At 44.5% G+C, this 57,671-nt stretch carries 54 protein-coding genes (2 of these 54 cut by a window edge); 8 read left to right on the top strand and 46 right to left on the bottom strand.

From position 1 onward, the window contains the following. From MHB84_RS26275 to MHB84_RS26160, 24 genes are all read right to left on the bottom strand, one after another. Positions 1-765, bottom strand: partial view of a Tm-1-like ATP-binding domain-containing protein gene (locus MHB84_RS26275; RefSeq protein ID WP_076289318.1) — the 5' portion only. The gene continues 450 nt to the left of window position 1, outside the view; only the first 765 of its 1,215 coding nucleotides appear in the window; its start codon is at positions 763-765; the stop codon falls past the left edge of the window. Between the two features lie 121 nt (positions 766-886). Then, entirely contained in the window at positions 887-2,113 is a 1,227-nt protein-coding gene (locus MHB84_RS26270; protein WP_076289372.1) for a phosphoenolpyruvate hydrolase family protein, read from the bottom strand. 167 nt (positions 2,114-2,280) lie between these two features. Further along, positions 2,281-3,021, bottom strand: a complete 741-nt coding sequence (map, locus tag MHB84_RS26265; RefSeq protein WP_076289317.1) for a type I methionyl aminopeptidase — start codon at positions 3,019-3,021, stop codon at positions 2,281-2,283. A 179-nt stretch (positions 3,022-3,200) separates the two neighbouring features. After that, positions 3,201-3,719: a hypothetical protein gene (locus MHB84_RS26260; protein ID WP_076289316.1), complete on the bottom strand. Its 519-nt coding sequence runs from the start codon at positions 3,717-3,719 to the stop codon at positions 3,201-3,203. A gap of 226 nt (positions 3,720-3,945) precedes the next feature. Beyond that, positions 3,946-5,256: an ABC transporter substrate-binding protein gene (locus MHB84_RS26255; protein ID WP_076289315.1), complete on the bottom strand. Its 1,311-nt coding sequence runs from the start codon at positions 5,254-5,256 to the stop codon at positions 3,946-3,948. A gap of 24 nt (positions 5,257-5,280) precedes the next feature. Further along, entirely contained in the window at positions 5,281-6,105 is an 825-nt protein-coding gene (locus tag MHB84_RS26250) for a carbohydrate ABC transporter permease (RefSeq protein ID WP_076289314.1), read from the bottom strand. Positions 6,106-6,124: 19 nt separating this feature from the next. After that, entirely contained in the window at positions 6,125-6,997 is an 873-nt protein-coding gene (locus tag MHB84_RS26245) for a carbohydrate ABC transporter permease (RefSeq protein ID WP_076289313.1), read from the bottom strand. Beyond that, a complete protein-coding gene (locus tag MHB84_RS26240; protein WP_076289312.1) occupies positions 6,994-8,082 on the bottom strand; it encodes an ABC transporter ATP-binding protein in 1,089 nt (362 codons plus the stop codon). The genes MHB84_RS26245 and MHB84_RS26240 overlap by 4 nt, the downstream gene beginning before the upstream one ends. Before the next feature lie 24 nt (positions 8,083-8,106). Beyond that, positions 8,107-8,943: a metallophosphoesterase family protein gene (locus MHB84_RS26235; protein ID WP_076289311.1), complete on the bottom strand. Its 837-nt coding sequence runs from the start codon at positions 8,941-8,943 to the stop codon at positions 8,107-8,109. A gap of 38 nt (positions 8,944-8,981) precedes the next feature. After that, positions 8,982-9,815, bottom strand: coding sequence for an HAD-IIA family hydrolase (locus MHB84_RS26230; RefSeq protein WP_076289310.1), 834 nt, complete (start codon positions 9,813-9,815; stop codon positions 8,982-8,984). Positions 9,816-9,833: 18 nt separating this feature from the next. Then, positions 9,834-10,547 carry a glycerophosphodiester phosphodiesterase gene (locus MHB84_RS26225; RefSeq protein ID WP_076289309.1) on the bottom strand — a complete coding sequence of 238 codons (714 nt, stop codon included), beginning with the start codon at positions 10,545-10,547 and terminating at the stop codon, positions 9,834-9,836. Between the two features lie 144 nt (positions 10,548-10,691). Further along, positions 10,692-11,231 (bottom strand): glycerol-3-phosphate responsive antiterminator, encoded by a 540-nt coding sequence (locus tag MHB84_RS26220; protein WP_076289308.1) that lies wholly within the window; start codon positions 11,229-11,231, stop codon positions 10,692-10,694. Between the two features lie 189 nt (positions 11,232-11,420). After that, positions 11,421-12,260: an ABC transporter permease gene (locus tag MHB84_RS26215; protein ID WP_076289307.1), complete on the bottom strand. Its 840-nt coding sequence runs from the start codon at positions 12,258-12,260 to the stop codon at positions 11,421-11,423. Beyond that, complete coding sequence (locus MHB84_RS26210; protein WP_076289306.1) at positions 12,257-13,423, bottom strand: extracellular solute-binding protein; 1,167 nt, start codon at positions 13,421-13,423, stop codon at positions 12,257-12,259. Before MHB84_RS26210 ends, MHB84_RS26215 begins: the two co-directional genes overlap by 4 nt. Positions 13,424-13,437: 14 nt before the next feature. Then, on the bottom strand, positions 13,438-14,478 hold the full coding sequence (locus MHB84_RS26205; protein WP_076289305.1) for an ABC transporter ATP-binding protein: 1,041 nt from the start codon (positions 14,476-14,478) through the stop codon (positions 13,438-13,440). Between the two features lie 42 nt (positions 14,479-14,520). Beyond that, on the bottom strand, positions 14,521-15,345 hold the full coding sequence (locus tag MHB84_RS26200) for an ABC transporter permease (RefSeq protein WP_076289304.1): 825 nt from the start codon (positions 15,343-15,345) through the stop codon (positions 14,521-14,523). Beyond that, on the bottom strand, positions 15,321-16,385 hold the full coding sequence (locus MHB84_RS26195) for a substrate-binding domain-containing protein (protein WP_083678901.1): 1,065 nt from the start codon (positions 16,383-16,385) through the stop codon (positions 15,321-15,323). The genes MHB84_RS26200 and MHB84_RS26195 overlap by 25 nt, the downstream gene beginning before the upstream one ends. Next, positions 16,370-17,083 carry a glycerophosphodiester phosphodiesterase gene (locus tag MHB84_RS26190; protein WP_246318094.1) on the bottom strand — a complete coding sequence of 238 codons (714 nt, stop codon included), beginning with the start codon at positions 17,081-17,083 and terminating at the stop codon, positions 16,370-16,372. The genes MHB84_RS26195 and MHB84_RS26190 overlap by 16 nt, the downstream gene beginning before the upstream one ends. A gap of 35 nt (positions 17,084-17,118) precedes the next feature. After that, entirely contained in the window at positions 17,119-18,195 is a 1,077-nt protein-coding gene (locus MHB84_RS26185) for a CehA/McbA family metallohydrolase (protein ID WP_076289302.1), read from the bottom strand. Next, positions 18,192-18,659 carry a hypothetical protein gene (locus MHB84_RS26180; protein ID WP_076289301.1) on the bottom strand — a complete coding sequence of 156 codons (468 nt, stop codon included), beginning with the start codon at positions 18,657-18,659 and terminating at the stop codon, positions 18,192-18,194. The genes MHB84_RS26185 and MHB84_RS26180 overlap by 4 nt, the downstream gene beginning before the upstream one ends. Positions 18,660-18,921: 262 nt before the next feature. Beyond that, a complete protein-coding gene (gene solA, locus MHB84_RS26175) occupies positions 18,922-20,049 on the bottom strand; it encodes an N-methyl-L-tryptophan oxidase (protein WP_076289300.1) in 1,128 nt (375 codons plus the stop codon). Positions 20,050-20,227: 178 nt separating this feature from the next. Next, positions 20,228-20,974 (bottom strand): type I methionyl aminopeptidase, encoded by a 747-nt coding sequence (map, locus tag MHB84_RS26170; RefSeq protein WP_076289299.1) that lies wholly within the window; start codon positions 20,972-20,974, stop codon positions 20,228-20,230. A 27-nt stretch (positions 20,975-21,001) separates the two neighbouring features. Next, the gene (locus tag MHB84_RS26165) at positions 21,002-21,724 is read right to left on the bottom strand and encodes a TetR/AcrR family transcriptional regulator (protein ID WP_076289298.1); all 723 of its coding nucleotides are present in this window, start codon (positions 21,722-21,724) and stop codon (positions 21,002-21,004) included. A 297-nt stretch (positions 21,725-22,021) separates the two neighbouring features. After that, the gene (locus MHB84_RS26160; RefSeq protein WP_076289297.1) at positions 22,022-22,732 is read right to left on the bottom strand and encodes an SDR family NAD(P)-dependent oxidoreductase; all 711 of its coding nucleotides are present in this window, start codon (positions 22,730-22,732) and stop codon (positions 22,022-22,024) included. Positions 22,733-22,833: 101 nt separating this feature from the next. Here MHB84_RS26160 and MHB84_RS26155 point away from each other — a divergent pair, with 101 nt between their 5' ends. From MHB84_RS26155 to MHB84_RS26145, 3 genes are all read left to right on the top strand, one after another. Next, positions 22,834-23,193: a MerR family transcriptional regulator gene (locus tag MHB84_RS26155; RefSeq protein ID WP_076289296.1), complete on the top strand. Its 360-nt coding sequence runs from the start codon at positions 22,834-22,836 to the stop codon at positions 23,191-23,193. Between the two features lie 227 nt (positions 23,194-23,420). Next, entirely contained in the window at positions 23,421-24,248 is an 828-nt protein-coding gene (locus MHB84_RS26150) for a helix-turn-helix transcriptional regulator (protein ID WP_076289295.1), read from the top strand. Between the two features lie 207 nt (positions 24,249-24,455). Continuing rightward, positions 24,456-24,716: a cupin domain-containing protein gene (locus tag MHB84_RS26145; RefSeq protein WP_433921230.1), complete on the top strand. Its 261-nt coding sequence runs from the start codon at positions 24,456-24,458 to the stop codon at positions 24,714-24,716. 130 nt (positions 24,717-24,846) lie between these two features. Here MHB84_RS26145 and MHB84_RS26140 read toward each other — a convergent pair whose 3' ends face one another. Together MHB84_RS26140 and MHB84_RS26135 are read right to left on the bottom strand one after the other, a co-directional pair. Beyond that, on the bottom strand, positions 24,847-27,345 hold the full coding sequence (locus tag MHB84_RS26140) for an FAD-dependent oxidoreductase (protein ID WP_076289293.1): 2,499 nt from the start codon (positions 27,343-27,345) through the stop codon (positions 24,847-24,849). Then, positions 27,342-27,656, bottom strand: coding sequence for an ArsR/SmtB family transcription factor (locus tag MHB84_RS26135; protein WP_076289292.1), 315 nt, complete (start codon positions 27,654-27,656; stop codon positions 27,342-27,344). The genes MHB84_RS26140 and MHB84_RS26135 overlap by 4 nt, the downstream gene beginning before the upstream one ends. Positions 27,657-28,510: 854 nt before the next feature. Here MHB84_RS26135 and MHB84_RS26130 point away from each other — a divergent pair. The 3 genes from MHB84_RS26130 to MHB84_RS26120 all read left to right on the top strand — a co-directional run bounded on the left by MHB84_RS26130 (position 28,511) and on the right by MHB84_RS26120 (position 31,398). Next, on the top strand, positions 28,511-29,125 hold the full coding sequence (locus MHB84_RS26130) for a TetR/AcrR family transcriptional regulator (RefSeq protein ID WP_076289290.1): 615 nt from the start codon (positions 28,511-28,513) through the stop codon (positions 29,123-29,125). A gap of 79 nt (positions 29,126-29,204) precedes the next feature. After that, entirely contained in the window at positions 29,205-30,719 is a 1,515-nt protein-coding gene (locus MHB84_RS26125) for a DHA2 family efflux MFS transporter permease subunit (RefSeq protein ID WP_076289289.1), read from the top strand. A 199-nt stretch (positions 30,720-30,918) separates the two neighbouring features. Beyond that, positions 30,919-31,398, top strand: coding sequence for a YetF domain-containing protein (locus tag MHB84_RS26120; RefSeq protein ID WP_083678900.1), 480 nt, complete (start codon positions 30,919-30,921; stop codon positions 31,396-31,398). 128 nt (positions 31,399-31,526) lie between these two features. On the opposite strand, the gene arsC is transcribed toward MHB84_RS26120, so the two are convergent. The 5 genes from arsC to MHB84_RS26095 form a co-directional block, all read right to left on the bottom strand. Next, on the bottom strand, positions 31,527-31,946 hold the full coding sequence (arsC, locus tag MHB84_RS26115; RefSeq protein ID WP_076289370.1) for an arsenate reductase (thioredoxin): 420 nt from the start codon (positions 31,944-31,946) through the stop codon (positions 31,527-31,529). A gap of 29 nt (positions 31,947-31,975) precedes the next feature. After that, a complete protein-coding gene (locus tag MHB84_RS26110; RefSeq protein WP_076289287.1) occupies positions 31,976-33,271 on the bottom strand; it encodes an arsenic transporter in 1,296 nt (431 codons plus the stop codon). A 73-nt stretch (positions 33,272-33,344) separates the two neighbouring features. Next, positions 33,345-33,671 (bottom strand): ArsR/SmtB family transcription factor, encoded by a 327-nt coding sequence (locus MHB84_RS26105; RefSeq protein WP_076289286.1) that lies wholly within the window; start codon positions 33,669-33,671, stop codon positions 33,345-33,347. Between the two features lie 146 nt (positions 33,672-33,817). Beyond that, complete coding sequence (locus tag MHB84_RS26100) at positions 33,818-35,218, bottom strand: NAD(P)-binding domain-containing protein (protein ID WP_076289285.1); 1,401 nt, start codon at positions 35,216-35,218, stop codon at positions 33,818-33,820. A 78-nt stretch (positions 35,219-35,296) separates the two neighbouring features. After that, positions 35,297-35,743, bottom strand: a complete 447-nt coding sequence (locus MHB84_RS26095; RefSeq protein WP_076289369.1) for a MarR family winged helix-turn-helix transcriptional regulator — start codon at positions 35,741-35,743, stop codon at positions 35,297-35,299. A gap of 328 nt (positions 35,744-36,071) precedes the next feature. On the opposite strand from MHB84_RS26095, the gene MHB84_RS26090 reads away from it, so the two are divergent. Continuing rightward, positions 36,072-36,935 (top strand): cupredoxin domain-containing protein, encoded by an 864-nt coding sequence (locus MHB84_RS26090; protein ID WP_256716813.1) that lies wholly within the window; start codon positions 36,072-36,074, stop codon positions 36,933-36,935. 138 nt (positions 36,936-37,073) lie between these two features. On the opposite strand, the gene MHB84_RS26085 is transcribed toward MHB84_RS26090, so the two are convergent. The 12 genes from MHB84_RS26085 to pdxS all read right to left on the bottom strand — a co-directional run bounded on the left by MHB84_RS26085 (position 37,074) and on the right by pdxS (position 51,700). Next, positions 37,074-37,199 carry a hypothetical protein gene (locus MHB84_RS26085; protein WP_063562644.1) on the bottom strand — a complete coding sequence of 42 codons (126 nt, stop codon included), beginning with the start codon at positions 37,197-37,199 and terminating at the stop codon, positions 37,074-37,076. A gap of 306 nt (positions 37,200-37,505) precedes the next feature. Next, positions 37,506-38,987 (bottom strand): glycoside hydrolase family 32 protein, encoded by a 1,482-nt coding sequence (locus MHB84_RS26080; RefSeq protein ID WP_076289284.1) that lies wholly within the window; start codon positions 38,985-38,987, stop codon positions 37,506-37,508. Positions 38,988-38,999: 12 nt separating this feature from the next. Continuing rightward, positions 39,000-40,244 carry an MFS transporter gene (locus MHB84_RS26075; protein WP_076289283.1) on the bottom strand — a complete coding sequence of 415 codons (1,245 nt, stop codon included), beginning with the start codon at positions 40,242-40,244 and terminating at the stop codon, positions 39,000-39,002. Positions 40,245-40,449: 205 nt separating this feature from the next. Next, positions 40,450-41,433, bottom strand: a complete 984-nt coding sequence (locus MHB84_RS26070) for a LacI family DNA-binding transcriptional regulator (RefSeq protein ID WP_076289367.1) — start codon at positions 41,431-41,433, stop codon at positions 40,450-40,452. A gap of 200 nt (positions 41,434-41,633) precedes the next feature. Further along, positions 41,634-42,716: an ABC transporter substrate-binding protein gene (locus tag MHB84_RS26065; protein ID WP_076289282.1), complete on the bottom strand. Its 1,083-nt coding sequence runs from the start codon at positions 42,714-42,716 to the stop codon at positions 41,634-41,636. A gap of 338 nt (positions 42,717-43,054) precedes the next feature. After that, the gene (locus tag MHB84_RS26060; RefSeq protein ID WP_076289281.1) at positions 43,055-43,621 is read right to left on the bottom strand and encodes an LOG family protein; all 567 of its coding nucleotides are present in this window, start codon (positions 43,619-43,621) and stop codon (positions 43,055-43,057) included. Positions 43,622-43,781: 160 nt separating this feature from the next. Continuing rightward, positions 43,782-44,660: an RCC1 domain-containing protein gene (locus tag MHB84_RS26055; protein ID WP_076289280.1), complete on the bottom strand. Its 879-nt coding sequence runs from the start codon at positions 44,658-44,660 to the stop codon at positions 43,782-43,784. Positions 44,661-44,817: 157 nt separating this feature from the next. Further along, complete coding sequence (locus MHB84_RS26050; protein ID WP_445322139.1) at positions 44,818-46,167, bottom strand: FAD-binding oxidoreductase; 1,350 nt, start codon at positions 46,165-46,167, stop codon at positions 44,818-44,820. 188 nt (positions 46,168-46,355) lie between these two features. Beyond that, entirely contained in the window at positions 46,356-48,407 is a 2,052-nt protein-coding gene (locus MHB84_RS26045) for a serine hydrolase domain-containing protein (RefSeq protein WP_076289278.1), read from the bottom strand. A 118-nt stretch (positions 48,408-48,525) separates the two neighbouring features. Next, the gene (locus MHB84_RS26040) at positions 48,526-49,824 is read right to left on the bottom strand and encodes an ATP-binding protein (protein ID WP_099856068.1); all 1,299 of its coding nucleotides are present in this window, start codon (positions 49,822-49,824) and stop codon (positions 48,526-48,528) included. A gap of 1 nt (position 49,825) precedes the next feature. Then, positions 49,826-50,566: a LytR/AlgR family response regulator transcription factor gene (locus tag MHB84_RS26035; RefSeq protein ID WP_076289277.1), complete on the bottom strand. Its 741-nt coding sequence runs from the start codon at positions 50,564-50,566 to the stop codon at positions 49,826-49,828. Positions 50,567-50,815: 249 nt separating this feature from the next. Further along, entirely contained in the window at positions 50,816-51,700 is an 885-nt protein-coding gene (pdxS, locus tag MHB84_RS26030; protein ID WP_218642256.1) for a pyridoxal 5'-phosphate synthase lyase subunit PdxS, read from the bottom strand. Between the two features lie 132 nt (positions 51,701-51,832). Here pdxS and pdxR point away from each other — a divergent pair, with 132 nt between their 5' ends. Beyond that, positions 51,833-53,323 (top strand): MocR-like pyridoxine biosynthesis transcription factor PdxR, encoded by a 1,491-nt coding sequence (pdxR, locus tag MHB84_RS26025; protein WP_076289275.1) that lies wholly within the window; start codon positions 51,833-51,835, stop codon positions 53,321-53,323. Positions 53,324-53,482: 159 nt separating this feature from the next. Here pdxR and MHB84_RS26020 read toward each other — a convergent pair whose 3' ends face one another. The 3 genes from MHB84_RS26020 to MHB84_RS26010 form a co-directional block, all read right to left on the bottom strand. Then, a complete protein-coding gene (locus MHB84_RS26020) occupies positions 53,483-54,751 on the bottom strand; it encodes a cytosine deaminase (RefSeq protein ID WP_076289274.1) in 1,269 nt (422 codons plus the stop codon). Beyond that, a complete protein-coding gene (gene codB, locus MHB84_RS26015) occupies positions 54,720-56,000 on the bottom strand; it encodes a cytosine permease (RefSeq protein ID WP_076289273.1) in 1,281 nt (426 codons plus the stop codon). The genes MHB84_RS26020 and codB overlap by 32 nt, the downstream gene beginning before the upstream one ends. Positions 56,001-56,408: 408 nt before the next feature. Continuing rightward, positions 56,409-57,671, bottom strand: partial view of a family 4 glycosyl hydrolase gene (locus tag MHB84_RS26010; protein ID WP_076289272.1) — the 3' portion only. It continues 144 nt past the right edge of the window; the window shows 1,263 of its 1,407 coding nt (coding positions 145-1,407); the start codon falls outside the window, past its right edge — the gene reads right to left on this strand; the stop codon is at positions 56,409-56,411.

The following is a 57,671-nucleotide window of genomic DNA, read 5'->3' as shown; positions in this document are numbered from 1 at the left end:
ATTTAAGACACCGCCGATGATTTCATCCGCCCACTCCGTCGTCGTCAAGTCCAATACCCCTTCAATAAAGCCTGCTTCAATCAACGCCTCCATCGACTGCCCTCCGATGCCCGTGGCGTGGAACACAAGCACCTCGTAGCCCCGCTCCTCCAAATATTTTCTTGCCGCTGTCACACATGGTGTTGTCACTCCAAACATCGTAGCTGCAACCAGCGGCTTCTTATCCGGTTTGTGCTTATGCTCAAACTTGAGCATGCCCGCAATCGCAAATAATGCATTTGTAAATATTTTCGTAGAAATGGAGTTCAATCCGGCTACATCCACCACCGACGGAATCATGACAATATCACTCGTGCCTACGTATGGAGCTGTGTTTCCAGAAGCAACGGTTGATACCATCACCTTAGGGACTCCAATCGGCAGAGCTCTCATGGCAGGTGTGACCAGTGAGGTCCCACCAGTGCCACCAAAGGAAATGATTCCGTCAAATTTACCTTGTTTGTACAACTGTGGCACCAGCTTCTTCAATCCTATGGACAAAACCTCTGTAGCCAAAGCCCGATCCTTCTTTGCCGCAAGTTCTTCTATGGCCATGCCTGCGGCGTGGGCAACTTCCTGATTGGACACATCCGGAACAAAGGAAGATTCGAATACACCTGTATGAATCATCAATGTCCCCAACCCAAGCTCCTCTGCAATGCTTTTAATGTAAAGGTATTCATCGCCCTTCGTATCAAACGTTCCAATGATTGCGACGGTCTTCATTCCAAGGCCTCCTCGTATGACTCTTTAGAAACCAAGCTCGATCGCAGGTAGCATGCTGATTTTTTCGCTAACAGAAAAACCAGTACGATCGCTATAACTTCATCATACTGGTCCTGTTTATTTATGAAAACGCTTTTATGTTCTGTGTTTTTGTGTTTAGGTTAGATCTGTACTTTTTGGGAGAGCAGCCCTTGAGCTTTTTAAACATTTTGCTAAATTGTGCGTAATTGGGATACCCAACCATCCCAGCCACTTCGGATAATTGAAGCTGCGGCGCATGAAGAAGCGTGACGGCTTTATTGATGCGGAAGCTCACCAGATAGGTCTGAAAGCTGCAGCCAACCTCCTTTTTAAACAAACTGCTCAAATAGCTGCGGGAAACATGAGCAACTTTGGCCAGATCCGAAAAAACAATTTCACTACTATAGTTTTGCGCCACATACTCTTTGACAAACTCAACGTAATCATAATGCTGGGTTATGCCTTTCAGCATTTTGACCATAAAATCGTCCTCATCCAGTTTACCCAGGCGTTTAAAATCGCGAGTAATTGCCGTAATCGACTTCTCGGAAGGAATTCGTTCAAAAGCAGACCCGCCAATATACCCCATAATGTCTGTGTTGTCGCTATACATGTACTGGACATCGACCGGCGTCTTTACCGGACCGCCATAAATCATCTTGATCAAATCCGGCTTAAGCTGATTGCAGGTATCAAAAATACGAAGTGCCTTTGATTTGGCGGCCTCCAAGGATACAACCTTCCGTGCACCCAATAACCCGCCTTCGGTCAGACCGAGATGAGCACAGATTACATCTGCTCCCGCTTCAATCATCTGGGCCGCCTGAAGCTCATCAAATACGAACGCCACCGTAAACAAATCCTGTCGATGGGCCAAGCGTATGGCCTCAACCTCGATGTCATAACTAATACCGTCTTCCTCCAGAGCCTCTCTGAACAATCCGTCGATCAGGCCAACTGTAGGATAGTTGTTGACTCCCGAAAAACCTCTCCTCTTGATTACCTCTATATAATCAGCCATTTCTATGGTTGGATCATTCGCATTCAGTCCAAAGAGTACGGGAGAATGCCTCACCAGCGGCACTATTTCTCTTGATGCAAAATCCATCACCATATCATTACTGTTGCAAAACGGCAAAAAGCCGGCTAGAGAGCTCCTCCCCATCTGGCGAAACTTGCCGGAGTTCAGCATTAATATAAAATCCGCTCCACTCTGAGCTGCATACTTCGCTGTAATCCCCGTGCCTGTCGAGACACCGATGATGTGATTTCCCTCGCACAGCTGTGATTGAAGACGCTCCAGTATGACTGTTCTGTTCAAACTCATCCGCTCCTCAACACAATTTAACAATTGTAGTTTTTGTTCCTCAATATTATTATTGTACATCATTCCATATAGCTCATTCCCTCCTTCCTCGAACCTTTTTGTTAAGGGGCATCAAAAAAAAGCCGATTTCCCACTTGGGAAATCGACCTTAGACAATGGTCTTGATATTATTGTGTGACAATGATCGGACCATTTTTAGTAAGGATGATCGTATGTTCGATTTGAGCCACATAGCTTTTTTCTGTAGCAAAGGTCCATTCGTCTTCTTTTTGATACACCTGTTCTTCTAAAGTTGAGATAAATGGTTCGAATGCAATAACCATGCCTTCTTTTAATAACTCATCATCCGATGTATCGTTATAATTATAAATATGATCTGGTGCTTCGTGGATGTTACGTCCAACACCATGTCCTGTAAGGTTTTTAATAACGGTTAATCCATGCTGTTTTGCAGTTAAGAATACCGCTTTTCCGATGCCGCTTTTTTTGGAACCAGGTTTTGCTTTCTTAAGACCTGCTTCAAATGCTAGTTTAGCAACGTCGCATATTTTCGTTAACACTTCTTCTCCTTCGCCTACTACAAACGAGATTCCTGTATCAGCGAAATAGCCGTTCTTCGAGCCAGAAACATCTATATTGACTAGATCTCCTTCTTGAATAACCCGTTGCCCCGGAATACCATGTGCCACTTCTTCATTAACACTAATGCAAGTATAGCCAGGGAAATTATATGCACTTTTTGGAGCTGAGACTGCGCCTTCTTTCTCAAAAAGCTCTCCAGCTATATCATCAAGTTCCTTCGTCGTTATGCCAGGAACTGTTCTTTGTACCAATTCATCTCTAATAAAGGCAACAATTCTGCCAATTTCCTTCAAACCATTAAAGTCTTCTTCTGTTTTTGCAATCATTGTTTTCTGACCTCACTATCTTTTATCATCAATTAAATGTATAAGCTGAAACAACCAATTAGATAATCATATCCAAATGGTCAAAGCTTCGCAACTTTTTTTATAACTCAATTTATCAATAACACCTTGACACTAAAAAAGAAAAGCCCCTTCCGTCTTCAAAGGGGCTGAATATCGCATTATACCTCTTCTTCTTCGGCCTGACTAGGCGGAGCCATCAGACCTTTGACGGCACCCATAAATGGATGGATGGATTTGATCATGCCGTAGCCCATTTTCATGACAGGCATGAATTGCTGGATCATGCCAAACAGCCGCATGCCGCCGCCAAGTATACCTCCAGCCGAAGCCGCACCACCAAGCCCACCAAACAGCGAGCCCATCATGGGAAGAAAGGACGAAACCTGCGCACGTGACACTGCGCGCGAGCGGGTAGACGGCTTGCGTGTACCATTTACCCGTTTCCGATTCGGAGAACGACCATTTTTGCTGCGTGAAGCGACCTTTCTATTGGAACGCTGGGAACTGTCCCCTGTAGTCGCCGTGCGCGATATTTTTCCTCCCCCGGTAAGCACCACGCCTCCGTTATTCACGTCAGAAATGTAACCGATGTACGTTTCACCATTATGAAGAGTCACGCAGACGGGCCGGGCCTTATACCGCTTTGCCTTTAGGCGTATTTCGTTGGTTTTAGCCATGGATTTTCACCTCGCTCTACTGAATCTACTTCAGTTTACGCGAGAAGTGGACTACTTGCCTGTGCGAATGAGACATACGTGCGGTATTCGCTATAGGTCAATTCATCAATTTAAATGATCCTAATGGAAATATAACTACATATCTCACGGAGCCTACCACCAACAAAAGCAAAGAGCTAAGCAGGACATATGCCGCTTAGCTCCTTGGTCTCTTTAAATTATAACTCTACTTATTCAGCAAGGCATTGGCCTTCTTCGCCGCTTCAGCTACAGCGTCCTCTGCTGAAACGGAAGAATCCACAACCGCACGCAGAATCTCATTCTTGATCATCTCACCAATTTCTGGATAAACCTTCTGCATTGGACGTGGACCCGCATATTCCAGTTGGTCTACCGCCACCTTGAACAGCGGCTTTTCCTCATAAAGCTTCTTCATTTCATCGCTCTCCACTGCACTGATTCGGCTAGGCAAATAGCCCGTGAAGGAGCTTGCATAAATCGTTTGTTCTTTGGAGGTCATCCACTTGATAAACTTCCACGCCGCTTCCTGTTTTTCGGGCGACAGGCCAGAAGTCATAACCAAATTGGCACCGCCTGTCGGCACTCCATACGTATCATTTGCAGGCATAAATGTCGTTCCGAGTTCAAAGCCTTGCTCTTCTGCAACCTTCATATTATTGGTCAGATCCGCAGTTGAGGAGAACAGCATCGCTGAACGCTGATTGTGGAAATCCGTTTTGGCTTGCGTACCTGCATCATCGGTCGTACCGATGCTCATAATGCCTTCATCCTTCATCTTAAGCCACAGCTTCACAGGTTCAATGCCGGTTTCATTATCGAATGCCGCACTTTTTCCGTCCTCGCTGATCATCGTGCCTCCACTCTGTCTCACAAAAGCTTCATAAAGCCAAATATCAACAGGCATCGAGATGCCGTAGCGCTGATCCTTAATCGTTAGCTTGCGTGCATAATCTTCAAACTCTGTCCAATTTTTAGGTCCAGCAGGATCAAGACCCGCCTCCTTCAGCATCGTACGATTAAAGTACAGGATCGGGGTACTGCGTAAATAAGGAAGAGCATACAGTTTATCATTCACATAGGAATTCCCCATGAGCCCTTGAATAAAATCTTCCATATCCAGCTGATCCTTCTCCACAAAAGAAGTCAACTCCTGCGTCATGCCTGATTCCGCAAACACACCCACTGAAGCAATTTCATTTTGCCATACTTCGGGGGCATTGCCCGCTGCAAAAGCAGCTTGTGCCTTAGAATGCTGATCTGCATACGTCCCTTGATATTCCGCCTTCACGATCACTTCATCTTGGGAATCATTAAACATCTTTACCAAGTTCTCATTGTTCTCAGCGATCTTGTCTCCCCAAGAGTACCAATATGTAATCTCTATTGGTTTGTTGGCCGTATCATTGGAATTGCTCCCGGAAGCAGCTCCGGTTGAACCATCAGAATTAGAAGCACCACAAGCAGTCATCGTAAGAGCAAGCGTTGCCGCTAACAAAACAGATCCAAATTTTTTCATGAATAAACCCTCCTGTTAATCTGATTATTTAACACCCGAATAGACAAATGCTTTAATAATTTGACGTTGTCCAAATAAGAAAACAATAAGAATCGGAACGACCAAAATCATGTTTCCAGCCATCAAAATATGCCAGGCAGCTCCTCCGTCAACCTCGCGCAGCTTAGAAATCCCGATCGGAAGCGTTCTTGCTGCATCGGAGGTTGTCATCACGAGCGGCCAGAAATAATCATTCCAGTGTGCAATGAAGCTGAACAATGCAAATGTTACTAACGTAGGACGCGCCATTGGTACCATAATCTTAAGAATGATCTTCCATTCCGGCGCCTGGTCAAGTCGCGCCGCTTCAATAAGCTCTTCCTGTACTTGCTTGAAGGACTGCCTGAGCATGAATATGCCAAAGGCGCTGGAAGAGAAGGGCAAAATGAGTGCCAGCAAATTGTTAATGAGTCCCCACTTGCTCATTAACAAATACACAGGTAGGAAAATGAGCTGACCAGGAATCATCAAGGTCACCATCGTTATCCCGAATAATAGCTTGTCTCCTTTGAAGGAGTATCTTGCAAAAGCATAGGCTGCCAATATTATTGTCGTGAATTGAAGAACGAGTACGCTGACCGATACAACAACGCTGTTCATTAGATATTTCAAAAAAGGCCCCGATTCCCACGCCGCTTGAAAATTGCTCCACATCACCTTGGAGGGAATCCACTTGGGTGGAAAAATCACCGTCTCCGGGTAAGACTTCAAAGATGTTGAAATCATCCATAGAAAAGGGATAGCAAAAATCGCAACCAATGCTATTGTGGCAGTAATATTGAACGTACGCAGCAATGACTTCCTTGCCATAAAATTCCCCTTCTCCTCTCTATTGGTAGTGAACCTTGCGGCTCAGCAATTTGAAGTAGACTAGCGTAAGCAGACCAACGACAACGAGCAGTATAACTCCTGCTGCCGATGCATAACCGATCTTGAAGTAGCGGAATCCATACTCGTAGATGTAAAAGACGAGCGTATTGGTTGAATTGATCGGACCCCCGTTGGTCATAATGGCAATAGTCTCAAACACCTGGAATGAACTGATCAGATTGATGATTATTAAGAAAAATAGTGTCGGCGAAAGCATGGGAAGCGTAATTTTGTAGAATTTGCGCCACCAATTGGCCTCGTCCAGAGCTGAAGCTTCATACACATCCCTGGGAATGCTTTGGAGGCCTGCGATGAAGATGAGGGCGTTATAGCCTACGCCTTTCCAGACCGATACAAGCACAAGCGACAGCAATGAACTGTCTGGACTACTCAGCCATGCCAGCTTAGGCAAGCCAACCATATCAAGCAAACCGTTAAGCAAACCGAATTTGGGATCCATCAGCCACATCCACACCAGGGATACCGATACAAGTGAAACAATATGCGGACTGAAAAGTGCCCCCTGAACAAACCCGTACCATGCCCCTTCCCGATTCAGCCAGATCGCAAGCAAAAGCGAGATCACAATGGATAAGGATACGGAAAGAAGCGTATAGTTCAAGGAATTGCTTAACACCTGAAGAAATGCACTATCCTTAAATAGTTCAACAAAGTTGTTGAAGCCCACGAACTCCTTGACTGGATTAATAAAATCCCAGTTGTAAAAGCTTAAGAAGATCATATAGAAGATCGGATAAAGGAAAAAAATAGAGAATATTGTGATGGAGGGGGCCACCAACACATAGGGACGGAGCTTGGACCAGACGGTCATGAATATCCTCCTCCCAGGACAATCAGCTCTCCCGCTTCGGCCAGCTCATGCTGACGAGCACGTTCACCCTTCCGATCAAAATAGTACAGGTCCTGCATAGACACGTTGATGTTTACCTCAAAGGCTGACTCCAACGGTTTCAAGAAGCTCTTCACGGCGATAAGTCCAAGCGCGGAATCCAGTTGATAGATGATCTCTGCTCCCAGTGTCTCGCGTGTCATGATATGAGCCGAGAACTGAATATGCCCGGTCTGCGGTCTGTTCTCAAGCGTCATCGTTGCTTTCTCTGGTCGAAAGCCAATATGGCCAATATCATCATGAAGCTGTCCATTCAACAAAGGCAGGATACGTTCACGATCTATCACATTCATCGGCGGTGTACCGATAAACTGCGCTGTGAAAACATTATCCGGATCATTGTAGATTTTCATTGGACTGTCTGCTTGTTGAATACGCCCTTTATTCATGATGACGATGCGATCTCCCATCGACATGGCCTCAACCTGATCATGAGTTACAAAAACAAAGGTTGCGCCCAGCCGTTTGTGAAGCTGAATCAGTTCCGTGCGCATCTGATGGCGTAGCTTGGCATCCAGATTCGACAATGGCTCGTCCATCAGGAAGACTGCGGGACTTTTAACCATGGCCCGAGCCAAGGCAACCCGCTGACGTTGACCTCCGGACAGAGCCTGCGGCTTCTTATGCAAATACTCTGCCAGGCCGACGACCTCAGTGATCTCCTTTATAAGACGCTCACGTTCGGGCCGAGGCACCTTGCGATTTACTAATCCGAATTCAATATTCTCCTTGACTGTCATCATTGGATACAATGCATAGTTTTGAAATACCATCGCCACATTACGCTTGCCTGGCTCTACTCCATTGACACGATGGTCCCCAATCCAAATTTCACCACCTGTTTCTTTCTCAAGTCCTGCGATCATCCGGAGTGTCGTCGATTTTCCACAGCCAGACGGACCGACCAATACCGTAAAGGAACCATCCTCAATGGTCAGATCGAGACCTTCGATAACTTTATCCTGCTTGAAGCTTTTTTCGATCTGCTTTAACACAATTTGAGCCACGACATTCCCTCCTTTTTCTTCACATTATTGTGCGGCCGATGTTATTCGAACGGATAAGATAAGGTCGCTTTCTTCACCCACTGCATTAGCGACAGGTCCAAAGCCCGGCGTATCATGACAAAAGCTCTGAATATCATTCATGAGATCAGCATCCAGCATTCGTTGGTGAGCAACGACTACTTCGCCCTCATGAACTTCAATAACGCGGTATGCTGGTACATCGAGACAAGCTGCAGTTTGTACATAATGCCATTCTTCTTGCTTAACGATGGAGTTCATGTGGTTATGCCCGCAAAAATAGATGCCTCCACCTGACCGACTATTGAATATACCCCTCAGTTCATTCTGCGGACGGATGTAAAGCTTATCTAGTGTTGAGCGCGCAGTTGTATCGAATACCGGATGATGCCCGAAGACGAGCACTTGCTTTTCATGTGAATTGGCAAGTTGGCCTTTAATCCATGTCAGCTGCTCTTCGTCCAGCTCTCCTCCCCAATCCTCTCGATTCATTTCCTGGGTAGTATCCAGAAAAATCAGCCTGACGTGAGGTGTATCAATAGCCCGGTAGCGCTCCTGTCCTGATAGCGTGTAAATTTCATGCTTTGGCAGTGAATACGTATCATGATTACCCAGCACATGAATGAATTTCCGTTCACTTTTTGTAAGCATGGAGAAAATGGATCGAAGTTCCTCAGCTGTCCCTTCATGCGTTAAATCACCAATTGAGATATGATAGTCCGCATCCTCCTTCAGAAAAGCCTTGAGCATATGCTCGTATGCCCGGAATCTTGCAGCCCTCATTTCTTCCGTCCCGTGACTCATGCATGAATAGTGAAGATCACCAAGTAATGCCAGACGCATAAACGCCACCTCCATCTTTATTTTGGATACCTAGCGGTTCAAGCCTTCTCCACCTGCAACACATTTGAAGGCTTTGGATGGGCCTGCTGCTCCATGATGAATTCGCTGAATGAAGGCCATATATAATCCGGAACGATATCTGTCTTTCCGATATCCTCTCTTGAAGAGATCCCCGTAAGCACGAGCGCAGTCTTCATTCCATTTTGCTGTCCAAATAAAATATCTGTTTCGAGCCTGTCACCTATCATGAGGCATCTGCTGCGATCCACGTCCAATAGCTGAAGCGCCTTCTCTGCATAATAGCGGGAAGGCTTGCCAATCACGATCGATGCTTTCTGCTGGCTGGCCGCCTCAATCGAACTTAGAATGGCTCCGGTATCCGGAATGATATCCCCTTGAACGGGACAACAGCTGTCCGGATTAGTTGCAAGCAGAGCCGCTCCGTGGCGCACTGCTTTTGCCGCCAGATGGAGCTTATCATAGTTAAATTTCCGATCCATTCCGACTAATACATGTGTTGATTGATATGGATCCTCGGTAATGGCTATCCCAAGTGCCCGAAGTTCCCTCCGTAAAGCCACCTCACCTACAACCAGCACCTTGGCGTCCGGCGCATGCTCTGCAAAATACATTCCCGAAAGGTAACCTGCAGTCAGAATTTCATCAGGCTGGCACGAAATGCCCAAACTCAACAGCCGTTGGTAGCAATCTTCCTTGGTATGAACGGGAGTATTGGTAAGGAACAACAGGCGCTTGCCTCGTGAACGCAAGTTGTTTATAAAGCTATTCACGCCAGGGAGTCTCATCTGGCCAATATAGATGGTCCCGTCTAGATCAAAGCAATAAGCATCGTAAGCATATACATCTTCCATGACATTACTCCTGCCCGCTCACAGTGAGCTGGACAACTCCAATACATCTATGAAGCTTTCCAGTTCGTCAGTGCAGACCCATACGGAAGGATACTCCTGAAATTTTTTCATGATGGAAGTCTCGTTGACTGTCCACGCCATCAATTGGATTCCTAATTCTTTGCATTGATGAATGTAATGCTCGGTCACAAAAGCATGATGTATGGACAAGAACGTCGCACCCATTTCTAATGACCAGTCCAGAATAGCTTTCGAACAGCCGAAAGTAATGAGGCCAATGCGTACATCGCCAGATCGTTCCCTGATCATCTCCAGGGCATCGAAATCAAAAGACGTAATTACCACCTGATCCAGCATGCTCAATTCCTCGATAACTTCAAGTACCCTTTCCTCCAGATGAGGGTAATAGTTTCCCATCTGCTTGAGCTCAATGTTAAGTTGAATCTTACCCTTCAAAGCACGCAGTACTTCTTCAAGGGTTGGAATATGTTCATCTTGCCTGATTTCTAAAGATTGCAGCTCCGAAGCAGTATAATCAGCCACTCTGCCTGTTCCATTTGTCATGCGGTCAAGCGTATGGTCATGAATCACCACTGGAATTCCATCCTTGCTGAGATGAACATCTATTTCGAGATGTGTGAACCCAAGCTCTACCGCCTTTAAAAAGGAAGACATCGTATTTTCAGGATACTTACTTGGATAGCCGCGATGCGCAACTGCTTGAATGATCATGTTCTGTTACCTCCTGTTATATATTTTTGGACAACACAAAAAACCCAGCAGCAAATCACCCTCCTTCAACATCAAGGTTGTATTGATTTACTTACCACCGGGTTTTCTCGTCGTCTCCACCCAAGGATAAATGTATGAAATTAATTAATTCCAGAACTTCTCATGGCCTACTGAAACAAAATCTGCCCCGCTCTTTAATGCTTGTTGTATTTCTTCCTCATACCGGATAAGGCCACCCACAATCAAAGGCTGCGAGATGCGTTCTTTCAGTTCTTGAATGACTCGAGGCATTAACCCCGGCATCAGTTCAACCTCATCAGGCTTATAGCTCATAATCATACGAACCGCAGTCGTAATTGCTGCTGTATCAATGGCGAATATGCGCTGAATGCTTAATATGCCCGCTTGCTTGGCCGCAGAAACTGCGTTGCTCTTTGTCGTCACGATCCCGTCGATGTTGAACACATCTGCAAGATATTGAATTGCTGAGGCATCTCGTCCAATCCCGGATACCATCTCGGTATGCACATAAGCTTTTTTGCCACTTTGATGCAAACTCTCTATGATTGAACCCAGATTGGTAATGTTGCCTGTCATCAGAATAACTCGCTGCACTTCGCTTGTTATCGCTTGTGAAATTTGTTCATCTGTCGTGATGGAGGCTATGATCGGATAATTCTTCATGTGTGAGTCCTCGTTCCTTTGTTTGTCATCTTAAATGTTAAAGCTAAAGTATTCGTTATGTATCATTGTGATGTAAACGGGTTGTTAATTTTCAACTTTGCCAAATAGAGAAAGTACTGATCCTGTTTTCCATCAAAAAAAAAGAAAAGCGCTCCCTATAAAGGAGCACTTCAGCTTTTTGGAACTCGTCTAAATCTTCGCCTTTTCCTCTTCCGCCATCGACCGGATGTAGAAAGCACCCAGCACCGAGCAGAGCAGGAATGAGAAGAAAGCAATCGCTGCGGCTTGTTCACGCTCCTGAAAAACGCTGAATACCTGCTGCATGGAGACACCAAGCATCTGCGGAGAGTTGGCTCCGATCAGATAGGGCGCAGTGAACGAGCCGATGACCCCCATGAAGACAAAGGTCAGGGCAACAAGAAATGTCTTATACGACAGAGGGAAAATAAACCGAGTAAACAGCGTCAGCCTGCCTACACCCACGTCCTTTGCACTCTCAATGATCGATGAAGGAATACCCGAAAGTGCGGAACTGAGCAGCATCGTCGTAAATGGAATGTTGAACCACAGGTTGGCGATGATGATTCCTTTCTCGTCAAAGATGATGCGTGGCAGCGTAATCCCGACCACCTCAAGCATACGGGCCAGCCAGCCATGGTTGCCAAGCAAGTTGATCAGACCGTATGTTGCAATGACTCCAGGGATGAACAGTGGGATCATGTATGTTTTACGAATCAGATTGACGATCGGCCCCTGGTTGAAGCGCATATAGATCGCCAGGGTGTAGCTGACCAAGATCACGGCAACGCACGTAATGGCAGTCACCCGAAGCGTAAATACGATATTGCTGCGCATCCCCTTATCAGTGAACAGATACGTATAGCGGCTCAGATCATATCCGCCCGAGCCGTTGCTCAGGCTCATGATGAAGGATTGAACAATCGGGATAATGACAACGATCAACAGGATGGCGAAGGAGGGGAGCACCATCGCCAGGCCTGTGATCGACTGTCTGGCTTCCTTACTCATTTCGCAGCAACGTCGCTCTGCCAGCGTTTGTTAATCTCCGTGCCCAGATCCCCGATGTTGAACGTGCGGAAGCCTTCGGCCACACCGTCGAACTTATTCTGCATTTCCTGTGACATATTGGAGAGCTCAATGCCCGGGAAACCATTCATTTTGTCAACGATCACTTCCTGCGCTTCAGGGGACAGGACAAAGTTCAGGAATTCATTGATCGCATCCTTCTTGTCCGACTCCTGGTTGACCATCAGGTACGTTGGTCCGCCGTTGAAACCCGGCGTGATCTGCTGCATCTTAATGGTATCCGGCAACAAACCTTCGTTCAGCTGCTGCAACACCATGTCGGACCAGGCCGGAATTAAAGACACTTCCCCATTCATCAACAGATCCAGCGTGCCCTGGTTTTTCTTCGGATAGATGCCCTGCCCGTAGACATAAGGTCCGATTTCTTTGAGCGTGTCGAAACCACCGTCCCACTTCTCCATGATCGCCGGATCAGAGTTGTGGATGTCTTCTTCCGGCAGGTCCTTGTAGACAATCGTCTGCACGAACGAGCTGCCGGAACCACCCGTTGACGGATCATTGTAGGCGAACTGCTCAGGATTGGCTTTAATCCACTGCAACAGCTCGTCCAGCGTAGTTGGCGGATTGGAGATTTTGCTGCTGTCATAGGCCAGAACGACGGCGGACGAACGATACGGAACTGCGAAATTGTCCACATCCTTCATCGTGTCCGTGTTAACTTTGCTCAGGTTAGGAATGTCCTTCTCGTTCAGCTGCTCCCAAACACCATCCTTGATGCCCTGCGCGACGGAAGTGATTCCGTCCTCGTACAGGTCAATGTCTCCTGAGCCCTTACCCGCTTTCTTGGCAGCCACGATCCGGTCGTAGGTCGGCTCAGCGCCAGTACCGGACGGGATATAAACCAGGTTCACGTCGATATCCGGATGCTGTTTCTCAAACATTGGCTCCAGCGAATCCCACAGATCCTTGACGTTCTGAGAGCCCGTAAAGTAGAAGTTAAATTTCACCTGGTCGCTCGATGCAGCAGCGCTTCCACCGGTGGTAGTTGTACTTTTTATCTCGCTTCCGTTTCCACACCCGGCCAGCAATGACACTGATAATCCCACAACAGTCAACAATGATAAAAATGGCCTTTTCATACGCATATCATTCATCCTCCTCAGTTCGATTCATCGACCGGGAATCCGGTCATTTTCGAGATCGAGACGCCGACGTCTTTTCCTACCTGCAGTTGTTCAACGAATTCCTTGTTCAGAAAAGCACGTATAATGCCGAATTCCACCAGTTCCACGGTAACTTCGGCGTAATGTCCAAGAATCATGACCTGCTTGACCTTGCCCGACAAAGTACCTTCACCCATCGTAGTACTGCTCACCTGTACGTCTTCTGGTCGGACCGCAGCCGTCACCTGTCCGCTTAACCCCTTCTCGTTCGGCAGGCGAAGATGTCCAATCCGGATGCTCTCCCCTTCCGCCACCCCCTTAAGGAAATTCATTTTGCCTATAAAACCGGCAACATATAATGAAGCTGGCTCATCGTAAATCTGCTGCGGATGAGCAATCTGCTCGATGCGTCCGTGGTTCATGACGATAATGCGGTCGGACAACGACAGTGCTTCTTCCTGATCATGCGTGACAAAGACCATTGTCAGCCCGGTCTTCATTTGGATCTCACGCAGCTCCTCACGCATTTCGTGCCGCAACTTGGCGTCCAGCGCCGAGAAAGGCTCGTCCAATAGCAGTACCGCCGGATTCAGCAGCAGAGATCGAGCCAGCGCAACCCGCTGCTGCTGTCCACCCGAAAGCTCGGCCGGATATTTCTTCTCGAACCCCGACAGACGGACCAGCTTGAGCGCATCCTCGACCGCTGTGCGGATCTCTTCCTTCGGCATTTTGCGGATCTTCAGGCCGAAAGCCAGATTGTCGTATACCGACATATGCGACCACAAGTTATAGCTCTGGAACACCATCGAGGTCGGCCGTTTCTCCGGTGGCAGTTGAATGACACTCTTGCCCTCGATCAGAATGTCACCGGAGTCCGGTGCGAGAAATCCGCCGATGCTCCGTAATACGGTAGTTTTCCCGCACCCGGAGGGACCAAGAAGGGTGACCAGCTCGCCTTTTTCGATATCGATGTTGATGCCGCTGACCCCGTCACCCGTTTTGTAGCGTTTGGCTAACTCTCGTACAGACAACTGCATACTTCTGCCTCCCCTTGCTTCGGTATATCGACCGAAACATTTTTATTTCATTTGAAAACCGCTCGCCAGCACGTCCGCGCTCACCAGCCGCTGGGCTGCCACCAGCAGAATAATAGTCGGCAGCGTCAGGATGATCGAGAATACGGCTCCCGCGCTGCTCGGAAAGTCGGAAATAATGGAGTACATGACGATTGGCATTGTTTTGTAATCGGGAATACCGACCAGGAACGTGCCCTGTGCTTCGTCTAGTGAATTGAGGAACGTGAAGATCGAAGCGACCATGATGCCGGGCATCGCCATTGGCAGGGTGATGCTGCGGAACACTTTGAACGGGCTTGCCCCAACGTCCCGCGCCGATTCTTCCTGCGCCCGGTGCACGTTACGAAAGGCGGAGGTCGGAATCCAGGTCATGAACATCAACACATTGATCATATGGATCAGCACAACGCCGAGCAGCGTATTCATCAGTCCAATCCGGTAGAAAAGAACTGCGATGGAAACATACAACCCCATTTTCGGAAAAGCGTGCGTCAGCAGGAACGAGAACAGGAACATCCGCTTCAGCGGAAACTGGAGTCTTGCGAAGGCATACGCTGCTGGGATGCAGACGACGATGGACAGCAGGGTCACCAGAGTAGCAATAAGGAACGACAGTGAGATCGACGAGACAATATCGTCCTTTGCCAGTACGAACTCCCACCATTTGAAGCCCCATACTTGGGGCAGAATATCCGGATAATTCCACTTTTCACTAAAGGCAAGCACTAGCAGGTTGACCAGCGGACCTGCGAAAAAAATGGCGAACACGGTCAGCAACACAAATTCGATTATTCTTCTCGGACCTACGTGTTTCCAGTACCAAGACATGTTCCGTCCTCCCTTCCATTCGTCGATTGACGAACAATTACTTCGCTTTCGTATTCAATCAGGCGCGGTACGCTCCCCTCGCCGCTAATCAGGCGATCCAGAATGTATACCGCGTCTCGGCCAATACCAGATGCATCCACGCTGACGGTAGTCAGCGATGGATGGTACATGCCGGCCACTTCGGTATTGTCGTAGCCCATAACGGATACTTCCTCCGGAACGCGGACTCCGCGCTCCATCAGCACCTTCATCGCTCCCAGTGCAAGCATGTCATTTGTACTGAACAGAGCGCTGTATCGTCCCTCCCGGAACGCCACATAATGCTCCTCCATCAACTTCCGACCGGAGTCGAAGCTCGATTCCGATGACTCGACAATGGTAAATCCGTCCTGTTCAGAACTAACGCCGAGGGATTCCAGCCGTTTTCGGAAGCCCTCCAATCGCAGCGAGTGGCTCCGATGTTCGCCCGGTCCGGCGATGATAAAGAATTTGCGGTGTCCACAGTCATATAAGTGCTGTGCCGCCCGTTCTCCACCGGCTTCATCGTTGCTCACGAGATGCACGACGTCCGGATCTTCCGTCGATCCATTCACCATCAGATAAGGGATATTGAAGTTTTTGACGTAATCGATGACGTTCTTCTGCAGCCGACTGACCAGGATGAGTCCATCCACCCGCTGTTCCAGCATATAATCGGTGGAGCGCAGCGACATCTCCCTATCGGTCTTCAGAAAAATTGAGTAGCCCATCTCTTCAGCAGACATCAGTATCTCGTCTATGATTCTGCCATACAGCGTGTGAGACACGATCGGAAGTCGGTCACGGAAAACGATGACTCCGATGTTGTACGTGCGCTTGGCAACCATCGCCCGGGCGACGGCGCTCGGCTTGTAGCGAAGCTGCTCGACCGCCTTGAGAACGCGATCCCGGACTTCAGGACTTGCATATCCATTCCCGGAGATAACCCGAGAAGCAGTCGATTTCGATACACCAGCCAGTTGGGCCAGCTCCCGCAAACTATGATTCAGCTTATTGTCCAATCCCTATTCTCCTTTGCAAAATCCGTCTCTTCCCGGACGGCAATCAGCTTCGCCGGATCACGGGTTGTTATCGAGTCGACGCCCAACTGTGCAAGTCGCCGCATATCGTCCGCCTCCGAAACCGTCCAGACGTAGATAGCCAGATCGCTCCGCTGCACAGCTTCCATAAGTTCTGGTTGAACGACCTGATACGGCATGTTAATCCCAAAGCAGCCGGCTTCGCGAGCATTTTCACACGCCTGCAACACTGCCTCGCCGTAACTCAGACTCCCGAAGCTTTGCTTGTTCACATTAAGAAGCCTGCGTATGCTTGGAGCGTAACGACTTGCTTTAACCGCTGACCCGTAATCGCAGCCACTGAGAAACACCCTCTCCGCCATACCCATCCGATTCACCAGAGTGGAGACCGGCTCCAGAGCGCTATCTGTTTTGATATCAAGATTCATCATTTTGCCGGCTGCGCGTATCTGCTCAAGCACATCCTGAAGCGTCGTAATTGGCGCTAGTCTAGCGGTATTCAACTCCTTCAGTGTCATTTCTGCAAGACTGCCGCAGCTTCCATCTGCCAAAGTGATGTCGTCATCGTGGGCGAGCACCGGCACGCCGTCCTGAGTCGAACGGATATCGTCTTCGTAAATATCTACGCCAAGTGTTAGGGCTGCCTGAAGTGACTCGAAAGAATGATCGGGATGGCCCATGCAGCCAGTATGGGCCGTGATCAGCGGGAATTTGTTCATCGCGGGTATCCTCCTTCTTCGAAATAGATCGCGTTGGTAAAGGCGATCAGTACATGGACGCCTCGTACAGTTCCCCACAGCTCGGCGCGAATCCACCTGCGGGGGACATCTGAAGTGGATTCCTTCAGTTGGGCTTCAAATTGCATCATCTGTTCGTCCGACGAAGACGGAACTTCAAGATTAAACTCCTCGCCCAGATTGGAACACAACTTCAATCTGTAAACCTGCTTAGGTAGCGACCACAGTCCGGCACGGGCCGAGAAGTCCAGCATCAAGTTCGCCCGGATCGGCTCCTCTGCAGCTTCCCTTCTCTCGACTACCGTTGGAACGGTAGAGCCAATTGCATAGAATGCACCTCCAGCTTCCAGCGTCAGGGTCAGCAGAGGACCTATCGTTACGGACGCACGCCCTTCCCGCAGCGCTTGGATAAGCGTTTCTTCATGGAGCCAAAGAGCTGTCGAGTCCCCGTTCCCCGTCACTGCGTCGTCCTCGATGCCGAGGTAAGTAACAGAGATCGGATCGTCTGTCTCGCCCTGCGCATGCCAGTCCCTGCCTGAAGTGGCTGCAATCCGATATCCTTCATTCAGCTTGTGAGTCCACAGATCAAAAGCACGCCGATTGTTCGTCTGAATGGAAGGGAACGTGCCGGACCAGACTTCGATGTAATCTACAGCGGACCAGTTCCCAATCTCGTATTCCCAGAAGCAACCGGTACAGGCCGGACTGCCGATTCGGAAGGGATGAGCAAGCCCAGCGATTCCACCGAGGCGATGCACATTCTGTATTCCCTCATCGATTCCATCCCGATTCGCTTGACGCCAGTCGGCAAAAGCGCTCAGTCCTATTGTCACCATATGGCCGTAAAAAGTTGTCCACTCCATACCGGGGATGATTCGTAGTCCGTACCTCTGCTCGATTTCCGCTTTGCCGCTCAAGCCGGACATCGTGTTGTGATCGGTCAGTGCGATGGCATCGAAGCCCAGATTGGCTGCTCCCGCTGCCAGTTCTCCCAGTGTCTGACTGCCATCGCTGTGCAGCGTATGTGTATGTAGTTCACAGGCGAACCACTTCATATCGAGTCCTCCTCTGTCGTCCAGACTTCCAGCCGATAAGCGCATGTATCCGTCACGATACAATGCAGGCTTAATGTGACGCTCCAGGGCCCCGGAACCAGCTCGCCCGCCATAAGGCCGGGAGAAGCTTCTCGATCCGATACGTATAGATCCTGCACCTCGTCTTGGCGGTGGCACGCCCCTCGGTATCCCCGCGCATCGTCCAGCGAGAGTGTGATCAGATTTTTCAGGGGGAGATGCTGGTCAGCATTGGCAATTGCGTATTCCCGATTTTCCGGCAAAATGTATAGATCGTAGCTGTCCTTGAGCAGCCGTAGCGCCTTCTCCCGATTCTCGAGCGTCTTCGGCGTATATTGTAAACGCAGGTTCAGCTTCACGCAGCCCTCATCCAATTCAAAAGGAATGCGGATATGTGTTTTGGAATCCTCCGGAGATGCGTATCCTTGTAGATCCAGCAGCTTCATTGCGCCGCACCACCTTTCATTAATCCGTTATCTTCATGACTTACGTTATGAACGTTTTGCTTAATGTGGGACCGTTCCCACATCTAATACTTATGTTACGCGGAAAAAATCAGATCCGTATCTGCATCGTGTTAATATTCTGTAAATGCAAAAAAGACCGAGCTTCTATTAAAAGAAGACCGGTCTTTTTATCTTTTTATCGCTAGATTGTTTTCGGACTGCATGCGAGTGGCAGCACATAAATTTTCTCTTGAATGGATTCTTAAAATCGATTAATTGAAAATGGAGAAATATTATGTTCCGTTTTCCCTGATATAATCAAATCACTTAAAATCTGTCCAACTACACTACTGAATTTAAAGCCATGTCCTGAGAAACCTGATGCAATGGCAACGTTAGGATAGTTAGGATGTGTATCGATAATGAAATCTTCGTCAGGAGTCATTGTATACATACACGTTTTACCGAACTTCAATTCTTGTGCAAAGGGCATATAGTGTTGTAAAAATTGTTTTAAATCTGTCGTGTCTTCCTCTAGTTCACCAAATCCCAGGATGGCTTCATCTGGATCGATTGTATCTCCTCCATCATGTCGGCCTAATTTTAATCCGGAACCATCGATGCTTGGGAAACCATAATAATGCCCGTGAGATGTTTCAAACGAAAAGGCTGGAAACTCCTTATGATCATATAAATCATCTTTAGTATCAAACCAGGCAAATGTTTTTCTAATAGGATTAAGAGGAAGATTTAGATCCAACATGGAAAGGAGACTTCCTGACCAGGCCCCTGCTGAAACTACTAACGCATTAGCACTAAAAGTATGATCTTCGGTCTTGATGGTAACTCTTTTATCATCATGAACCATGATTTCTATTACTTTACTATTGGTTATGATGGTAGCTCCGTTTTGCTCTGCGAGTTCTCGATATGCTTCAATGCATTCCTCACATTTCAGCACTCCTGAGGTTGGTTCGTAGCAACCAATGTAATTGTTCGGTAAATTGATGCCAGGCCAGCGCTTATTTACTTCAATGGAATCTAAAATCTCCAGTGGCAATGAATAGGTTTTTGAGCTTGAAATAATATTTTGGATAAAATCTGTTTTCTCATAACCCACGTTTATAACCCCGGTAGGGAGAAATAATTGTTTTCCCGACACTTTCTCTAAGTCATTCCATAATTCTTGAGCCTTGAGCGCTAACGGAACATAATTTTCACCTTCACCATACGCATGTCGAATAATTCTTGTCTCTCCGTGATGACTGCCTTTGTTATGGGGCGGGTTAAAGGAATCGATTAATACTGTACTCTTCCCACTCTTGGATAAAAAATAACCCGCCGCCATCCCCATTGATCCTGCTCCTATTACAATTACGTCATAATGCATTGCAAGTTGCCTCCTTGTAAGAAATCCCCATGTAACTTAAGTATTAAGTATGGCTAGTATTCTTCTATATTACTAATGATATTAACACTTAACAATTGCGCTATCCTGGACATGATACCCAAGTCATAATAAAAAAACCGCATAACAACGCGGTTTTCTTAGTTTCGTAAATTTACTATTACTGAGCCGTTAAAATCAGCGGTCCATTCGACGTGATTGCGATCGTATGCTCATATTGTGCCGACAACTTGCCGTCGGCCGTTCTCGCCGTCCACTGATCGTCGTCGATCGTGATACGGAACGTTCCTTCGTTGATCATCGGTTCAATCGTAAACACCATGCCTTCTTTTAATCGAATGCCTTTGCCGGCTACGCCGATATGCTCATAGGTCGGTTCCTCATGCAGGCTCCGCCCGATCCCGTGTGCCAACAGATCACGTACCACCGAGTACCCATGCGCTTCCGCATGCTTTTGAATCGCCGAGGTTATGTCGCCTAGCCGGCCTCCGGGTATAGCCCGAGCAATTCCCAGATCCAAGCATTCCTTTGTCACCTTCATTAATTTTTGCACTTCCGGCCGAATATTGCCTACCGCATAGCTCACACACGAATCGCCGAACCATCCCCCGTATTCCACGACGATGTCGAGTTTTAGCAAGTCTCCGTCCATGATTACCCGTTTCGAAGGAATGCCGTGGGCCACCACATCGTTGATCGAAATGCAAGTTTCGGCGGGGAAACCATTATAGCCTTTCGTAAACTGCTTGCCACCCAGCTTAGTGATGTGTCTGGCAACAAAATCATTGATTTCTAGCGTGGTAATGCCGGGCTCGATTAGTTTGGTCACCTCGCGGTAGCAGTCCGCAACGATTTGGCTCGCCGGCTTCATTTCTTCAATTTCCTTAGGTGATTTTATAATGATCATCTTGTGTTTATTCACTCCTTAGGCATCCTATAATTTTAAGAACCGGACGATATCCCTTGCCTCTTCGTACAGCTTTTCGCGACGCATCGATAGCGAGGCGCAGCCAACCAAGGCAGCCAGCAGCATTTCCGCGCGCTGCAGCCGATAGGGCTGCTCCGCCACATTTCCGCCGGAAGTGGCATCCTCGTCCGCCGCATGCTCGGTGTCCATAAGCGCAGCAAACGGAGCGAGCACCTCATCCTGAAAAGCAGCCGTGAGCTTGGTCGAGCGTGCTTCAGGTAGCGAGGTAAAGCCCTCAAGAGCCAGCTTATACAGCAGGTATAGGGCGTGGTCCTCCGCCCAGAGCTGCAGCAACCGCACGCTGGCCGCCGCGACGGGGCCAAGTTCTGCGGAAGCGGTCGTTTCGTGGCTTCCGCTTTGGAAATCCGCGACAGCTAAGTTCCTAGTATCTACCGCAGAAGCAAAGGCGAGGGGCCTATTCGCTGGCTCCTCCCCCGAAGTCGAAGTGTGCGGGGCTACTGGTGCTCCCCCGACCCGCTCCAATGCGTCCCACAGCAGATCATGGAGCAAATCGCCTTTATTGCTGTAATAATGGTATACCGTGCCATATCCGAGTCCCGCCTCAATGGCCACATCTCTGATTTCGAGTAAAGACCCTTTATTCAAAAACACATCGGCAGCGGCTTTACGGATTTGCGCCAGACGCCGCAGCCGGATCTCTTCGTTTTGTTCTTTCGTGCGTGGAGTCATCTCGTCGGCTCACCTCTTTTGTTTTTGACCTACTCTTATGTCAATATAAAACATTAGCTTGCAAATAACAAGAATTAGCTGGAGGATTACGGAAAAACAGACATACTAAGCGGGTGCCCCGGCCTAATATGTCTGTTACTTAACAAGTATATAGCTTTACCACAACATAATGACAAAGCATTCTAACACTTAGTTCTTGTCCTTCCAAATTAACTCGCCCCATTTCACTCCTTGATTAGCCGTTGAATGTTACTCTAACCAAAATACATTTGGATACCATTGTTTTGAAGATGTGGATTACCAGGCGTACACACCTTGCTCATTCAAGAATTCGCCGTTATGATGTTTGCCATCTGTCGCATAACCCACGATAATCGCAGCAGCTGCCTCTTTTGATTTACCGCCTTCAGCATTTCCGTTAAGATCTGTTGATGTGAATCCAGGCGTTACAGCAAATACTTGAGCCCTGCTGCTTTTAAGTTCATAAGCCATCGAAACAGTCATAGCATTGTTGGCCGTTTTGGATGAGTTATAATCGAAAGCATTTAAAGCAAATCCAGCATTTTGCATATGATCCAGAGAAGCCATGTCGGTCGATACATTAACGATTGTGCCTTCGTTATCTTTAATTAACGGGAACAAACGCTGGTTCAGACGAAAGGTTCCAAAAAAGTTGACTTCAAAAGCGTTCCTCAGATTCTCCTCTTTGGTATCCGTAAATGAACGCGAGAAAGCACCCGGCATACCCGCATTATTGATCAAAAGTGTTAAGTCCGGATAGTCCTTAGTAATTGTAGTTGCTGCCCATTCGATACTTTTCAAGTCACTCATGTCGATTTGCACAAATTCTATGTCTAACCCCTCGGAAGTTAACTCGGAAACAGCCGCTTCGCCCCGTTCAGCGCAACGTGAACCAAGGAGGACTTTCCAGCCGGCTTGACCTAATTGCTTAACAATTTCGAATCCGATACCTTTATTTGCTCCAGTTACAAAAGCGGTCTTCTTCATGTGAATCCTCTTTTCTCTAATTTGATTTCATTAACAATGTATAAGTTACTATGCTACACTTAGTGTAGGTCAACCATAAATTTCGATAAATGAGGGTTAGCATGTTAACGATTGGAGAAGTAGCGAAGAAAGTCGGTATCAATATTGGCGCGATACGCTTTTACGAAAGAAAGGGACTGTTGACGCCTGCTGCGCGAAGTGAGCAGAATAACCGTCTTTACTCCGAAGATGATCTGAACTGGCTGGTTTTTATCAAATGTCTTCGCGAAACCGGGATGAGTGTGGAGGATATCAAAACGTATTATGACAAAGTAAATGAAGGAACCTCAACCTTGCCGGAAAGAACCAAACTGATTCAAGATCAAAGGCAAAAGTTGCTGGAAGATATCGAGGAGAAAAAAGCGCAGCTCGTTCATTTGGACCACAAACTGGAGCGCTATTATCGGGGAGAAAATTATTAAGATAAGTCTTTTCCTAAAGACAAAACTTTTGAATTTCATGTAATTAGAACGTTGAACCCAAAAAAGGCAGACGATCACGTTTGATCGTCTGCCTTCTTCATTTTATTTAGCTATAGTTCGCATAAGCTAAAGTTTCAACATCGATGAAACTATTGTTTAAATAGGTTGACAATGAGAATTGTTATCAATAATGTGAAGTGAGATACTATCGAAATGAGGTACAGAACGTGAAAATAGACGTGAATCAGTTAGCAGAACATTTTGCACACATTCCTTTTCAAGTAGAGGGAATATATCGATATGCTACAAATCCAGGAGTGACTCACGCTGACTATACCGATTCCTTTCCTGGATTTGTATTTCCCCTTACAGGAAAGATACAATTTCAATTTAATGATACCCCTTATATCCTTTCGCCAGGAAAAGTGGTGCATGGTGGGGCAAAAATGAAATTGGATGAAAAAACGTTTGATAACTCCAATTGGGAATATATCCTTGTTTTATACCGGATATGCAGCTCGGAATTAGAAGAGTCAAGCTTTTCCCATCAGCATTTTGAATTATCAACGGGACAATCCCCTCGTCTTATCGAACTAATTATGCAGCTTTGGCATGTGTACAATCAGGGTGGCGGCATTTCAATGTTTCAGACTGAAATGCTTTTTCGCGATGTGCTGAACGAAGCCTTAATAAGTGTGGCAAATAGACAAATGAGTAGTGAATCACAGGCTTTATTCGAACGGGTATCTAATTATATTCATGAATACTACTATCATGGCCTTACCATAACATCACTCGCAGAACAATATAACGTTAATCGAAATCGACTTTCTTACATATTTAGAAAACATGCAGGCATGGGACCGGCAGAATATCTATTAAAACACCGTCTCAACAGGGCGCAAAATATGCTATTTACAAGTGATGTACCAATACAGCAAATTGCACAAACCGTTGGAATTGTTGACCCCTTTTATTTTAGTAAAGTGTTCAAGAAACAATTTGGCTTTTCGCCTAGTGAATATCGACAAAAGTTCATCAATAATCCATGTTAACTTCAACAGGCATCCATTTTAAAGCCAAAATTAAATCAGTATACTTATGGCAGACCAAGGAAAACATCATCATGGCTTGAGTTGCGTATACAGCATTATATCGAAGGTGAAAAATAAGGAGGGCTTACTATCCATTATCAAGCGATTAAACTAAGCGAAGAACTATCTAAAATAAAAGATAATTGGTCACCCCAACTAATTGGTGAATTGAATGACCATGAATTTAAGATCGTTAAAATTGACGGGGATTATGAATGGCATGTTCATCCCGAAACCGATAAGTTATTCTTCGTGATTAAGGGTGAGATGATCATTGATTTTCGTGATGGTCAGGTGAGGATTTCCAAGGATGAGATGTTTATTGTCCCGAAGGGACTCGAGATCAAACCCTCCGCCGAAAAGGAATGTCATATCATGTTGATGGAACCTAAAAGTGAAGTAGATACTGGCGGGACTGAGTCCGCATAAATAGCCAACTACGTTTCATCGAACGGACATTGTAATAAATGAAACTAAGCCCCTTCAGCAATGAAGGGACTTTTGCTTTTTAAGATAACATATGTGACTGAACAGCTGAATGGTTTACTAACAAACCGATTTATATAAACAGATTATGATTTGCATGAGCTGCCTGCCCCAGATAGTAACCCACTCCACCGATGTTAACCGAATCCATTAATTCTTCACGCTGAATCCCCATTAAATCCATGGACATCTGGCAAGCGACAAACTCAACTCCCTGCTCAGTTGCGGTCTGCATCAGTTCTTCCAAAGAAGCAACATTGTTATTCTTCATAACGCCGCGGATAATCTTTGGTCCAACTCCGAGCATATTCATTTTGGACATGCCAAGCTTGTGGCTGCCGCGCGGTAACATCATGTCAAACATGCGGCCGATCATTGTTTTGGATACAGGCTGTGGCTGATGCTTACGAATAATATTTAATCCCCAGAAAGTGAAGAACATGGTTACTTTACGTCCACTTGCTGCTGCCCCATTTGCAATAATCAGAGAAGCAATCGCTTTATCTAGATCACCACTGAAGACAACCATCGTGCTCGCAGGCTCCTCTTTAGGAGTTTCCATAGCTGAAGATACGGTCTGCGCAGCATTCTTGGCAATTACCGCTTCAATAGTACCGCCTTTGGATCGTTCCAAGTGTAGAAGTGAGGAACCAGACATCGTTGTCCATGCTTTCACATCTTCATAAAATCCTGGATCGGAAGCTTTCACCCGCAGTGTCTCTCCATTCGATAGTTGATCCATTTTCTGCTTGAGTTGTATCAGCGGACCGGGACAACTTAAACCGCACACGTTCAACTCATTATCGATACGTTGTGGCTGTGCAGAGATTGGATTGGAGAGCTCTGTTTCCTTTACAGCATGTATCGGATTATTGTTCTGATCCTGCCCGTCATTATTTTCATCGTTTCTCATAGGAATTGGAGCAGGCTGAAATTGTGCTTGGCGGTATGTCTTATAACCTCCGCTCAGATTTTTCACATTAAAGCCATGCTGACGCAAAATCTGCGAAGCTGTATATCCTCGTAAACCAACCTGGCAGTATACCCAAATATCTTTGGTTGGGTCTAATTCATCTAACCGCTGACGAAGCTCATCCACTGAAATATTTATGGAGTCCGGAATATTCCCATTGCGATGCTCCAGCTCACTGCGTACATCCAACAATATCGATTGCTCCAGCTGGCGATCAGATAGCTGATCATAGGTGAACGTTTCAACACGTCCAGCCGTAATATTTTCAGCTGCATAACCAGCCATATTAACTGGATCTTTCGCAGAAGAATACGGTGGCGCGTAACTCAACTCGAGCTCTGTCAAATCACTGATGTGGCCCCCAAAATGAATGGATACAGCAATGTCATCAATCCGTTTATCCACACCGTCATAACCAACTGCTTGTGCGCCTAAAATTTTACCTGTCGGTGTAAACAGTAGTTTAAGAGTAATCGCGCTGGAACCCGGATAATACGATGCATGAGATGCAGGATGCACGACTACAGTTCGATAATCGATGCCGAGACGTTTTAGTGTTTTCTCATTACTGCCTGTAGCTGCCCCGGTCATTCCAAACACTTTAATAATGGCTGTCCCTTGTGTTCCTTTGTAGATGGAACTTAGTCCAGCAATTCGATCTGCAACAATGCGTCCCTGTTTGTTGGCAGGTCCAGCAAGCGGAATAGCTGTCTTTGTGCCATGAATGGTTTCAGTTACTTCGATTGCATCGCCAACAGCATAAATATGTGGCACACTGCTTTCGAGTGCTTCGTTGACCATAATATGTCCACGTGTTCCTAGGGAAACTCCGCTATTTCTCAGAAAAGCTGTATCTGGAGTTACTCCTATCGCAAGAATAACCAGGTCAGCTGTCAGAATACGACCATCTGCAAGCTCAACACCAATTCCCTGCTCAAGTGCCTGAAAGCCCTGTACACGTTGGGAAAACAGCAGCTTTACCCCATTTTGCTCCATTTCCTGTGCCAATGCTGCGGCCAGTTCAGCATCAAATGGAGTGAGTAGCTGACCATTACCCTCTACTAACGTTACATTCAATCCGGCTTCCTTCAAATTTTCTGCCATTTCAACACCAATAAACCCTCCACCAATAACAATTGATGATGCGTTGTTAGATGAATTTATTTGCTTCTTGATCCGATCAATATCTGGAATGCTGCGCACTGTATAAATCAGTGGATTATCCGTACCCGGCAGATCTGGAATGATTGGCTTGGCACCCGGTGACAAAATTAATTCGTCATAGCTTTCTTCATATTGACCACGCTCCTGGCTTTGTACCTGAACTGTACGAGTATGCGGATCAATAGCGATGATCTCACTTCGAGTACGTACATCAATATTAAATCGATCGACCATACCTTTGGGAGTTTGTACCAGCAAACGCTCTCGATCCTCGATCGAGCCACCAATATAATAAGGTAAGCCGCAATTGGCAAACGATATATAGGGTCCTTTTTCAAATATGATAATTTCGGCATGTTCATCCAGACGGCGCAGACGGGCAGCTGCTGATGCACCACCCGCTACTCCGCCCACAACCAGTACTTTTTTACTCATGATTCACAATCTTCCTCTCCAAACAAAATAGGTATTATTTGTTCAATCCGTTGGTCGGCAAGCACGTAATTTACTTCAAGGCCATTGCGTTCAGTCGCTACAATACCTGCACTACGCAGCTTCTGCAAATGCTGAGACACTGTTGATTGGGGAAGGTCCAGACACTCCTGCATATATGAAACGTTACATTTCTTTTTTCGCATCAACCCGCGCACAATGCACAGGCGAATTGGATGAGATAAAGCTTTCAGTAAATTAGCAGGTTCATCGAACTGTTTTAAATTAGTGCTATCAAAAGCTTCTGTAATCAAAAATACCCCTCCTGAATCGTTATATCGTAATATTACGATATTTAAATTGAGATGTCAAAATATTTTCATTCCCCTGTTTAACTTCCACTTAGAATCAGTAGATGTCGTATCAAATACTATTAGATCCAGTACTATCAAGACATTTAAGAAAAGCCGATAAACACACAGTAGATGTGGTGTTTATCGGCTTTTGTAATTGCCTTTATATCTTGAATGAATAATTCCCGTTCTGCGGAATCAATATAAAATTAAAGACCTGATAAGAAAGAACGTACACAGAACTCCCAGCAATAGAAACATCATTGCTGACTGACGTTCACTCTTCCACAATCGAAATGTATTAGCAATACTCAAAATTGCCAATGCAAGCATATTAATTCTAGTATTCATTTCAAAAAAATTAATACACAGTAGAATAAATACCACGATCCCGACAAAAAGAAACCATATCGGTATATTCTTAGTAAGCCGTTTAATCATTTCATTCCCCTTTTAAAATTTATATTCTATCTCTAATAGGGTATTCTTCAACTTTATTGAAATACCTTCATAATTTCAAAAAAGTAGGAATTGTAGGCGTCCACGCTAGTTACGAAAATGCGGGCTTTAATCCCCACCCGTAGCCGTTAACTCTTACTCCTGCTCAATGTGGGAATAGCTGATTATTGCGGTGTTTCCAGTTCCAGGTTGAATTTTTATACGAAACGTCGGATTCCGAGCCCATGCATCATGGGTGCCTTTTCAACATATGACACGGTGTCATTTTATTGTTGACGTATGACATTGGTGTCATATATAATTCATTAATCAGCAATTGTGACACGGTGTCACTTATTAAGATTGGAGGATCATATTTGCCAAAAAAAACATTTTTTCACTTATCGAAAGATAAACAGGACACGTTAATTCAATGTGCCAAAAGGGAATTTTCTCGAGTTCCATTACACGAAGCATCCATTGCCAATATCATCAAAGACGCGGGGATCTCTAGAGGAAGTTTTTATCAATACTTCGAGGAAAAAGAGGACCTATATTATTATCTGTTGAACCAATCCTCACAAAAAAATAGTGACCGATTTATTGCAGCTTTAAAGGAGAAAAACGGAGATGTATTCGAAGCTTTTATTGATTCATTTCAATTTATGATTCAGAATCACACCAATCAAGAACACAAAAACTTTTTTAGAAATGCCTTTTTAAATATGAATTATAAAACGGAAAAAACATTTACGAAGAACATCTATGAAGAAAATCGGGATAACCATCTTTTACCTATCATTGGGTTAATGAATACGGAAACTTTGAATATACAAGGGGAACGAGAATTGCAGCATATTTTAAAAATCATTATAGCTGTAACCTTTGATAACCTGATTCAAGTGTTCGTAAAGGATTTAACCTATGAAGAAGCTTTAAAAAATTATGGTGAGCAAATGGAACTGCTAAAAAGAGGATTTAAAAAAATTTAATAGATAGAAATATTTATACACATATATTTAAACGAGCTAAGGGATTAAATGAAGTGTCAAAAAAGGAGAAAAGACATATATGGATTCAGCTTTACACGAAAAAAAACCACCCTATTTAATGATTGCGATTCTTTTTATCGGTGCATTTGTTTCATTTCTAAATAACTCGCTCTTAAATGTAGCGCTGCCATCCATCATGGTGGATTTGAACATTAAAGATTATTCCACGATCCAGTGGTTGTCTACGGGCTATATGCTGGTCAGTGGTATATTAATTCCGGCGTCAGCATTTTTATTAACACGTTTCTCCAATAGAAGTTTGTTTATTACTTCCATGACCATTTTCACTTTAGGTACGGCCATAGCAGCCGTTGCACCAAACTTTGGTTTATTGCTTACAGGAAGAATGGTTCAAGCAGCAGGCTCTTCAGTAATGGGACCACTGTTAATGAATATTATGCTGGTAAGTTTCCCACGAGAAAAACGCGGAACAGCAATGGGTATTTTCGGGTTAGTTATGATTACCGCCCCGGCAATCGGGCCAACATTATCAGGTTTCATTGTAGAATATTATGACTGGCGTTTACTTTTCGAAATGATTTTACCGTTAGCCGTCATTAGTTTACTGTTAGGGATTTGGAAATCCAAAAATGTAATGCAGCAAAACAAAAATGCAACACTGGACTATTTCTCGATCATATTATCTTCCATCGGTTTTGGTGGTTTGTTATATGGGTTCAGCTCTGCAAGTTCAGATGGCTGGACAGATCAAGTTGTCTTAATCACTTTAATCGTCGGAGCTATTGCCCTGATCACCTTCGTTGTCCGTCAATTGAAAATGGAAACACCATTATTGGATTTACGAGTTTACAAGTATCCGATGTTTGCCCTTGGCTCTGTTATTGCGATTGTAAACGCAGTAGCGATGTTTTCCGGAATGATTTTAACACCGGCATACGTACAAAACGTAAGAGGTATTACACCACTTGATTCAGGTTTAATGATGTTGCCAGGTGCGATAATCATGGGGATTATGTCACCTATTACAGGTAAACTGTTTGATAAATATGGCCCACGTGTTCTTGGCATAATCGGGCTTACGATTACAGCGATCTCAACGTACATGTTGGCAAACCTGCAAATCGACTCGACTCACACTTATATTATCCTTGTGTACACTCTGCGTATGTTTGGTATGGCAATGGTGATGATGCCTATTATGACTAACGGCCTGAATCAATTACCAACACGCTTAAATCCACATGGTACAGCTGTCAACAATACAGCTCAGCAAGTGTCCGGTTCAATTGGTACGGCTATTCTGATTACGATTATGAATTCGGTGACAAAAACAAAAGCTGAAGATTTAATGACTGGTGTTGATCCAACAACTTTGACAGCAGCCAATAAAGCTTTATTAACCCAAGAAGCGTTATTAGCCGGAATCCAATATTCATTCTATATCGCTCTTGGCATTAATATTGTCGCATTAATATTAGTTTTCTTCATTAAACGAGCGGAAGTCAAAGATGAACCTGTCGAGGCTTTAAAAAATCAGCAGGGTAAAACTAAAACAAAACCCGCAGTAAATTAATGAAAAGCAATTGATCAAAACAGCAAGCAGACAAAATAAGAAACAAAATTAAAGAATATATAATAAAAATGGAGCCTACTATCGTTAAGATAGCAGGCTCCATTTTTTCTCTCCTCTAAACTTACATGTTATGTTTGTTTTCAATCTATTCTACCGGGTATATATTCATCAATGATCTGTTCACTTGGGAGGCTAGGTAATCACCCGATTTGTAAAATTCGGCTATGTAGCAGAAGGACGGGTTGCTCTTTTAATTGATAATGGAGAGGTAAATCAGAGCTTGCTCAAGAAATATGATATTGAGTATAAACAATTACTCTCCATGCTTCGAAAGCAGAGTGTTTTTTCGCTTCAAGAGGTCAAACATGCCGTTTTAGAAATAGACGGGTCTCTGTCCGTCCTTCGCAAACCTGAATATGAACCACCATCTGCCCAAGATTTGGTACTCGAAACACCTTCCGATAATTTTGCTATTACAGTGATTGATAAAGGGGAATTGCTGAAGATGTCGATGAAAGGAAAGGAAATGGATACGGATAAGGTAAGAATCGAGATGCAAAAGCAGGGATATGACAATATTAAAGATATAGCTTACGCGGAATATGGTGAGGATGGAACACTTTATATCATACCGAGTAAGAGGAAGAAAAACCGAACAATCATTAGAAATATGACATAAAACTTTAACTTTTCTCCGTAGAATATCCGTTTGAGTGATTCGCATATTGAGTAGATCCATAGTATTTTCATTTCAAATATTCCTTTCAAACACGAAAAGCCGGGAAAAGTTACTCCCGGCTTTTCGTGTTATTTTCCAGTTTCAGCAAATGTCTGTATCCGTTCCCCAATCTGGTCACGAACCCTTTGGAATACAGCCCATTTCTCTTCTTCTGTACCTTGCGCTTTCGCGGGATCATCGAATCCCCAGTGTTCTCGCTTCACTTGTGGAGGGGTCATTGGACATTTATCTGCCGCATCCCCGCATAATGTGACGACGAAATCTGCACTGTTCAGTAGCTCGGAGTCAATGATGTCCGAAGTTTGGCTCGAAATATCAATACCTACTTCGTTCATCGCTTCCACAGCTTTTGGATTCAAGCCGTGTGCTTCGATTCCTGCGCTATAAATGTTCCAGTCCTCACTCAGGTACTTTTTAGCCCAACCTTCAGCCATTTGGCTCCGACACGAATTGCCTGTGCATAGGAAATAAAGTATTTTTTTGCTCATGTTCATCATCTTCTCCTTGTGGTTTGAATTTATAGAATGCTTAACCACAGATATAGACCCACTAGCGTAATAAGTAAAGTCGGAACTGTGATAATGATACCTGTCTTAAAGTAGGTGCCCCATGAAATCTTGACGCCTTTGGTGCTGAGCACATGAAGCCAGAGCAGTGTTGCCAGTGAACCAATCGGTGTAATCTTGGGACCTAGATCGGAACCAATAATATTGGCGTAGATCAATGCCTCCCGAACGGTTCCCGTAGCCGTTGTTGCATCAATGGCGAGTGCGTCAATTAAAACCGTAGGCATATTGTTCATCAGAGATGAAATGATCGCAGCAATAAAGCCCATACCAACCGTTGCGACAAACAATCCTTGATCTGCCACGGCCTGGATGGCTACGGCCAGCAGATCCGTCAGACCCACGTTACGCAAGCCATAGACCACGACATACATACCAATAGAGAAGAATACGATTGCCCAAGGCGCTTCCTTAACGACTACTTTAGTCGGTACAGCAGAGCTTCGAGAAGCCATAATCAGGAAGAATATAGCCACGACTCCTGCCACAATAGATACAGGCACACCAACAAATTCACTGCCAAAGTAACCGACGAGCAGGATACCAAGTACAATCCATGACAACCGAAACATCTTCAGATCTTTGATCGCTGTTACAGGTGCTTTCAGTTCACTGGCATCAAACCGTTTGGGAATGCTTTTCCTGAAAAAGAGATACAATACACCGATACTTGCAGCCAGTGAAAACAGATTCGGAATAAACATTCTGCCTACATACTCCATGAACGTAATACCGAAGAAATCGGCAGATACGATGTTTACCAGGTTACTTACAACCAGTGGTAATGAAGTTGTATCCGCAATAAATCCGCTGGCAATAATGAAGGGAAACACTTTTTTCTCATCAAAATTCAGTGCGCGGACCATAGCCAGAACAATTGGGGTCAGAATCAGTGCTCCCCCGTCATTGGCAAAGAAAGCAGAAACTACAGCTCCTAAGATGGAGACATATACAAACATCCGAACCCCTCTGCCATGAGCTGCCTTCGCCATATGTAAAGCTGCCCATTCAAAGAAACCGATACGATCCAAAATCAATGAGATGATAATAATGGCCACAAAAGCAAGCGTGGCGTTCCATACCATTTGCGTAACATCCCAAACATCATGGAAATGAACTACGCCTACAAGCAACGCCAGAATGGCTCCGCCGCAAGCAGACCACCCTATGGACAGGTTTTTAGGCTGCCAGATGACGAGCACTAACGTGATCAAAAAGATGAAGCAAGCAAGAAAAGTAGAAAACAAACATATACGCCTCCGATCAAAATAGTTCCATTTTCATAATCATATAACAATATACTTATATATTGCTCAAAAATTAATTACATACGGATGAAATGTTCTCTTTATTTAAAGACTTAAGAATGGCTGCAGAATCTGGCATAAATTCCAACACAGATTTAATATAAGGTTTATCCTCTACATTCAAAGAGTAGTATACCCATTGTCCACGTTTATTCTCTTTAACCAAACCTTGATCCTTTAACTTGCGCAAATGCTGACTGACCCCAGGTTGTGACATGTCCAGAATGTCTACAAACTCACACACACACCATTCACGTTCTTGGAGGAGTGTAAGTATCGTCAGACGAGTCTTATCCCCCAGCAATTTCAACTTATCCGATGCTTCTTGAATAGAATCCATATCACTTACCTCCTTCTCTCTATATAAGCACATGCTTATATTATAATGCAAAAGTCTTATTGTCAATTTTAAATTCCAAGTGAACCTGAAAGTGTTGGTTTACAGAGTTGATCCAACACTTTCATGTTCATCAGATCTATTCTATATTAATTGGAACAAGATGAACTACAATCACTTGTTTGCTCGGCTACCTGTACTTTTGAACGATTCAGACTGCACACACCCGTTTCAGGTAGATCCAGTTCTACTTTTGCAGCTGCATCCAGGTCACCTGCCAGAAAAGCTACCACCGAACGAACTTGTTCATATCCGGTAGCCATCAGGAAGGTTGGCGCACGTCCATAACTTTTCATCCCAACAATATACAATCCTTGTTCCATATGACGCAATTCCTTCTCCCCATGAGGACGAACAGTACCGCAACTATGAACATTCGGATCAATTAACGGAGCAAGGGTTGCCACACTTTCTGTGGTCGGGTCGATACTCAGCCGTAGCTCCCTGAGGAAGGACAAGTCAGGCCGACTTCCGGCATTCACGATGATCTCATCAATATGTGCTATCACCTGTACCACACCATGTTGCTCTCCGCTTATGGTAATCTGCTTCCCTTCCTGCTTCAGTTCCTGAATATGGAACGGTGTAACAACAGTAATTTTTCCGGAATCCACCAGTTCATGAATACGACGTCCCAGTTCTCCTCGCGCTTCGAGCTGATCACTCGCTTCTCCGCCATATGCTTCCTCCACTTGATCTTTTCTCATGATCCAGGTCAGTGTCATACCGGAATTTAATTCTTGAAGCTTGGCAAGATCAAGTAATGTATTCAAGGCTGAGTGTCCGCTTCCTACTACTGCGATATGTCTATCTGTGTAGCGCTCTCGATCTATTCCAAACACATCCGGAATGCCATAAAATATATGGTTACGAAGAGCTTGTTCTCCAGGGGTCAACACGCCGCTGGCGAGTACAGGGTTAGCATGCCCCCAAGTTCCTGAAGCATCAATGATAGCCCTCGCCTCATACCGCTTAGCCTCACCCTCTTCTTCAACGTAGATCATAAAGGGTTGTTTTTCTCGGCTTGCTGTTTTCATTTTGTCTGTATTTTTGCGACTAATCCCCACAACACGAGAATTTAAATGAAGATTGGACTGAATTTCCGGAAGTTCTGCGAGCGGGAGCAAATATAGATCCCGAAGTTCATGCCCTGTTGGTAAATCATCTGGAGCAGGTGCAATCCATCCCTTCTTGGATAACAATCGTCCAGCCGCTTTATCTACGTTATACTGCCATGGTGAGAACAGACGAACATGGCCCCATTGGGAGATATTCTCACCTACTTTAGTCCCCGCCTCAAGAATAATAAACGATTGGCCTGCTTCAATCAGATGAGCTGCTGCAGCCAAACCAATAGGTCCTGCACCAATGATAACAACAGGTAAATGGGTTAACTCTCCTTGGTTTAAAGATTCCAAAGTGGAAACCTTCTTTTTCTCTAAAGTGGGAGCACAGCAAGAATCAACTTGTTTGAATTCAACGTTTTTCATATCAATGTACCTCCAGTATGTTTAAATATACTTGCATTTTGCAAGTGTTTGAGTAATGTAACGGGGTAATGAAGCCCATTACCCCAGCGGCGTACAACACATTTTCGATTTTAGCATGCTCTCATTGAGCAGTTTAATGGATTGAATGACGGTCTCCTTTTCTGTATCCGTCATGAAAGAAAAAACCTCATTCAGATGAGTATTCATCCGATGATCTATAGCCGTTGTTACAAATTCTCCTTCGTCTGTCAAACTGAGAATGTATACTCTCCGATCCTCAGGCAGTGGTGTTTTTTGAACCAAATTTTTCTTAATCAGGGTCTGTACTTGACGACTGAAGGTTGTGATATCCATGGCGAGCGTTTCAGCAATTTGTTGCATGGACGGCTCATGTTGATGGTTAATTTCGTATAGAATATGGCTCTGAACCAGCGATATTTCATGCTCTCCAACCGTGCAACAATTTTTATCCAGTAAGCCGAAACGACGGACCATAATTTGTAGTGGCTCTCTGGGACTCTCAATATCTGACAACATGATCACCTCTTGGTCATCATTATAAATAAATTACTTGCAGTTTGCAAATATAAATTCAAAAGAGCATCAAATAATGTCTAATTGAAATTTTAAAGTCTAAAATTTTAACTATAAATTTATTTTTAGAAAGGGGTAGCAGCAAAATGTCAAATTTTCTTCATACTATTACGGCAAACCATTGACTTGTCTGTGACAATAGTCACGCCGTTATGATAATTCTGATATATTAATACATGAGATGAATGATCTTGATCGTAATGTCAATGAGTAGATAACTACACATCATTACTGTATGGATATTAGGAGGAATAAGATTGTGTTATTAGCGATATTAAGTATAGTTATGGTCGTACTGTTTACAGCGTTCATTGTTCTTAAAACGTATAAGCGAAAAGAAAAACTTACAGGTATGCCTGGCATGATGATCGCTATGACCATTGGCATGATGTCCAGCCTTGTACTCGGTGTACAATTAGGCATTGTATTTCCTCGGGATTTAACAGTCCCATCCATTGCCGCCATATTGTTTGGCTTAGGAGCCGGATACTTCACAGGCAAACCTATCAGTATATTGGCAACTCTGGATGGTATGTTGGCAGGAATTATGGGCGGCATGATGGGAGCAATGCTCGGGGTAATGATTGGTCCATCCTATCTCATGATGATATTTGTTGACATCCTATTCATTTTTATTATGAGCGTTGCTCTTCAATTGTCGAATCAAGAAATGGATACTAGCGATAAAACAAATAAAAGTGGGATTGGTATGCCGTTTATTGGAGGTATACTTACTGTAGCTTTTGGAATTATAGCTGTAGGTGCAACGTTATTTTACCAATATCAACCGAATGATACATCGGCAATTAAATCACAAGAATCACAGAGTGAGCAAGCTACTTCTCTTCAAGAAAATTCAGAATATCAGATTGTTTCCGTCGATGTAAAATCAGATGGTTTTAGTCAAGAAAATATTGAAGTAAAAGCTGGCGTTCCAACAAAAATAAATTTTATAAAACATTCAGGTTATACATGTATAAGAAGTGTTCAGTCTAAAGATTTAGGAATAGATGTGTATCTCGAAAAAGGAGATAACTTCATTACCTTAAAAGATCTGAAACCTGGAACGTACAACTTCAATTGTGGCATGTACATGTATTATGGAACGATCACCGTAGTATAAGCGAGAAATGTAGGATCATAATAGGGAACTTTATGTCAGTTACTCATGACACAAAGTTCCCTATTTAAAATTGTTTTTAAGGACTTTTATATAACAAAAAACCGCCAGCAAAAGCTAGCGGAAATTCATAAGCTAGTATTAAACCAAGAAAGCTTTGGAGATGATAACCAACAAAATAAACAATACCAGAATTGCACCAACGGACGTGAAGCCACCGTATCCTCCACCAAGTCCGCCTACATTCCCATATCCAACTTCGCTCATGTTTCTTCCCCCTCTTTTGTGGTATGTGTTAGATTATTCAGGATTTGTTAATTTGACAAGGCTAAAAATAAAAATAGGCTAGGTCTGTGGGACATGCATGTCCATCTGGAAGATAACTATAAAAATGCTTTTCCGCTCTTTCTGGCTAATGGTGTAACCGGAGTAAGGGAGATGGGCGCGGCGCTGACAAACGTCGATATATGGAAAACGAGGATTCAAGCCGGGGTGCCTCGTGTCCTTATCTACTCTACAAAAAAGACCGCTTCCGAGTCCATGTAATGGCTCAGAAAACAGTCTTTTTCCTCTTTATTCAGCTTGCCAAATATCGTTCAGCTTCCAATATGTCAACCCATTTACTTGAGTCTTTCCACCCTCAGTGATGAGTTCAATACCTGAGAGCTTCCCACTCGGATAGATACGACTTGTCATCGTAGCTTGCCCTTCATTTGCGAACATTTCAATGGATGAACGATCCAGAAATACATGTAATGTCAGCTGTCCCTCAGCATTTAAGCCTGCACGACGAACGCCATCCGTCTTCTTGCCTGATTTGGAACAATCAAGTATAAGCTTCTGATCCGGAATGGAATAAGTGATCACCGTTTCCTCATGACCTGTACCGCGAAGCTTCAAGCCCACCAGATCCGCACTTGTCTTCGTCAGGTCAAACACGACTTTCACTTCAAGCAGATCCGCTTCAACTTCTGTCAAGGAGCTTCCAGAAATCACATGATCCTGATACACAACATGTTCACTTTGGCGAAGCAGCTTCATTTCGTCAACCGGATTCATCAGAACTTTGTCATTCTCACCCAATGTAAGCACACGTGGGATGGTGAGTGCACCGCACCAACCGTCTGCTTTTGTTGGCATATCGGCTTCCCACATATCCATCCAGCCAATCGCAATCCGGCGACCTTGATCATCTAAGAAAGTTTGAACCGCGTAGAAATCATGACCATGATCAAGCTCAATAAACTCTTCATGCTTGTATTCATTTTTTTCATAATCATATTCCCCAACATAGTACCCCGTCTGAAATAAGTTATTGTACTGATCTCCTTGCGCATCAATACCTTGAGGAGAGAACATAAATACATGCTTGCCGCCTAGTTCAAAGAAATCCGGGCACTCCCACATGAAGCCCATATCCTTGTCTCCCTGCAAAAGCACACCATGATAGATCCATGATCTAAGATCCGCAGATGTATACAGAATAACACGCGGTACATCTTCTTTCGTACTGTTACCCAGGATCATGTACCATGTATCCTCGTGCTTCCATACCTTCGGATCACGGAAATGCTGGGAGCTATCAGCCGGAGGCTCAGCAATCACGGGATCCTGTTGTAATTTTGTGAAATGAATGCCGTCTGTGCTTACTGCCACGTTTTGATTTTGGAAGAAAATATTGTTCGGTTGATCAATGTAATGATGTCCAGTATAGATCAATGTCAATTCGCCGTTATTATCTACTGCGCTGCCTGAGAAGCAGCCATCCAGATCACACGCATCTCCTGGAGCTAATGCAATCGGACAATGCTCCCAATGCACAAGATCTTTACTTTTGACGTGACCCCAATGCATGGGTCCCCAGTTCTCATCATACGGATGATGTTGATAGAAAGCGTGATATTCGCCTTTATACTTAATTAATCCATTTGGATCGTTAATCCAGTTTGCAGGTGCCATAATATGATACCCCAAGCGATAACGCTTGTTCATTTTTCCTTCTGCCTGTTTCAAAGCTTCCTCAGCTTGCTTCGTATTGTTGTGATAAGTGTTCATCATGTTTTCCTCCTATGCTGGTTCAATATGCGAGTTAGGTTTAGGATCCAGCTTATTCAAGTTTTTCGGATCTCTTTTTAAGGTAAAGATTGAGATTGTCGTAAAGGCAAATACGAATATACCCATAAGCACGTAAGTATTCGAGAAACCTCTGATGTCATAAAGCGTACCGGCGATGGGTGAAAAGATCGAAGCTCCTACCTGACTCGTAAACTGGAAACCAACCAGATACAAGATCGATGACAGACGCGTGTCGAAATTAGCAGCCAAGTATTTGAATACGGAGATTAGCATAATGGGCAGTTCCAGTGCATGAATCAATTTCATAGCGGATATACCGTAAGGTCCGATAACGAGGCCGGAGCCCATAATACGGAATGCCATTAAGAATCCTGCCAATATCAGGCCCTTCTTAGCTCCAGTTTTGTTTACGATAAACGGTGCTAAGAACATCATGCCTGCTTCCAGGAACACTTGGAAAGAATTTAAGTAACCGTATACTTGATTGCCTAATGCAGTGCTCGAGAATGTCGATGAGAAGTAAATCGGGAATTGCTGGTCATACACATTGTATATACACGTAACTCCGAGCACATATAAAATGAAGAACCAAAAATGCTTATTCGCAAACAAACTACCAACTTGCTTAAAGTTAATAGATTCAGCCCGTTCCATCTCGGATTCTGTCATCTCGACCCTGATTGTCATCATGATGATGAACAGAACGATAGCAGATACAGATGCAATCCAGAAGTTAATGTTAGGGTTGATATTAAAGAACTGACCAGCAAAGAATGTTGCTGCCGCCCAACCAAGCGAGCCCCACATCCGAGATTTACCATATTCAAAGTCATATTTACGGCTGACTTTCTCTACATACGATTCAATAGCTCCAATCCCGGCCAAGAACGAAACACCCAAGTATAGTCCACCTACCACTGCGCCAAGAAATACATTGTATTGGAGTAAAGGTCCGTAGATAAAGATATAGAATGGACCAACAAGTAAGAGCAAACCGCTGATTAGAAATAAAATATGCTTTTTCAATCCGATCTTATCGGAGATATAGCCATAAAGCGGTTGCATACATAATGCAAAGATAGCGTTTACAGTAAAGATAATGCCAGTCTCAGCACCATTCAGACTGATTTCTTGCCCCAGCCAGATGGAGAACAATGAATAACTTGCTGACCATGTAAAAAAGAAAAAGAAGAAATAGGCGCTTAGTTTCCAGTACATGCTCTTTGAATGTCTCATATCGAACGCTCCTCTAAGTTGAACATTTAATGTGAATGTAAGCACTTTAATGCGCTTGCAAAATCGATTATATGTCAACCGGTTTAATATGTCAACCGCTTGACATATTTTCGAAAGAAAAAGGAGCTTCCCTTAATCCCAGCACCCTAAGGTTAGCTCCATTCGTCTTGTCTTCGAAAAATTTGTAGTAGATATAAAAATTAAATTACACTGTACCCGCTTCAATAAGTTTCACAGGCAGATACGTTTCTCGCGGGACCTCACTGAATTCACCTTCAATTTCTTTAATGACTAGCTCTACGGCAGATCTCGCAATTTCCTGTATAGGTTGCTGAATCGTCGTTAATTCAGGAAGCAAGTTACGAGTTGTTTCGGTTCCGTCATAACCAATTACACGAATATCTTCAGGAACACGTTTGCCACGTTGTTTTGCTTTAGCAATGAATGACGCTGCCACCAAGTCATTACTCGCAAACAATCCATCTACTTCGGGATGTTCATCAAGCAAACGCCCAATCGGTTCATCATGATTCTGTTGATGGAATGGATCATATACTTCATAAGTGATCGCTTCGCGACCATGCTGCTCCATGACATCTTCATATGCTTTTCTTCTTAAGCTTGCCGGAGTTTCCAATTCGACAGGTCCATTAATATGCAGGATGTGCTTGCATCCCTTCTCAATCAGCAGCTCAGAAGCCATTTTTCCGCCCATGTAGTTATCCGATCCTACGACAGGAATCGTATCCGATAAGAAGCGATCAATCGCAACAACCGCAATATTTTTCTGATCATAATTAACAATGCCTCGGTTATGTGTCCCTACGATAATGCCGTCAACTTGATTACGCATAAGCATATCCACATATGATTCTTCTTTATCCAGCTGATTCAAGCTATTACAAATCAGTAGTTTATAACCTGATGACGCACAAATATTTTCAATATGAAAAGTCAACTCACCAAAAAAGGGGTTGCTTGTTGTGGGTATGATTAATCCAATGAGATTGGTTCGTTTACTAAATAATGACCGAGCTACATCATTTGGAAAATAGTTCAGCTGCTGCATCGCGTCATGGACTCGATTCTTCGTTTCCTCACTGATATAGCCTCGATTATTGAGCACCCGAGAAACCGTCGTCGGTGAAACTCCTGCTAAATCTGCAACATCATTAAGTTTAGGTTTCATTGATTGCTCCCTGCCTTCTTTCCATACCATATGTACAATTATCCCTCCATTTTAACATGGTTAAACGTGAAAGGACATGCTCCAGCCTATATTGAATCTAGGCTCAAATTAAAACGACAGCCCAGTAAATTACTGTTCTGCCGTTAAAATAAACATGATATTAATTGCATGCATGGTAATCAAGCGAGCGCATCTACTCCTTACAAGTTCAGATCATCTGCGAGTGCTTCAACTCCTGTGAAAATAGAATCGCCATACCCCCAGAAGTTGTTGAAATCAATAACGTAAATTTTCTTGTTCTTAATTGCATTAACACTTTGCAATTGCTTGTTGGCTAGCAGCTTTTCAATCGTTTGTTCTGGATCAATACCGCCGGCATATTTCGAAATAATCATAGCATCTGGATTGATCTCGATTAGCTTCTCCAAACTAAGCGTGCCTTCCTCGTTAATGAGCATATTATGCATATTGATTAATGACATTGCACTTTCAATAAATGTGTCTCCATTTCCGTTGTACACTCCAATGGTTCCATCACCATTATCAAAGAAAGATGCATAGTTGATCGTTTCAGCGCTTGCTCGAGCCGATAACGCTTTCTCACGTGCTTTGAGCTGTTCGATATATGCCGCTGCATTCGCTTGTACGTTAAATATTTTACCCAGCTCAGTGATATCCTGATATAAATTATCTAATTTTGCATCAGTAACGCTGGTACTTTGTACAAATGTTTTGATATTCATCTCATTCAGACTATTTACAGTACCAACACCCCAATCAGCATCTTCAAACAATCCCCCACGCCCCATAACCAGATCAGGTGAAGCACCTATAGTTACTTCCTTGCCTACATAACCTTCAGATAACACAGGAATTTTTTTGAAATCTTCAGCAATATCATCAGGTACATTGCCAAATAACGCCGCTACGCCAACAATCTTGTCAGTCAAGCCAAGACGAATCAATAACTCCGCTGCACCTTGTGTATTGGCAACCACTCGTTCAGGTGCCTTATCAAAGGTTTGTTCCTTTGCCACCCAGGTGCCGTTTTCAGTTGTAAAGTTTGAAACAACGATTGGGTATGTTGTTTGAGCTGCGCCTGTAGCATCCGCATCCGTTTCTTGCTCATCTGTTGAAGCATTCGTAGCGCTATCCGTCACGGCTTCCTGTGAGCTAGTGTTTGCATCTTTGCTGCTATCATTACCACTGGAGCAAGCTGCAAGCACAAAAACAAGTGCAGTAATTAAACAAAGGATTGCTCCTTTTTTTACTCGTAAAAACATTCAAAATCTCTCCCTTTTCCTTTTTCTTTTTGGCCAATATGTATCATAGTCATTGTCAGTATACAGCAAATGTCGAATTACGTAAATGAGAATGATAACTATTATCACAATAAGAAGTTCCGATTTATAGAGAACCACATTCAATTGGTTAAATTCTCCAATACCGGATAACTATCCATTCCATCAAGGCCGTCCGTTTCTAGTAACAAATCCGGGTAAAACAAAAAAGCCGCTATAATAGCGACTTTCAATGTGCCATAACCGATTGTGCCAGTCGAAACGTGCCGTCTTCGAACCTTCTACTCATCCGTTCGTAACATTGCCCCTGATATTAAGCATTAGTTATATTGACGAATATCAGGTGGTACATAAGTACTTATAAAAGTGTTAATTTCGTCTAAAGAATCTGTAACAAGTATCTTTTGTCTATCTGTTTTCGTTAAGAAGCCTTCTTCCACCATCTTCTCATAGAATTGGCCGATCAGATCATAATAACCGTTCACATTGTAGAAGATGCATGGATTGACATGCTGCCCAATTCTCCCCCACGAAATGACCTCTGTAATTTCTTCAAGTGTCCCTGGCCCACCTGGAATTGCAATATAGCAATCTGCAAGTTCAATCATTTTAGCTTTTCTCTCATGCATATTGGACACAATAATGATTTTGTTAAGCTGCTCATGGGCCAGTTCTCTCGCTTGCAAAAAGGTAGGTATAACCCCAGTAACAATGCCACTACGTTGAATCACAGTATCAGCGAGTACTCCCATTAATCCTGCTTTTCCGCCACCATAGACTAGTTCATGTTTCTGGTCAACAATCCAGTTACCTATCTGAACAGCAGCTTCCTCGTAAATGGCATTGTTACCTTTACTTGCACCACAATATACCGCAATCCGTTTCAATTCAATTCCCCCGTCTACTCATACGCACTAAAAGATGCATACTCATTAAAAATTGGCTCAGTTCAACCGATAATAGACTCGGTTGAACTGAGGCTAATCTATGTTATCAAAAAAAGAAGGAGCAGGCTATATTGTTATGGAAAAGAATACTAAAAGTAGATTAACAACACCAACTGCTTACATTACATTGACCATATTCATTATCCCCCACAGCCACCACCGTGCCGTCTGATTTAATGCCAAGAGTATGAGCACAACCCGCCGCTACCGCCACAATATCGTGCCAGTCACCTACATTGCATTGGCCGTGCTTATTCCAACCCACGGCAACCACCGTACCGTCCGATTGAAGACCGATGGTATGATTACTGCCTGCCGCGATCGCCACCATTGCACGCCAGTCGCTTACTTCGCATTGCCCATGTTTATTCCCACCCACGGCAACCGCTGTACCACCCGATGTAAGCCCCACCGTATGAAGGTATCCTGCCGCTACTTCCACGATATCGCTCCAACCGCTTACTTCACATTGGCCATACTGATTATTGCCCACAATCGTCACAGTACCATCTGATTTAAGCCCAACGGTGTGCCAGTCACCCGCCGCTACCGCCACCATATCACGCCAGTTGCTTACAGCGCATTGGCCTTCATTATTTCGTCCCACAGCAATCACCGTGCCATCCGATTTAAGACCAACGGTACGACGCCACCCCGCAGCAATTGCTACAATATCGTGCCAGTCGTATACTTCGCATTGATCATGTATATTCCAACCCACAGCCACTACAGTGCCCTGAGACGTTAGACCGATGGTATGCGCATTACCCGTGTTCGTCGCCATATGAACATTACCAGCAGCTACCGCCACCATATCGCGCCAACCGTTTACATCACATTGTCCAACTTTATTATCCCCCACTGCCGTCACCGTTCCGTCCAATCTAAGACCAATGGTATGACGTCGCCCCGCCGCTATAGCGGTATATTTAGGGCGCTTCACCTTTAATGCCGCTTCAATCGACGAAGTGTAATCCATGTTCCACCTCCCTGAAATAAATTCCCTGATCCCCGAGATGCAGTTTCGATATCATAATTTTTTTACATCTTACTCTACAATAAATAGTAAACACAAGGAATTAGACAGGTCAAAAAACCGTTAACTCTACTCAGAATTAACGGTTTGAAATCGTATCCTATTTTAATTTAGCCGGCGGAATACTTTGCGGGTTATTAAATACATTTTTCGGATCGTATTTCGCTTTTACTTTTCTCAATCTGGCGTAGTTCTTCCCATAATAGGTCGGCCCTGGATTTTTAATACCTTGGTCTGGTACGTTAATGTAGGACCCTACAATATAAGGCTGCAATTTCTTTCTTGTGTTCCGAGTCAAAGCAATATTTTTAGCTGCACGCGATGGCTTCACCCATGAGCTGTTCCATTCCACATAAAATTCAGCTTTTCGCCAGTAAAACGCAGTGGCTTGAGGAGCGACTCGACTTACAGCACCGCCCCAGTTAAGGAAATAGAAACCGGCTGGTGTGCCTTCCTCTGCATTTTCCAGAAACTCACGCATGACTTTGAAGGCTTTATCCGGGAATGGCTGTCTGCCAAAGCCACTGGAAAACTGGTTGCTGTACCTTTGAGTGAGCACAGGATCTGGGGCTAGCAAAAACTTCGTTGCTGCCCTGTATGGCAGGTACAGAATGCTTTTTTTAGTAGGCGTTCCTACGCTAAGAATGGGTTCCAACTGACGGAGGGCTTCACTCTTCGAACCGAGGTATACCCCTAGCATGCTAACATTTCCGCCTTTTTTGGGACCAACACTTAATTCACTTCCCAGCTTGTTACTAGCCTTAGGCGCCCATACTTGCCATTTCTTCACGACTTTTTCGAACTGTTCCCATGGCCATGTGATACTAAATACAGTAGCTTTGGCTGGAGCGCGCCGCACTTTGAATTTATATTTAGTATTTACACCGAAGTTACCGCCTCCGCCGCCACGTGTAGCCCATAGAAGATCGGAATTTTGTTTTTTGTTCGCCCGAATAATCCGCCCTTTAGCGTCAACCATTTCGAGTTCAATTAGATTATCACAGATGAGACCCGTTGTCCTTTGCAGTGGACCAATTCCGCCACCAGGTGTTATTCCACCAATCCCAACCGTTGGACTGTCACCAAATGGGGCCATAAAACCTTGTCGAGCCAACGTATCCACGATTCTTCCTACGCGATTACCTGTCTCAACAACGGCCGTTCCGCTTTTTTTGTTTAACTTGATTCTCTTCATTTCGCTAACGTCGATGACAATACCACCATTAACTTGTGATAGGTTGGACTCTAAAGCGTGCCTCCCACTTCTCGGACGAATAGGGACCTTATTTTGACGCGCCCATCTTATGGCGTTGGCTACATCCTGTGTTTTTTGAGCAAATACAAAAACTTTAGGGAATCTGTCCGTATGCGGATCCCAGTTCTTCCGAGCCACTTCATAACCAGGGTCACCTTTAAACACCACTCGCCCTGTAAGCTTAACTTTGGAAATCACGTATCTATCCAACTCCTTAGTTATGAAAACATGTATTTTTCATTAACAAATTAGGCTAATTCCATATAACCTATGAAGGAGAATCATGTTGTGTTTGGGCATAAACAAAAAGAAAAATATCGGATCACGAGCAACCTACGCTCAGAATCCGATATTTTCGAATGAAATCATTTTTCCTTATGCAATCACTTTAGTTGAATCTTGAAAACATCTCCCGCTTCACCACCAAAGACGATAAAACCACCTTTGGGAAGCAGCGTTGATTGTTGATTCGTTGCTTTTGAAAATTGAAGCACTTCACCTTTATCGTTATATACCGCATAACCTCCGCTCTCCGGAGAATCCACCGTTAACGTTTTGTTCGCTGAGCGGGAATCGATGGCATACCACCGAGCTTGACCGTTGGACGGGATGGTGGTGATGCCTGTTTTCCCACCGAAGATTGGTGTAATGGCTTCCTCCGCAATATACTCCTGTCCATCCTGAGTTAAGTACTCCGCTTCGTTCTTCGTACGGAAATGCAGATCAAAAGCATCTCTTCCGTTCATCACTGGAATCTGTGCGACATTCTCTGCATTGTCAGGATCAACAATTTGTGTGCCATTCGCATAACCGTTCTCCACATCTACGGTCAGGTTTTTGATCAGCATCGATGGAACCAGATAGAAGATCGACGTTATCTTTTCATCCAGCGCGTAATATTTCGAGCCGTTTCTAGCCTCCCATTTCTTTTTCGATGCTGTATCTAGCGAATTATTTTCCAATTTTTGATAATCATATGTGTTCATCACCGTTTGGCCTAGTCCAGGCAGCGTGATATTCGCTTGAACTTTAAAATATACCTTGTCGTTGCTTTCTTTCTCGAAGCTGACCTTCACACTTCCATCGTTACTCGTAAATTTCCCTTCACCCGTGTACACGTAATTCTGCTCCGGGATAAGTCCTCCCTGCATAGCCGGAAGTGCGATCTCACCATTCTTAACCTCTATATCAAGGGTTGAACCTACCGTACCATAGAGGCCGGAATACGCCGTCAATTCCGTGGGCATCTTTGTTTTGACAGGTGGTGAGAATGTCCGATCGGGCTCTATCTCGTCGATGATGCCTTGATCCGCAAGAACCTCCAGGAGAACTTTAGTGGCAAACATCTGATTATAGATAGAAGACCCGCCCGAAGATAGGACCGCCATTGATATATCATGTTTCGGTATAGTGATTAACGAGGCGTGATACAACATGGTGTCTCCACCTTTGGCAAGTGCAGTAATGCCATAATCGCTGAACGGTGCAAGTGCTACAGCATCCCATCCAAGACCATAGTTGAAGGTATTTCTCTCTTCGGACACCCATATTCCCCGACGATATTCATGATTTTGCATGGACTCTGCTGCTGATTTGGACAGAATGTCCGGTTTGTTTCCTATCAACACTTCAGCGAATTGGCTTAATTCTTCTGCAGTCGAGTAGATTCCACCTGTACCGAGGATATTAGCATTTTCGACAGGCAGTTTCGTTTCAATTGTAGGCCAATACGTCTCGGATAATCGTTCTCTATCAAAAGAATCAAGCGGTGTCTTGGTTGCTTGCAGCTGTAATGGCTCACTGATGAACTTGGCAATAAATTCGCTGTAGCTCAATCCACTCACACGTTCAACCAATATCTCAAGCAACTGAAAGCCATCATTGCTATAGACGGAATAGGCTCCCGGGTTTGATTTCAATTTCTCTGACTTTAATTTGAGTAGTAATTCATCATGATTGCGGGTATCGGTATCGTCAAATAACATACTGTTTCCATAATGGGTACCATAAAGCCCAGAGGAATGGTTCATGAGCATTCGCGGGGTTATTTGGGTATACCGTTCATCTGCCATTTCAAAATCTTTAATATAGGAAGTGAGGGGCTGATCCAGATCCACTTTACCGGAATCCACCAGCATCATGGTGGCAGCCGTGACAACCATTTTGCTAACGGAACCTATTCCAAACATGGTATCCTTGTCGACTGGTGTTTTGGATGCTTTGTCCTGGAATCCAACACTGTCGGACAAAATGATCTTCCCTTCATCCATGATCGCATATTGTAAACCTGTGACACCATAATTCTGCACCATCTCTGTGGCGAGTCGCCCAGCCTGATCTTCAATTGCTCCCATCTTGTTCGTCTCTGCACTGACATCTGTCATCGGAATGACTACAAGTACAGCCGTACATAGCATACTGATTAGTTTCTTCATTATAATAACTTCCTCCCTTATGATACTGCTCATATAATTACATTCATCATATCGGAGAAGAAGCAAATAGAACGATAACGAACCCTGAATGGAAAAAAACAATCCCCGAACGGTATGTTCAGAGACTGTTCATGTCAAAAGGAAGAACGACCATGTTATTAAATGTCCGATGATGATTCTCGATACTCATATGTCCGCCATACTTGTCGCACATTCTCGATATATTGGTTAAGCCGATCCCATGGAACTCGGGATTGGGCTTCTCACTCTTAAAGTGAGTCAATTTTTGCTCCACATGATTTAGAATCTGGATTACAAGTGCAGACGCCGTGGAGTGAATTGCAACCAGGATATACCTGTCTTCAGCATGTCTAACTTTCTTGGAAGCTTCGATGGCATTATCCAACATATTGCCGAGCACAACGCACAGATCATAACGATCGATATGGAGATGTTGTGAATGGAGTTGAATACGGGTGTCGACTTTGATCCCATTTGCCTGCCCCACGGCGATGGTATTTGTAACAAGGGCATCGATAACAAGATTGCCGGAGTTCACCCGCTGGTACGCTCCTTCAATCTTATTCAATGTGAGTTGAATATGCTCACCTGCGGCATCAAGCTTGTTTTGCTTGATACACTCTTCAATGTACAGGAACTGCTGATTGGTATCATGGATGATGCTTTTCACGTTTTTGAAACTGTGCACTGTTTTCTCATAGTTGGCATCCTGATAGTCCATCTGACGCTGTAGTTGAACATTTTCATGTGCGAGCTGAACCTTTTCTACCATATTATCGAATAGATAAACAATGAACACATTAAGAAAAAGGGAGCCTAATACGGAAACGACATAATATATGTTTTTTTCACTATAAGTTGAGGCCACATTGATCTGATAGATCGTAATGGTAGGTACGATCAGAAACAAGAAATAATAACGATAATGCATAGCGAAACTTCTCCGCTTGGCTATCAAACGCACAATCTGGATCACAATGAACATGATACCGCAACCAAGCAGCATCACTTTGGAGAACACCCAGTGATAATCCACGTTGAAATGATCCCATATGCTGTAATCCGTTGAATCAATCGCACTCATAATATATACGGCAATGTAATTTACCGTTGTGAGCAGTACTGCATAGAGGATGGTAAATGCAATTTTTTTGATGAATTCCACCTCATAGGATTGTGCCAGGCTGAAGATGAATAACAAAGCAAAAGCGGACGAAACGACAGGTGAAAATGAAGATACCAAATAGAAATACCCCAGTACAACAAATACAATGAAATAGATCGCTCTGTATGGTTTTCGTTTGGACTTGCCCAGCACGGAATTGAAATAAAAATTCACCTGGAATGCCATAAGTAAAGGAACGACGAAGACGGACAAGATTACATACATATCCATATCACTGAATCCTCATGATCATATATTTGGTATAAGCATCCTTGACTTCCTTGACTTTGGAGCGGCCTATCGGCAATTCCGTACCATTTAACATGACGACTTGGGTACCCGCAAACTTCTGAACATGCATCAGGTTGATGATAATCGAGCGATGAATTTGCAAGAAACCATGATCTTTCAAGGCGGTGGCATAACCGGATAAGATGCCTTTGCTCTCATGCGAATTTTCCTGAGTCACAAATTTTAATTTGTTCTTGATCGTCAAACTCTTCATGACCTCAATCCAGAGAATATCATCGTATTTCAATAGAAGCTCTTCATAATCTGACTTAATCAGTACATACTTTTTGTCCAGCGCTTTAAAATATTGGCACAGCTTAATCATCTTCTCCTCGAAGATATCCGGCAGGATTGGTTTGATCAGATATTGAAAAGTAACCACATCAAAACTATCAACCATATACTCGGGGTAGCTGGTCAGAAACATGATTTGCACATCCAGATACTTCATATTTCTGATTTCTTGGGCTGTCTGGATTCCGTTCATTCCGCTCATTTCCACATCCATAATGAGGATATGAAACGTGTCTCCCACGTTTTTATAATGTGAGACGAGCTGCTCTCCGGATGCAAATAATGTAATTTGAAAATCAATATTCGTTTTTAGAGATAAGGAGATAAGCATCGTTTTCACAAGTTCTCTTTGTTTCTCCTCGTCATCACAGACTGCAACTTTGAACATGCTTGAACATCCGCCTTTCATCGACATCGACGCTGAATTTCACTCTCAAATATACTATTTTATCACAGGTTCAAGGGCGAAATTAAGATGAAACGCATGATTGAGACCCTAAAGCGCAACAAAGCCGATCAATTTTTCTCATTGATCGGCTTTTCTTGATATCTATTCCTACCCCATTCAAGCTCAATGCTTAAATACAGCGTTGTGTAAAATCATAACAATACTTTAAAATTAATGTTCTATTTAAGCTTACCAACCGCGGTTGGACATACGCTCTTCTGGAGCCAATTTAGAAATTTCAATTCCTTTCATTGGAGCACCCAAGTTTTTGGATACTTCGGCAATCAGTTTGTAATCCGTGTAATGTGTTGTAGCTTCAACGATTGCACGAGCGAATTTCTCAGGGCTATCTGATTTGAAAATACCTGATCCTACAAACACACCGTCTGCTCCCAGATGCATCATTAATGCTGCGTCTGCCGGAGTGGCTACACCACCTGCTGCAAAGTTAACGACAGGAAGTTTTCCATTTTCATGAACATCGCGCAGTAATTCATAAGCTACGCCCAGATTTTTTGCTTCAGCGTACAACTCATCCTTGGACATGTTTTTCACTTTGCGGATCTGGCTGTTAATCAGACGCATATGACGAACTGCCTCAACAATGTTACCCGTTCCAGGCTCGCCTTTTGTACGAATCATCGATGCACCCTCACCAATACGGCGAAGAGCTTCTCCCAAATCTTTGGCTCCACATACAAATGGTACAGTGAACTCATGTTTATCAATATGGAACACTTCGTCTGCAGGCGTAAGAACTTCACTTTCATCGAGATAGTCCACACCTAGAGATTCAAGCACTTTGGCTTCTATGTAATGACCGATACGCGCCTTGGCCATAACTGGAATAGATACAACCTTCATAACCTCTTCCACGATGGTTGGATCTGCCATACGAGCTACACCGCCAGCTGCGCGAATATCGGAAGGTACCCGCTCAAGAGCCATAACAGCTGTTGCCCCTGCCGCTTCAGCGATTTTAGCTTGCTCTGCATTCATGACGTCCATGATGACGCCGCCCTTTTGCATCTCAGCCATTCCTCTTTTTACACGATCTGTACCTGTTTGCATGATTGTATTCCTCCTAATTAAATTTATTGTTTCACTTCAACCTATGGTTTAGTATAAAATGAGAATGGACAACTAAAAAGATCCAATAATTTCGGTTTTTATTGTACCACTTCTAAATTATCCTCTGGAGGGCATATGCAATTTCATGTAGCTTACAGTTCATATTTGAACCGAAAATATACCAAGATGAAGGCTCTCTATCAAGCAATTCGTGATGCTATTCAAGAAGGTAACCTGGTGCATGGCGAGAAGTTACCATCTACACGAGAGTTAGCTGCGACGTATCACATTTCCCGCGGAACAGTGAATCAGGTGTATGATACGTTGACTGCTCAAGGTTATATTCATTCCGAGCATGGGAGAGGAACCTTTGTTGCTTATCAGTTGGATTTAAGCAATGATGCGTCCACCGAGAAAGCATGCACTCATCACTTATCAGCCTGGGGGAATCGTATTCAGCAGTTTGAACAGCACACAACTCAAAGGAATTCACATACCAATGCACAAACAAGTAATTCCAGAATAGAAAGCGACGAAGTTATTGATTTTAGCAAATACCAGCCTGATTTCTCCAAGTTCCCTTACGATGAATGGAACAATCGATTGTATGCTGAGATACGGCATCGGGAGCATCACATAGAAACAACCTCTGCTCTTGTTAGTTCAACAGGGGAGCCGAAATTGCGAGAAGCCATTGCTGCCTACCTTCGGCGGATGCGGGGGATTCAAGTCGATGCAGATCACATTGCAGTCACTGCCGGTTCTATGCAAGCTATAGCTCTACTCACTCAATTACTTGCAGATCCTGGGGATCATGTAGTGACGGAAAGTCCTTGTTATATCGGAATTTCACAAGCCATTTTGGCTGCGGGTGCAAATTTGATTGAAGCCAGTCTCGATGGTCAAGGCGTTGTACCCCAAAACTGGGATGCACGTATGTTGTTTGTCACGCCATCACGACAATTTCCAACCGGCGAAATGCTCAGCCTTGAACGCAGACAAACTTTGCTGGATTGGGCACATCGTCATGATGCTATGATTGTGGAGGATGATTATGATAGTGAATTCCGATATCGCGGAATGCATGTTGAACCGCTGAAAACATTGGATAAAGCGGGACGCGTAATCTACCTTGGCAGCTTCACGAAAACCTTGCCTTTGGAAGTACGGCTTGGTTATGTGGTTCTCCCCCCCACTTTGGCAGACACCTTTCGAAAAGCACAGGCATTATACGAGCCAAGACCCGTCAATCTGATCGAGCAGCGGGCATTAGCAGCATTTATGACAAGCGGACAATATGAGCGTCATCTGCGTAGGATGAATCGTTTATATAGTCGCAAATTTCATTTGCTACTTAAACTTTTGAACCAGCAACTCTCTACATGGTTTGATTGGGTGGAAAATGAAGCAGGTCTGCACGTGTTTGGCTGGTGGCGAGGTGATGCGTCCACTTATGAAGTCTTTCGGGCATCGGCTAGATCAGAAGGGGTTGTATACTCAGAGGTCAGCAGTTCAACGTCTGACGGTACGAAGTATGGTATCTATTTATCATTTGCACATTTGTCAGATGTTCAATTACAGGAAGGCGTATGTAAATTAAAAAATGCCGTCACAGCTCCATTGTGAGGTACCCTCTCTCTCGTCTTTCAAAATCGGAACACCAAAAATCCCCTCTTTTGTACAGGAAGAGTCCACAATCATGGAATCTCTATTGACCTGTCCACCCTGAGGGGATTTTTTGACTAATGCGTAGGCTATGGTTGATGCATCGCACTGCTCATTTAATTATTTATTGAAAGTAACCTTCTCTGTACCGCTCTCCAAAATGATGGACATATCTCGAGGTTTTGTTTCCGCGATTTTGCGGCCACCTCTATACGAGTACAGTACACCAGCCTGTTTTCGAACAGCCTCGTATTCGTTCTCTGCTTCAAGAACGATGAAGTTGGCGGGTTTTCCTACTTCAATTCCGTATGCATCCTCAATATGCAACGTTCTTGCGCTGTTTTTCGTAATGAGATCGACCGAATTTACGATTTGATCATAGCCCAGCAACTGCGAAGCATGAATACCCATGTGCAGTACTTGGAGCATGTTGCCCGTTCCTAGCGGATACCATGGATCGAAAATATCATCATGACCGAAACATACGTTAAGACCAGCTTCCTGCAGCTCTTTGACGCGAGTCAGACCTCTTCTTTTTGGATACGTGTCGAAGCGTCCTTGCAGGTGAATGTTGACCAACGGATTGGAGACGAAATTGAGGTCAGCCATCTTCAGCAATCTGAACAATTTGTACGTATATGCGTCATTGTAAGACCCCATCGCCGTCGTATGACTTGCCGTTGTGCGAGAACCCAGACCTCGTTCGTAGGCTTCCTTGGCAACAACTTCCACGAAGCGGGATTGCTCGTCATCGATCTCGTCGCAATGGATGTCGATCAGACGGTCGTATTTTTCGGCAAGGTCAAAAGCAACCTTCATCGAATCAACGCCATATTCTCTCGTGAATTCGAAGTGCGGAATGCCGCCGACCACGTCAACGCCCATTTTCAGTGACTCTTCCAGCAGTTCTGCACCGTTCGGATAGGAATGAATACCTTCCTGTGGGAATGCCACAAGCTGGATGTCGATGTATGGTGCCATCTCTTCTTTTACTTCAAGCATCGCTTTGACTGCCGTCAAGCTTGGATCTGTAACGTCCACATGTGTCCGAACATGTTGGATCCCCTGCGCCATCTGCCATTTCAGTGCTGTTTTGGAGCGAGTTTTAACATCTTCATGTGTCAAGAATGCTTTGCGTTCCGACCAACGTTGGATGCCTTCAAATAGCGTTCCGCTCAAATTCCATTCCGGCTCGCCAGCCGTTAACGTTGTATCCAGATGGATGTGAGGCTCAATGAATGGTGGCAGTACAAGTGAACCGTTGACGTCAAGTATTTCCTCATTTGCAGTGGCTTGCAGCTCCTGCGTAATTTGTTCGAACTTCCCTTCCTTGACAACGATATTCCATAGACCATCTTTACCCCGCAATTTTGCGTTCTGTATAATCATTTATTTTCCCCTTTTCTTTGTTGGATTCTTTGTTAGGAACGATCAGCATCAACACGATGTAGGCCACCGCCGTACCGAGCAGTGCATTTAGTGGTGTTACTCCTGGAGCCAGCTGAGCAAACGCAACGCCGATGGCCCAAGCCACCATCGCTACCCAGTTTACAGTTTTGAAACTCATCTCGGCAAACGGTTTATAGTTTCTGCGCTTCACGAAGAAATAGTCCGCGATGATGATGGCCCCAATGGACGGTACCGCCGCGCCCAGCACATTCAGGAAGCTGACGAAATTGTTGTACATCCACATGGCAAATACTGTACCCACAATGCCGTTTACGATGACGAAGAACTTTTTCGAAATTTTAGTGATGTTGGCAAAACCCAATCCGGAGGCGTACAAGGCGTTATCGTTGGTTGTCCAGATATTCAGTCCAAGAACGATGATCGCAGGAATGAGCAAGCCTTGCAGGAACATGACCTCCGAGATATCAGCCAGGTTATATGCCATTGCACCAACTGCCCCGAACAGGAACATAAGCGAGTTCCCAAGGAAGAAGGCAATAACCGTTGCGGTAACCGCCTGCTTGGACGTACGGGAAAACCGGGCAAAATCGGGCGTCAGCGTTCCGCCACTAATGAATGAACCGATACAAATGGTCAATGCTGCAGCTGCGGTGAGTGTCTCTGTCGGCGTGTAATCGAGCAATCCTTGCAGACCTCCCAGCGATCCTGCACCTTTGAACATGGAGTAACCGCCGAGAATGGCAATAGCCGGAACCGCGATATAACCCAAGATGACGAGCGACTTCATACCGAAGATGGCAGATGCCGTCATAGCAAGACCAAACAGCAAGATTAACAGGTACACGTTCCAATCCATCGCTTTGGCAACCGGAATTGCGAACATGGCCACGCCTACCCCGAACCATCCGACCTGTGTAAAGCCAAGCAGGAACGATGGCAGGTACGATCCTTTCGCACCAAACGCATATTTAGCAAGTAAATGTGTGGAAAGACCCGTCTTGGCAGCGATATGTGCCAGTGCCCCTGTATAGATACCGAGCACCAAATTGCCAGCAAGCACGATGCCAATGAACTCCATAAACGTCAAACTGACTCCAAGCGTACCCCCTGCCAACATACTCGCCGAGAAGAAGGTGAAACCCAACATGACGGATAACGTCTTCCAAAAATGATTTCTCTGCGTTTTTGGCACCTCTTGCCATGAAAACTCTTGATCTTGTTTGCTCATCAGAATACCTCCAGCTTAAAGTGTATCTGATACCAAAAAAAAGCAGAAAAAAGAGGCTACTCGTCAAGTTACACACTGACAAGTAGCCTCTTTTTGCATCATAATCCGCGCGAAGACGCAGAGCATCCCTGTGGGGATATGCCCTGATTCACGCGTGATTATAAAATCCGCTGCCCTTGCCAGCCTCTCTGGACTGAATTAAAGGTACCAGTATTCAATTACATTTATTATTTTAGAAAACGCCACAGATGTCAATGTCATTATTATCCAATGGTCATAAATCCCTTCTAAGATAAGCTATTTTTATACCTATTTAGCTTTTCAAATGAACTAAAATTTATTAATAAAATCAAAGACCACGTAGTTTCCTTCAGAAGGTCAACGTGATCTTTTATCATTATCTATACCTTAGGTATACTGCAGTCTGTCCTTGTACCAGACGTCGGGAATCATATCACGCTCCAGTTCCAACAATTCATGAATGATCTTGTCCGCGTCACTGATGGAATTCACGAGCGGATCGGTGAGCATCGCCCTTCTTAGCTTCTCGTAGCTCTGCTCCAGAACAGCTTCGACCGTCAGCTCATGTGTATCCAGTACAAGTTCTTGCATTCCTCTTACTCCACGCGGCATCTCGCCTACATGAACTGGCTTAACTCCATCCATTCCCACATCGCACAGCACTTCCAGGAACGAATCGGCATTCATATTGGTTACCGCGCCTTGATTAAGCGTATTGATGAAAAACTTCTTCCCCAAATTCCCTACCATGTTCTCAATGATATCAGTCGCATGGTCTGGGCCAAAGGTGCTCATGTAATCGGTAATCGGGATGTTCCCCTCAAGAAAGTCATCAACCTGACGCCACATTTCGTCGTGACGCTGATACCTGTCCTCTGTCTCCCAGATGGATAATGGCGGAAGTGCGTCTGTAGTCTTGCCGAGACCTTGCCAATATCGAACGTATTCCTTCGTATGCGCCGTGCAAGTGGGGATGATTCCGAAAATATCATACAGTTCGTAGGTAATCGCATCGTTAAAAATAGCTTTTGCTCCGCGATCACCGCCGTTGTTCTCATCACCTGCCATTTTGCGCATGGCTTCCGCGATTAGGGGCATCACATTTTTCCCTTCGAATTCCGCTTTAAGCAGCCAAGTGAAATGATTGACGCCAGCGATGCGGAAATCGAATTTCTGATCGATTTCATTGGTGAACTCGTCTGTCTTTTCGATGATTCCAGCTCTTACAGCGTAATAGGCTTTCTTATGCGGCATATGATGACTATCGCACAGGGCAAACGATTTTAGCTTCGGCGCATAGCGATGTAGTGCGATGCCATGAACGGTAGACGGATTAATATAATTAATTACCCAGGCATCAGGACATAGCTCTTCAATGTCTCTGGCGCATTCCATAATAACCGGAAGCTCTCTCATTGCCCTAAAGATTCCACCCGGGCCAATCGTATCGCCAGAACACATGCGAATGCCGTATTTTAGAGAGACTTGGCAGTCAATTCCCCGGTATTTGACTGATTGCTCTGCAAAGCTAAGCACAACGAAGTCCGCTCCCGGCAGCACTTGTCTTCGGTCTACCGAGCCCTCAATCTTTAAGGATACATTGTTCTCCTGGGCGACCCTCTCTGCAAGTGTTACCATTTTCGAGAGCCG

This window comes from Paenibacillus sp. FSL F4-0087 (assembly GCF_038020215.1).
In the GTDB taxonomy this organism is placed as follows: Bacteria; Bacillota; Bacilli; order Paenibacillales; family Paenibacillaceae; genus Paenibacillus; species Paenibacillus taichungensis.
The sequence above is the reverse complement of the archived record's forward strand: the minus strand, read 5'-3'. Positions and strand labels throughout refer to the sequence as shown.

What these genes read in the sequence shown, in the direction of transcription:
- MHB84_RS26270 (WP_076289372.1), bottom strand. Translation starts at nt 2,113, where the DNA reads ATGAGTTTGAACAGAACAGTCATACTGGAGCGTCTTCAATCACAGCTG.
- map (WP_076289317.1), bottom strand. Translation starts at nt 3,021, where the DNA reads ATGATTGCAAAAACAGAAGAAGACTTTAATGGTTTGAAGGAAATTGGC.
- MHB84_RS26260 (WP_076289316.1), bottom strand. Translation starts at nt 3,719, where the DNA reads ATGGCTAAAACCAACGAAATACGCCTAAAGGCAAAGCGGTATAAGGCC.
- MHB84_RS26255 (WP_076289315.1), bottom strand. Translation starts at nt 5,256, where the DNA reads ATGAAAAAATTTGGATCTGTTTTGTTAGCGGCAACGCTTGCTCTTACG.
- MHB84_RS26250 (WP_076289314.1), bottom strand. Translation starts at nt 6,105, where the DNA reads ATGGCAAGGAAGTCATTGCTGCGTACGTTCAATATTACTGCCACAATA.
- MHB84_RS26245 (WP_076289313.1), bottom strand. Translation starts at nt 6,997, where the DNA reads ATGACCGTCTGGTCCAAGCTCCGTCCCTATGTGTTGGTGGCCCCCTCC.
- MHB84_RS26235 (WP_076289311.1), bottom strand. Translation starts at nt 8,943, where the DNA reads ATGCGTCTGGCATTACTTGGTGATCTTCACTATTCATGCATGAGTCAC.
- MHB84_RS26230 (WP_076289310.1), bottom strand. Translation starts at nt 9,815, where the DNA reads ATGGAAGATGTATATGCTTACGATGCTTATTGCTTTGATCTAGACGGG.
- MHB84_RS26225 (WP_076289309.1), bottom strand. Translation starts at nt 10,547, where the DNA reads ATGATCATTCAAGCAGTTGCGCATCGCGGCTATCCAAGTAAGTATCCT.
- MHB84_RS26220 (WP_076289308.1), bottom strand. Translation starts at nt 11,231, where the DNA reads ATGAAGAATTATCCGATCATAGCCTCCATCACGACAGATGAACAAATT.
- MHB84_RS26215 (WP_076289307.1), bottom strand. Translation starts at nt 12,260, where the DNA reads ATGAGTAAGGAAGCCAGACAGTCGATCACAGGCCTGGCGATGGTGCTC.
- MHB84_RS26210 (WP_076289306.1), bottom strand. Translation starts at nt 13,423, where the DNA reads ATGCGTATGAAAAGGCCATTTTTATCATTGTTGACTGTTGTGGGATTA.
- MHB84_RS26205 (WP_076289305.1), bottom strand. Translation starts at nt 14,478, where the DNA reads ATGCAGTTGTCTGTACGAGAGTTAGCCAAACGCTACAAAACGGGTGAC.
- MHB84_RS26200 (WP_076289304.1), bottom strand. Translation starts at nt 15,345, where the DNA reads ATGTCTTGGTACTGGAAACACGTAGGTCCGAGAAGAATAATCGAATTT.
- MHB84_RS26190 (WP_246318094.1), bottom strand. Translation starts at nt 17,083, where the DNA reads ATGGGCCATCCCGATCATTCTTTCGAGTCACTTCAGGCAGCCCTAACA.
- MHB84_RS26185 (WP_076289302.1), bottom strand. Translation starts at nt 18,195, where the DNA reads ATGAAGTGGTTCGCCTGTGAACTACATACACATACGCTGCACAGCGAT.
- MHB84_RS26180 (WP_076289301.1), bottom strand. Translation starts at nt 18,659, where the DNA reads ATGAAGCTGCTGGATCTACAAGGATACGCATCTCCGGAGGATTCCAAA.
- solA (WP_076289300.1), bottom strand. Translation starts at nt 20,049, where the DNA reads ATGCATTATGACGTAATTGTAATAGGAGCAGGATCAATGGGGATGGCG.
- map (WP_076289299.1), bottom strand. Translation starts at nt 20,974, where the DNA reads ATGATCATTATAAAATCACCTAAGGAAATTGAAGAAATGAAGCCGGCG.
- MHB84_RS26165 (WP_076289298.1), bottom strand. Translation starts at nt 21,724, where the DNA reads ATGACTCCACGCACGAAAGAACAAAACGAAGAGATCCGGCTGCGGCGT.
- MHB84_RS26160 (WP_076289297.1), bottom strand. Translation starts at nt 22,732, where the DNA reads ATGAAGAAGACCGCTTTTGTAACTGGAGCAAATAAAGGTATCGGATTC.
- MHB84_RS26155 (WP_076289296.1), top strand. Translation starts at nt 22,834, where the DNA reads ATGTTAACGATTGGAGAAGTAGCGAAGAAAGTCGGTATCAATATTGGC.
- MHB84_RS26140 (WP_076289293.1), bottom strand. Translation starts at nt 27,345, where the DNA reads ATGAGTAAAAAAGTACTGGTTGTGGGCGGAGTAGCGGGTGGTGCATCA.
- MHB84_RS26125 (WP_076289289.1), top strand. Translation starts at nt 29,205, where the DNA reads ATGGATTCAGCTTTACACGAAAAAAAACCACCCTATTTAATGATTGCG.
- arsC (WP_076289370.1), bottom strand. Translation starts at nt 31,946, where the DNA reads ATGAGCAAAAAAATACTTTATTTCCTATGCACAGGCAATTCGTGTCGG.
- MHB84_RS26105 (WP_076289286.1), bottom strand. Translation starts at nt 33,671, where the DNA reads ATGGATTCTATTCAAGAAGCATCGGATAAGTTGAAATTGCTGGGGGAT.
- MHB84_RS26100 (WP_076289285.1), bottom strand. Translation starts at nt 35,218, where the DNA reads ATGAAAAACGTTGAATTCAAACAAGTTGATTCTTGCTGTGCTCCCACT.
- MHB84_RS26085 (WP_063562644.1), bottom strand. Translation starts at nt 37,199, where the DNA reads ATGAGCGAAGTTGGATATGGGAATGTAGGCGGACTTGGTGGAGGATAC.
- MHB84_RS26080 (WP_076289284.1), bottom strand. Translation starts at nt 38,987, where the DNA reads ATGAACACTTATCACAACAATACGAAGCAAGCTGAGGAAGCTTTGAAA.
- MHB84_RS26075 (WP_076289283.1), bottom strand. Translation starts at nt 40,244, where the DNA reads ATGAGACATTCAAAGAGCATGTACTGGAAACTAAGCGCCTATTTCTTC.
- MHB84_RS26070 (WP_076289367.1), bottom strand. Translation starts at nt 41,433, where the DNA reads ATGAAACCTAAACTTAATGATGTTGCAGATTTAGCAGGAGTTTCACCG.
- MHB84_RS26065 (WP_076289282.1), bottom strand. Translation starts at nt 42,716, where the DNA reads ATGTTTTTACGAGTAAAAAAAGGAGCAATCCTTTGTTTAATTACTGCA.
- MHB84_RS26055 (WP_076289280.1), bottom strand. Translation starts at nt 44,660, where the DNA reads ATGGATTACACTTCGTCGATTGAAGCGGCATTAAAGGTGAAGCGCCCT.
- MHB84_RS26045 (WP_076289278.1), bottom strand. Translation starts at nt 48,407, where the DNA reads ATGAAGAAACTAATCAGTATGCTATGTACGGCTGTACTTGTAGTCATT.
- MHB84_RS26040 (WP_099856068.1), bottom strand. Translation starts at nt 49,824, where the DNA reads ATGGATATGTATGTAATCTTGTCCGTCTTCGTCGTTCCTTTACTTATG.
- MHB84_RS26035 (WP_076289277.1), bottom strand. Translation starts at nt 50,566, where the DNA reads ATGTTCAAAGTTGCAGTCTGTGATGACGAGGAGAAACAAAGAGAACTT.
- pdxR (WP_076289275.1), top strand. Translation starts at nt 51,833, where the DNA reads ATGCAATTTCATGTAGCTTACAGTTCATATTTGAACCGAAAATATACC.
- MHB84_RS26020 (WP_076289274.1), bottom strand. Translation starts at nt 54,751, where the DNA reads ATGATTATACAGAACGCAAAATTGCGGGGTAAAGATGGTCTATGGAAT.
- codB (WP_076289273.1), bottom strand. Translation starts at nt 56,000, where the DNA reads ATGAGCAAACAAGATCAAGAGTTTTCATGGCAAGAGGTGCCAAAAACG.